This window comes from Oceaniglobus indicus, from assembly GCF_002751875.1.
Classification (GTDB): Bacteria; Pseudomonadota; Alphaproteobacteria; order Rhodobacterales; family Rhodobacteraceae; genus Oceaniglobus; species Oceaniglobus indicus.
Genome location: NZ_NMZM01000001.1, coordinates 341117 through 398146, shown reverse-complemented (window position 1 = coordinate 398146; position 57030 = coordinate 341117). Strand labels below are relative to the sequence as shown.

Sequence of the window (57030 nt, the reverse complement as noted above, 5' to 3'; positions counted from 1 at the left end):
CGTTGCCGGGCTTTCGTCGCAGGCGGATAATATCCTGTTGCCGCTGTTGGATCAGGCCGATCTGATCCTGTGCGTGGGCTATGACCCCGTCGAAATGCGCACCGGGTGGCGCGATGCGTGGAACCCTGATGAAACGCGCGTGATCGACATCCACGGTGCGCCCAATCATCACTACATGCACCACGCGTCGCTGTCCTTCGTGGCCGATACCGGCGCGACCCTTGCGGCGTTGGGGCCGTTGCCGGTGCGCCCTTTGTGGACCGACGGCCAGATCGCGGCCGCGCGGGATGCCCTGGCCGCCGCCTTTGATGACGGTGAGGCCTGGGGCCCGGCGGCGGTGATTGCGCTTTGCCGTGATGTCTTGCCGGACGATACGATCGCAACGGTCGACGGTGGGGCACACCGTATCTTGATCAGCCAGATGTGGCGTTGTCGGACGCCACGGACACTGCTGCAATCGTCGGGGCTGGGTGCCATGGGATGCGCCTTGCCGCTGGCCCTGGGGGTGAAACTGGCCGCGCCGGATCGCCCCGTCGTGGCGTTTTCGGGGGCGGCCGGTTTCTTGCGGGTGGCGGGTGAACTGGCCACGGCGGCCGCGATGGGTCTTCCCGCGGCGGTCGTGGTGTTCGTCGACGCATCGCCCGCTCCGGCGCAGGATGTGGCCGCCATCGGCCGCGCCTTCGGGGGCGACGGTGTCATAGTTCATGATCGCGACGGGTTGCGCGCGGCACTGGACTCCGCGCTGGCGTCCGATAGGGTCACGGTGATCGGCGCCGCGATCGACGCGCGCGCCCACGACGACCGGAACTGAGGGGGGGGCGGAATGGCGGGCGCACTGGATGGATTGAAGATCGTCGATCTGACACGGATCCTGGCCGGGCCCACCTGCACCCAACTGCTGGGCGATCTGGGGGCCGAGGTTGTGAAGATCGAGAATCCCTCGACCCAAGGCGACGACACGCGATCCTGGGGGCCGCCCTTCGCGCGGGATGCCGACGGCGGGAACACCGACCTTTCGGCCTATTTCATGTGCGCCAACCGCAACAAGCTGTCGGTCGCGCTGGACATTGCCACGCCGGAAGGACAGGCGGCCGTGCGCGCGATGGTCGCCGAGGCGGATGTTCTGGTCGAGAATTTCAAGCCGGGGGGCCTGACAAAATACGGTCTGGACGCGGACACGATGCTGAAGCTGAACCCGCGGCTGGTCTATTGTTCGATCTCGGGCTACGGGCACACCGGGCCGAACGCCTCGAAGCCCGGGTATGACCTGATGGCGCAGGGGTATGGGGGCATCATGTCGCTGACGGGTGCGGCGGATGGCGAGCCGATGAAGGTCGGCGTGGGCATCGCCGACGTGATGTGCGGCATGTATGCCTGTGTCGGCATCCTGGCCGCCCTGCGCCACCGCGATGCGACCGGCGAGGGGCAGCATATCGACATCGCGTTAGTCGACAGCCAGATCGCGTGGATGATCAACGAAGGCGTCAATTACCTGACCTCGGGCGATCTGCCCAAGCGGCGCGGCAACGCGCACCCGAATATCGTGCCCTATCAGGTGTTCGCTACCTCTGACGGGCATGTCATCGTCGCCGTGGGCAACGACACGCAGTTCATCCGCTTCTGCGATTTCCTGAACCTGCCCGATCTGGCGACCGACCTGCGCTTTGCCACCAACCCCGCGCGGCTGGCGAACCGCGATGCGCTGATCCCGCTGCTTGAGCCCGCGTTGGCCGCGCGCAGTATGGCCGAGGTGATCGAGGGGCTCGAGGCGCGGCGCGTGCCGGTTGGGCCGGTCCAGACCATGGACCAGGTGTTCGCCTCGGATCAGGTGGCGGCGCGCGGCATGGTGGCCGAAGTTCCGACCCCCGGGGTCGAAGGCGAGAGCGTGCGCCTGATCGGCAACCCGCTGAAACTGTCGCTCACACCTGTCACCTATCGCCGTCCGCCGCCCCGTTTCGGTGCGGATACCGACGCGGTGCTGGGGCAGCTGTTGTCCGAAAGCTGACAGCGCATCGCCTGGCGTGTCAAAAGGCGACGGCTGAGCCCACCGTGCAACCCCCGTTGCGGCCCGGCGCGGAAAAGTTCCCTCGGAACCCCTGTTAAATAACACCTCCGGGCGGGAAGGCGCCTATGGCGGGGCGCGTTGTTGGCTGATTTTCGGCAGGCCATATCAAGGAACTTGCAAACCCCGAGATCTGGTTGAATAAGCTGGAAAATCCAAGGGGTTGCCGTGTGATGAGTCTGTCCAACGTCGTCGATGTGGGTTTTCATGGGCGCCCTGCAAACAGGGCGGCGCCCGATCTGTCGCCGGGCAGGCCGTCGCGCGATCCGCGGCTGGATTTCTATCGCGGCTGCGCGATGATCATCATCCTGATTTCGCACACGCCCGGCAATTTCTGGTCCAACTACATCCCTGCGCGATTTGGCTTTTCCGACGCGACCGAGATCTTCGTGTTCTGCTCCGGCATGGCGTCGGCCATCGCATTCGGCGGCACCTTCGTGCGGCGTGGCTGGTGGCTGGGCACGGCGCGGGTCGCGTTCCGTCTGTGGCAGATCTATTGGGCGCATATCGCGATGTTCGTCGCCCTGGCCGCGATGCTGGCGACGATCGACGCCGTGGGCGGGTTCGACAAGACCTATATCGGGTCGCTGAACCTGTGGAAGTTCTTTGCCGATCCCGCGCCACAGTTGATCGGGTTGATGACGCTGACCTATGTGCCGAATTATTTTGACATCCTGCCGATGTACATGGTCGTGCTGGCGATGATGCCGGTGGTGGTGCTGCTGTCGCAGGGGGGCATCTGGCTGGTTGCTCTGGCGTCGGGCGCGGTCTGGCTGCTGGCGCAGGAGGCGCTCTGGACATGGCTGGGGATGGCCGATGTCGCACTGGCCTTCCCGGCCGAGCCATGGTCGGAGCGGCGGTGGTTCTTCAACCCGTTCGGCTGGCAGCTGGTGTTCTTCACCGGTTTTGCCTTCATGCGCGGCTGGATCCCGGCGCCGCCGGTCAACGCTGCGCTGATCGTGATGGCGGCCGTGATCGTGCTGGCCATCGTGCCGCTGTCGAGTTTCGGATCGGGCCGCCTTGGACTGGAGTTCGCCCGTGAGTTTCGCACCACCCAGGCCGGATGGATCGACAAATCGGATTTCGCGATCCTGCGCTATGTTCATTTCCTTGCGCTGGCCTATCTGGCGTGGGTGGTCGCGGGCCGTCACGGCGACCGGTTGCGCCCCGAAGGACAGGGGGCCGGCGCGCGGGTCTGGCGGCGCGTCGTCGCCGTGATCATGCGAATCGGTCAACAGAGCCTTGCCGTGTTCCTGTTCTCGATGGTCTTCGCCCGCTTCAGCGGGTTCGTGGTCGATCAGGTCGGGCGCAACGGCTGGAGCGTTTCGATCGCCAATATCATCGGCATCGCCCTGCTTGTGGCGGTTGCCTACAGCGTCGGCTGGTTCAAGGGCCAGCCATGGAAAACCTCGGGGACCGGATGACTTTGAACCGCCGCACCTTCATTGCCGCCTGTGCCGCCTTTGCGGCCGCGACCCGTCCGGGTCAGGCCTATAACGAACTTGTCTCGCACGAAGCACCGTTCTCGGTCGACTGGCTGAGGGCCGAGGCCGAACGCCTGTCGCAATCGCGATTCCAGCCCGCGCCGATGGTGCCCGAGGCTTGGCGCAATCTCAGCTATGACGAGGCGCGGTTGATCTGGTTCAGATCCGACCGGGCCATCTGGCACGACGAACCGCGCCCCCTGCAACTCGACCTGTTCGCGGCAGGCCACCTGAACGAACGCCCGGTCGAGGTGAACCTGGTGGTCGACGGCACCGCCAAGACCCTGGCCTTTGATCGCGCATTGTTCGATGCGACCGACAAGTTTCCCGACCCCCCCATCGACGCCACGATGGGATATTCCGGCATCCGTCTGCGCACGCCCTTGGACAAGCCGGAAATCTTCCGGGAATTCATGGTTTTTCAGGGGGCGAGCTATTTTCGCGCGATCGGCAACGGCCAGATTTACGGGCTGTCCGCACGCGGACTTGCGCTGCGCACGGGCGACGAGGGCGGCGAGGAGTTTCCGACCTTCTCGCGGTTCTACGTCGAGGCGGCCGATCCGGGTGACACGACCTTTGTCGTCCATGCCCTGCTGGACGGGCCGTCCGTCACCGGGGCCTATTCGTTCGAGATCACGCCCGGCCTGCCGACGCGCGTCGGGGTCACGGCCACCCTGTTTCCGCGCGTCGATCTGGATCATGTCGGGCTGGCGCCGCTGACCAGCATGTTCCTGTTCGACGAAACCAACCGGCATCGCTTCGATGATTTCCGTCCGGCGGTGCACGACAGCGACGGCCTGCTGATGCTGAACGGCAACGGCGAACGTCTGTGGCGCCCGCTGGCCAACCCCAGAACGCTGGAGTTTTCCAGTTTCGTCGACAGTGATCCCAAGGGCTTCGGCCTGATGCAGCGCACCCGCGATCCCGAAGCCTTCGCCGATCTCGAGGCGAAATACGAGGCGCGCCCGTCGCTGTGGATCACGCCGCGCGGCGACTGGGGCGAAGGGGCGGTGCGGCTGGTCGAGATTCCGGCGGACAAGGAGATCTATGACAACACCGTCGCCTATTGGCGGCCGCGCGATGTGCTGGCTGCGGGCCAGCGGTTCGATTTCGCCTATGACATGGCCTGGGGCGACGACCCTGCCGGCGTGCCCGATGTGGCGCGGGTCATCAACACGCGGATCGGCAAGGGATTCGACCAGGTGCGCGTCGTCTGCGCCATCGATTTCGAGGACCACCCCGCGCTGGCGGGGGATCCGGACACGATCACCCTCTATGTCAATGACGGGCGCGGCCTGCTGTCGCCCGGCATACTTCAGCGCAACCCGGGAACCGGGGGCCTGCGGGCATCGTTCAGCTTCGACCCCGAAGGGGCAGGCGAGATCGAAATGCGCGTGCAACTGCTGCGCGATGGCCTGCCGCTCAGCGAAGTTTGGCTTTACCGATGGACGACATGATGCTTAGTTTCCCCAACGATGCGATGCCCCGCCGCGCGCCCCTGCCGCAGCCGGTGCAGCATCTTAACCGCCATTACCGTGATACCGCGGCGCCGTTGCGCCGTGCGTCGCGCATCGCCGGCCTGTGGCGTGTGATGACGTTCGTGCCGGCGCTGGTCACGACCGCCGGTGTGATCGCCGCCTTCACCAACTGGTTCGCCACCGACAATGGGGTGTCGGTGTTCGAATTCTGTGTCATCGCGTTGATCGCGTTCACCTTTTTCTGGATTGCGCTGTCGGTCAGCACGGCCACCCTGGGGATCGGTTCGCTGATCCTGACCCGGCGCCGCCCGGCCAACCTGGGCGCCGCCGATGGCGGCCCGGTCGAGCCTTTGAACGTGGCGCTTCTTGTTCCGGTCTATAATGAATCGCCGGCCGATGTCTTTGGCAATGCCGCGGCGATGTTGAACGCACTGCGGCGCGCGGACCATCCCCATCACTTCGATCTGTTCGTGCTGTCCGACACCCGCGACGCCGCCATCGCCACCCAGGAAGAGCGCGCGTTCCACGCGCTGCGTGCCCGCGCGCATCCGGGTTGCGGCGTCTATTACCGGCGGCGCGCGGACAACATCGACCGCAAGGTCGGCAACCTCAAGGATTGGGTGCAATCCTGGGGCGGCGGCTATGACGCCATGCTGGTGCTGGATGCCGACAGCCTGATGAGCGGGCGCGCCATCACCGATCTGACCGACGCGTTGTCACGCGATCCGTCGGCGGGATTGATCCAGTCGTTCCCGATGCTGTTCGGCGCGCAATCGGTCTTTGGCCGGGTCCAGCAGTTCGCCAACCGCATCTATGGCTTCGCGCTGGCCGAAGGTCTGGCCAAGTGGACCGACCGGGAAGGCAACTATTGGGGGCACAACGCGATCATCCGCTGTGGTGCGTTTGCCGCATCGGCCGGTTTGCCGCGGGTGCGCGACTTTCGTGGCAACGAACAGCTGATCCTCAGCCATGATTTCGTCGAGGCGGGGTTGCTGCGCCGTGCCGGCTGGGGCGTGCGGTTCCTGCCGCGCATCACCGGCAGTTACGAGGAGGTTCCGGCCACCCTGATCGATTATGTCCTGCGCGACCGTCGCTGGTGCCAAGGCAACCTGCAACACCTGCGCCTGCTGGCGTCGCGCGGGTTTCATACCGTGTCGCGGTTTCACCTTATCAGCGGCGCCATGGGATACCTCGTTTCACCCGCCTGGCTGGCGCTGTTGGTGGTCTGGGCGCTGATCGGCAACGGGCAGGAGCAGAACGTGATCCTGTATTTCAGCGGGCTGAACCCCCAGGTCGACTGGCCCCTGACCGACAGTCGTTCGAACCTGTGGATCCTGCTGTTCATGTATTCCATGCTGCTGGCGCCCAAGTTGATGAGCGCGGGCGCCATCCACCGCGCCGGGATCCCGATGCGCGACGTCGGCGGCCTGGGCCAGTTCGTGGCGTCGGTTCTGGCAGAGATCGCCCTGTCCATCGCCTATGCACCGATCCTGATGGTGCAGCAATCCATCGCGGTCATCCGCACGGTTCTGGGCCAGCGCGAAACCTGGACACCCCAGAGCCGGGGCGGACGGGTGAATTATCCGCTGGCCACGCTGGTCAAGTTCCATGCTCTGGAGACGGTTCTGGGCGTGCTGCTTTTGATCGGCATGGCCATGGGGATCGTCACGCTGTGGTTGCTGCCGATCGCGATCAGCTTGGCGTTCGCGGTGCCGTTGTCGGCGCTGTCCGGCGTGGACATGGGCGCGCGGCGCTGGCTGTCGCGCCACCTCGGCACGCCCGAGGTTCTGAACTCGCCCGCGATCATCCGCAGTGCGATGATCGAGCGACGGCATTTCGCAAGGCTCCTCGCGCAGCCATCGCTGACGGAAGTGATGGCCGCGGAATAGCGATTTCGCCGCGGGGCTGAGGGTAAGCGGCTTTTGCCCGCAGCACTGGTCGCTTGCCTCGGCGGCCGGTTTTGCGGCGCAAGCCGGGGATGCCTCCGGCGGGAGTATTTCGATCGGTAAGAAGTATGGGGGTTCTGCGTGACCGTGCCGCGGATCAGGTGGTGTCGCGGCAGAAGGGTTGAGCCGTCTTGAACGATCCCTGGCGCCGCTGGCTGCTTGCGTCCTTGGCAAAAGACCCGCTGGCATGGAACTGTTTCGCGGCGGCCAGCAGGCGAGGCGCGCGATGGCGCGGCACTTTGTTTCTCGCCTTCGGACGTGCCTTCCTGAACATCTGACTTCATCCGGTCGCCTGGCCGCTACGGCGTGATCGGATCCACCCTGCGGCCGATGTCAGATGGGATCGGGCGTGACCGGAGGTGGCTGACAGCGTCCAAAAGAGGTGATCGCCGGCCGGATTATTTTTCGCGCGATCTTGCAAGAACGGCCCCGCGCGAGGATATACCGATGGTCGTCGGCTTGCGCACCGGCGATCCATCGCAGTGCGCCCGGATCCCTTTTCATGTCCATCCTTCTGATCGTCATCGGCTTCGCCGGCCTTGTGCTTGGCGGAGACCTTCTTGTGCGTGGCGCCGTTGCCTTTGCCCAGCGTGTCGGCGTTTCGCCCCTGGTGATCGGTTTGACGCTGGTGGGATTCGGCACCTCGGTGCCCGAACTTCTGACATCGGTGCAGGCGGCGTTGGCCGGGGCGCCGGGCATCGCTCTGGGCAACGTCGTGGGCAGCAACATCTGCAACATCCTGCTGATTTTGGGCGTGTCGGCCGCGATGAGCCCGATCCTGATCGAGCGCGGCGCATTCGCGCGGGATGGCAGCGCGCTGGCACTGGTGACGGTGCTGGCGGTGGGTGTGACCTTGTGGGGTGAGATCGGCCGGATGACCGGCGCGATCTTCATCGGCCTGCTGGCGGCCTATGTCGTGCTGGCCCTGCGCGCGCCGGGCCCTGATGTGCCCGACGTCGATGGCGACGCACTGTCGATGCGGCGGGCGTTGATCCATGCGGTGGGGGGGCTGGTCCTGACCCTGATCGGAGCGAAACTTCTGGTCGATGGGGCGATCGATCTTGCGGATGCGCTTGGGGTTTCGGAAGCGGTGATCGGTCTGACGGTCGTGGCGGTTGGCACGTCGTTGCCCGAGCTTGTCACCTCGGTCGCGGCCGCGCGGCGGGGGCGCAATGATCTGGCGTTCGGCAACATCATCGGCAGCAACATCTTCAACGTTGTCGGTATACTCGGGGTCACGGCGGTGGTCACGCCATTGCCGGTCGCGCCGCAGATCGCCCTGTTCGATATCTGGATCATGCTGGGCGCGACCGCGATTCTGATCGCGCTCGCGTGTTGGCGCGGTCGGATCGCGCGCGGTGCCGGGGTGGGGTTCCTGATGCTTTACGGTGGATACATCGGTGCGCTGGCGATCATGGCCTGACACCCCTTTACGACGGACGCGGGCGGCGTCAGGGTGCGCACAGACGACAGGAAGGAATGCACGATGCCCGTCAGAAACCGTTTTGCGGAACTTTTGCCCGAAATCACCGAATGGCGCCGCGATCTGCATCGCCATCCCGAACTGCAATTCGAAACCCACCGCACCAGCGGCGTGGTGGCGGAAAAGTTGCGCGCCTTCGGGTGTGACGAGGTGGTGACCGGCATCGGGCGCACCGGTGTGGTCGGCATCATCAAGGGGCGCAAGACCGGGTCGGGCCGCGTGGTCGGGTTGCGCGCCGACATGGACGCCTTGCCGATCGTCGAGGCGACCGGCCTTGACTATGCGTCCGAGACGCACGGCGCGATGCATGCCTGCGGCCACGATGGTCACACGGCGATGTTGCTGGGCGCCGCGCGCTATCTGGCGGAAACGCGCAATTTCGACGGCACGGTCGCCGTCATCTTCCAGCCCGCCGAAGAGGGCGGCGGCGGCGGCCGCGAGATGGTGAACGACGGCGTGATGGAGCGGTTTGCCATCGACGAGGTCTATGGCATGCACAACTGGCCCGGCATGCCGCTGGGCAGTTTCGCCATTCGCCCCGGTGCGTTCTTCGCCGCCGCCGACCTGATCGAGATCGAGATCACCGGCAAGGGCGGGCATGCCGCCAAACCACAGGAAACGGCGGATCCCATCGTCGCCGCTTCCCATGTGGTGGTCGCCCTGCAATCCATCGCGTCGCGCAATCTGGACCCGGTCGAACAACTGGTGGTGTCGATCACCTCGATCCATTCGGACGGGAACGCGTTCAACGTGATCCCGACCAAGGTCACCCTGCGCGGCACCGTCCGCACCCTGTCTCTGGCGGTTCAGGACATGGCCGAACGCCGCCTGACCGAGATTTCGGAATCCGTCTCCATTGCAATGGGTTGCACCGCCAAGGTCACCTATAACCGCAACTATCCGGCGATGGTGAACACGGAAACCGAAACCGAATACGCCGCCAAGGCCGCCGCAGCCGTTGCCGGCAAATGCGACGCCGCGCCCTATATCATGGGCGGCGAGGATTTCGCCTTCATGCTGAACGCGCGCCCCGGCGCCTATATCCTTGTCGGCAATGGTGATTCCGCCGGTGTCCACCATCCCGAATACAACTTCGACGACGATGCTATTCCGGCGGGATGTTCATGGTGGGTCGAACTGGCCGAACAGCGGTTGCCGCTGGGCTGAGCGGGCGCGCAATCCCGTGATGCGGCACATGTCAGCCTGTGCCGCGTCCATCCTCCCCGGCGTGCGGATCGGTCGCGCGGCGACCGCGCTAGCCGCCGGTATGGCTCATGTGACGGGTCATCTGGCCATCGGCGCGCTGGCGGGAATAGTCGAAATCGTGCCCCTTCGGCTTCATGGCGATGGCGGCGCGGATTGCATCCTGTAACGGCGCATTATCGGTGGACGCGCGCAGGGGGCCCCGCAGGTCGGCCATGTCTTCCTGCCCGAGGCACATGTACAATTCGCCGGTGCAGGTCAGACGCACCCGGTTGCAGCTTTCGCAGAAGTTATGGGTCAGCGGCGTGATGAAACCGATCTTCTGGCCGGTCTCTTCCAGCCGCACGTATCGTGCAGGACCGCCCGTGCGTTCGGCCAGGTCGGTGAGGGTATAGCGTTCGGCCAGCCGGGCGCGCAGATCCTGCAATGACCAGTATTGATCCAGCCGGTCCTCGTTGCCCAGATCGCCCATGGGCATCACCTCGATCCAGGTCAGGTCCATGTCGCGGGCGGCGCACCATTCGGTCAGGTCGAACAGCTCGGAATCGTTGAAGTTCTTCAAGGCAACGGCGTTCAGCTTGACGCGAAGGCCCGCCGCCTGTGCCGCGTCGATCCCGCGCAGCACCTGCGCCAGGCGGCCCCAGCGGGTGACCTGGGCGAACTTCGTCGCGTCCAGCGTGTCGAGCGACACGTTCACCCGGCGCACCCCGGCGGCGTAAAGATCGGCAGCGAACCGTTCCAGTTGCGAGCCGTTGGTCGTCAGCGTCAGCTCTCTCAGCGCACCGGTCTCAAGGTGGCGCGACATCGATTGAAAGAATGTCATGATATCGCGCCGCACCAAGGGCTCGCCGCCCGTGATCCGAAGCTTTTCGACCCCCATGCCGATGAAGGTCGAACACATGCGGTCCAGCTCCTCGAGGGTCAGCAATTCCTTCTTGGGCAGGAACGTCATGTTCTCGGACATGCAATAGACGCAGCGAAAATCACAGCGGTCCGTGACGGACACCCGAAGATAGGAAATGGCGCGCTGGAAAGGGTCGATCAGGGGGTTGGTCATGGAAGGAACCTAGGCCCCGCCCACTTGCATCGCAAGGGGCATTGGGCGTTGTGCGACACGCCGCCACCGCTTATCCTGAAGCCATGATCAGACATCGCACGCTTCTGGCCGCTTTGGGCCTTTTCACCGTCACGGCTTGTGGACAGATTAACACGCCGGGATTCCTGAAATCCGGCGACGGTTCGACGGCGCCTTCGGATCGCCCGTTGGATGCGACCGCCCAGCCGGGATCGGGGGCTCTCAGCGATGCGGTGCGCGACGTGGTGACGGCGCCGCCGCCTTCGGCCGCCGCCCGCACGGCCGAGGATTTCGATACCACGACCGACGATCAGCGCGCGGCGGCAACGGCCAGCGCGCCGACAGCGGCGGGCGAAACGCGGCTGGGCGAAACCGTCGCGTCGCTGGGCGATCCGACGCAACCGGGGTTCTGGATCAAGTCGCCGCTGGTCAAGACCGCCGGGCCGGGGCGGCTCGAGAATCCGTCCAACGGCAAGACGGCGCTGGTCGAGTTGATCCCGTTGCCGGGCGAGGCGGGTGGCGGAAGCCAGGTCTCGCTGGCGGCCCTGCGTGTGCTGGACGCGCCGATCACCGATCTGCCGACACTGGTGGTCTACACCGAATAGGCCGGGTCTGGTTGCGCGCCGACCCCTGGCTTCTCAGCGATCCAAATACTCATTCCACCGTCACCGATTTCGCCAGGTTGCGGGGCTGGTCGACGTCGGTGCCCTTGGCGATTGCAGTGTGATAGGCCAGAAGTTGCGCCGGCACGGCATAGACGATGGGCGCGAAAACCTCGGGGACGGTGGGCATCTCTACCGTCTCCCACGTGCCCTCTGCCGCCTGCGCAAGACTCTCGGCATCCGAAATCAGCAACACCTTGCCCGAGCGCGCCATCACCTCCTGCATGTTGCTGACCGTCTTGTCGAACAACCGGTCGCTCGGCGCCAGAACGATCACGGGCACCTGTTCATCGACCAGGGCGATGGGGCCGTGCTTCAGTTCACCCGATGCATAACCTTCGGCGTGGATATAGCTGATTTCCTTTAGTTTCAGCGCACCTTCCAGGGCCATCGGAAACATCACGCCGCGCCCCAGGAACAGGATGTCGCGCGCTTCGGCCAGGCGGCGGGCCACCCGTGCGATATCGGTGTCCAGCGTCAGCGCCTGCGCCATCAGGCCGGGCAAAGTGCGCAGGTCGGCGATGTGGCGGTCGATGGCAACGTCGTCAAGCGACTGCCGCTGCTGCGCGGCCTTCAGCGCCAGAACGGCCAGCACGAACAACTGGCAGGTGAACGCCTTGGTCGAGGCAACGCCGATTTCCGTTCCCGCCAGGATCGGCAGCGCCACGTCGCTTTCGCGCGCGATCGAGCTTTCGGGCACGTTCACCACCGACAGGATCTGCGCCTTGCCGGTGCAATAGCGCAGCGCGGCCAGCGTATCGGCGGTTTCGCCCGATTGGCTGACGAAGATGGCCAGCGTGCCGGGTCCGATGGGCGGTTCGCGATAGCGGAACTCGGATGCGACATCGACCTCGACGGGGATGCGGGCCAATTGCTCGAACCAGTATTTCGCCGTCAGGCAGGCATACGAGGCGGTGCCGCAGGCCACCATCACGATCCGCTCGACCTTGGCAAAGTCGATGTCCGAGGCGGGCAGGGCGATGCCGCCGTTCGGCAGGTAATGGGCGATGGCATCTGCCAGAACCACCGGTTGTTCGGCGATCTCCTTTGCCATCCAGTGCTTGTGGCCGCCCTTTTCGACGCGGGCGCGGTTCAGGTCCAGCGTCTTCATTTCCCGCTCGACCCGCGCGCCGGTGTGATCGCGGATTTCCAGCGATGTGCGGGTCAGCACGGCCCAGTCGCCTTCGTCGAGATAGGTGATGCGGTTGGTCATCGACGCCAGCGCGATGGCGTCCGAGCCCACGAACATCTCGCCGTCGCCGTGGCCGATGGCCAGGGGCGATCCCTTGCGCGCGGCGATCATCAGGTCCTGTTCGCCCTCGAACAGGAAAGCCAGCGCAAAGGCGCCTTCCAGCCGCGCCAGCGTCTTTTGCGTCGCCTCGACGGGCCCCAACCCCTGCTCCATGTGCAGCGCGGTCAGGCGGGCGACGGTTTCGGTGTCGGTTTCGGATTCGAACGCACCGCCCAGTTCCTCGCGCAGGGCGCGGAAATTCTCGATGATACCGTTGTGCACCACCGCCACGGCGCCGGCGCGGTGGGGGTGGGCATTGCCGGTGGTCGGCGCGCCATGGGTGGCCCAGCGGGTGTGGCCGATGCCGGACTTCCCGGCCAGGGGTTCGTGCACCAGCAGGTCGGACAGGTTCACCAGTTTGCCCACCGCGCGGCGCCGGTCCAGCTGTCCGTCGTTGACGGTGGCGATGCCGGCGCTGTCATAGCCGCGATATTCCAGCCGTTTCAGGGCCTCGACGATGATCGGTGATACCTCGTGCTTGCCGAGGACGCCAACGATTCCGCACATCAGACGTCTTCCTTCTTGTTGGCTTTCAGGGCCCGCAGGCGGTCGATCATCCGCGCGGCCAGTCCCGGTTTGTTGACCTGTCGCGCGCGCCCCAGCGCCAGCGCGCCGTCCGGGACATCGGCCGTGATGACCGAACCGCTGGCCGTCATGGCGTCGGCGCCGACACGCACCGGCGCGACCAGCATGGTTGACGAGCCGATGAAGGCGCGCGCGCCGATGTCGGTGTGATGCTTGAACACGCCGTCATAGTTGCAGGTGACCGTGCCCGCGCCGAGGTTGGCGGCGGCACCGACGGTTGCATCGCCGACGTAACTCAGGTGGTTCACCTTGGCCCCATCGCCGATCTGTGCGTTCTTGATCTCGACGAAGTTGCCGATGCGGGTGTCGTTGGACAGTTCCGCCCCCCGCCGCAGGCGCGCATAGGGGCCCACCACGGCCCGCGCTCCGACGTGACAGCCTTCGAGATGCGAAAACGCGCGGATGGTCGCGCCGGATTCCACCGTCACGCCGGCGGCGAAGATCACGTTGGGTTCGATCACGGCGTCGCGCCCGACGTGGGTGTCGTGCGAAAAGAACACCGTGTCAGGCGCCGTCATGGTCACCCCGTTGTCCAGCGCATCCGCCCGGGCGCGGGCCTGGAAAATCGCTTCGGCCCGGGCCAGTTCGGCGCGGGTGTTGATGCCCAGTGTCTCGCTCTCGTCGAACTCCACCACCGTGGCGCTGTGACCGCGATCCCGGGCGACCTGTACGATATCGGTCAGATAGTATTCGCCCGCCGCGTTGTCGTTGCCGATGCCGTCGATCAGGTCGAAGATCAGCGCGGCATCAACGGCCATTATGCCCCCATTGCAGAGGGTTATGGCACGCTCGTCATCCGATGCATCCTTGTATTCGACGATCCGTTCCAGCGCGCCGTCCCGCATCACCAGCCGCCCATATCGGCCCGGATCGGCGGGGGTGAATCCCGACACGACGACAGCATGACCTTCGGCGCGGGCGGCGGCCATGCGTTCCAGCGTTTCGGGGCGCACGAACGGGGTGTCGCCATACAGCACGAATGCGGTGCCGGTCGCGTCCGCCAGTGCGGCGCGCGCGCAGCCGACGGCGTGCGCCGTTCCCAACTGTTCGACCTGCTGTGCGATCACGATGTCGGGGTCGATGTCGGCGGCCGCCGCGCGCACGGCGTCGCCGCCGTGGCCCACCACCAGCACGCGGGTCTGTGGCTCCAGCGCGGCGCCCGAGGCCAACGCATGGGCGAACAGCGGCGCGCCGCCCAACGGGTGCAACACCTTGGGCAGGTCGGATTGCATGCGCGATCCCTGGCCTGCCGCCAGAACGATAAGATGAGAGGCCATGGACTGCTCTTTCCTTTTGCCTGCCGCCGTTTTACCCCATGACGGTGGCGTCACAAGGGGCGGCGCGATCAAACTTGTTTACGCCGGATTTCAACGGCACGCCGGGAGGTGACGATGCGCACTGTTATTTTCGATCTGGACGGAACGCTGGCCGACACCGGCGCCGACCTGATCGCGGCGGCGAACGCCTGTTTCCGCGACCTCGGCCATGGTGATATCCTGAGCGTGGAGACCGACAAGGGCGCTGCGCTGAAGGGCGGGCGGTCGATGCTGACGCTGGGCTTCGGGCGGCTGGGGCTGGATCCGGCGGGGATCGATGCGCAATATCCCTTGCTTCTGGAGCATTACGGGCGCGACATCAACCGCCATACGGTGTTCTATCCCGGCGTCGAAAAGGCCGTTCGCGCCCTCAGCGATGCGGGATACCGTGTCGGCATCTGCACCAACAAGCCCGAAGGTCTGGCCGTGACGCTGATGACGCGGATGGGCGCACGCGACTGGTTCGGATCGCTGATCGGGGCCGACACGTTGCCGGTGCGCAAGCCCGATCCGGCGCCATACCGCCTGGCGGTGGAACGGGCCGGGGGGCGGGTGGAAAACAGCCTGCTGATCGGCGATACGGTGACCGACCGCGACACCGCGCGCAATGCGGGCGTGCCGTCGGTCATGGTCACCTTCGGCCCCGGCGGCGACGATGTGCGTGCGCTGGAGCCTGACGGATACCTGGACCACTATGACAACCTGGGGCCGGTGGTGGCCGAACTGATCGGCTGAACCATGGAGGTCTTCACCGGCAGTTTCACCCAGCAGGAGCCGGTTCCCGAGGCCGGAATCGCGGCCGCCGTGGCGGTCATGCGCCATGGCCGGCTGCACCGCTATAACGTGGCGGACGGCGAAGCGGACGAAACGGCGCTGCTGGAACAGGAGTTCGCGAACCTGACCGGCGCGCGCTACTGCCTTGCCGTCGCATCGGGTGGATACGCCATGGCGACGGCCCTGCGCGCGCTTGGCGTGGGGCAGGGCGACCGGGTGCTGTCGAACGCCTTTACCCTGGCGCCGGTGCCCGGCGCGATCGTTTCGGTCGGGGCCGTGCCGGTGTTTGTTGGCGTTACCCCCGATCTGACCATCGACCTGGGCGATCTGGCCGACAGGATCGAACGCTCGGGCGCGCGTGTCCTGCTGCTCAGCCACATGCGGGGTCATATCTGCGACATGGATGCGCTGATGGCGATCTGCGACCGGGCCGGCGTGCGGGTGGTCGAGGATTGCGCGCACACCATGGGCGCCGATTGGAACGGCACGCCGTCCGGGCGCCATGGCGTGATCGGGTGCTACTCCACGCAGACCTACAAGCACATCAACAGCGGCGAGGGCGGTTTATTGGTGTCGGACGATGCCGAAGCCATGGCGCGCGCGGTCCTGCTGTCGGGGAGCTATATGCTCTATGCCCGCCACCGGGCGGCGCCGCCGCCCGAAACCTATGCCGACCTGCGCGACATGACACCCAACATCTCGGGGCGGATGGACAACCTGCGGGCCGCGATCCTGCGTGCGCAACTGCCGTTGCTGGGCGAACGGCGCGCGGCGTGGACCGCCCGGTACCGGCGGATCGAACAGGGGTTGGCGCACACCCCCGGCCTGACACTGATCAGGCGCGACGCACGAGAGGGGTTCGTCGGCTCAAGCTTCCAGATGCGGCTGGACGGGTGGGCGCCCGACCGGATTGAGCAGACCTTGCGCCGCTGTGCCGCGCGTGGCGTCGATCTGAAATGGTTCGGGGCGGCCGCCCCTGTCGGCTATACCTCGCGCTATTCCGATTGGGCCTATGCGCCCACCGCGCCTATGCCGGCCACCGATGCGGTGTTGGGCGGCCTGCTGGACATGCGCCTGCCGCTGACGTTCAGTCTGGCCGACTGCGAGTTGATCGCGCGCATCCTGCGCCACGAGATCGCGGCGGTGTGGCAGGGCGGCTGAGCAGGGGCGCATTTGCAAAATCCGGTGGACGCAATATGTAGACCCGGTAACAAATGACAGGTCGATTGATGATTACGCTGCACCATTGCCACCAGACACGTTCGATGCGGGTTCTGTGGTTGCTGAACGAATTGGGCGTGGATTTTTCATTGCGGGTGCATCCGTTCGACCGGTCGCTGCGGTCCGATGAATTCCTGACCCGAAGCCCGGCGGGCCGCGTGCCCGCATTGGAAATCGACGGCGAGATCCTGTGGGAAAGCGGCGCGATTGTCGAATGGCTGTGTGAACGCTTCCCCGAGGCGGGCCTGGGCCGGGTGCCCGGTGAAATCGACCGGCCCGATTACCTTGTCTGGCTGCATTTCGCCGAGACGATCTCGCAACATGCGGCGGCGCTGACGCAACAGCATATCATGCTGTTCGACGACGACATGCGTTCGCCCGTGATCACCAAGATCGAGGCGGCGCGCATCGCCAAGTGTTACGCCGCAATCGAGGGGCGGCTGTCGACCCCGGTCGAAAACCGCGACTACCTGTTGACCAGCGGGTTCTCGGCGGCGGATATCTGCTGTGGCCAGGCGGTTTACATGGCGCGGCATTTTACCGCGCTGGACGGATTCCCGGCCCTGGCCGAATGGTATCAGCGGATCACCGAACGCCCCGCATTCCGTGCCGCCCTGCCGCCCGAGGGGGCCGAACTGTTGTATGAGCGTGAGTTCTATCCGGTGCTGACGAAACAAACCGAGGATGCCTGAGCGGGCGCGCGGTTGACCCTGACCGGGGCCGCCCGTAAACAGTTTCAAAGCAAACGTTCCGCCACCCCGACGGTGGCCACAGGAGAGCCGAGCCATGGATGGCATGTTGCGAGAATATCTTCCAATCCTGATCTTTCTGGGGCTCGCCATCGCCATCGGCCTGATCCTGATTCTCGCCGCTGTCGTCGTGGCGGTCCGCAATCCCGACCCCGAAAAGGTGTCGGCCTATGAATGCGGGTTCAACGCCTTCGATGACGCCCGGATGAAGTTTGACGTTCGGTTCTACCTGGTGTCGATCCTGTTCATCATCTTCGACCTCGAAATCGCGTTCCTGTTCCCCTGGGCCGTGTCCCTTCAGAACGTCACCGATGTCGGATTCTGGTCGATGATGGTGTTCCTGTTCGTGCTGACGGTCGGTTTTGCATACGAGTGGAAGAAAGGGGCCCTGGAATGGCAATGACCGGAACCAACACCGCCGGGATCGACCGCGAGGTTACGGTCCAGGATCTCAATCGCGATCTGTCGGACAAGGGGTTCCTGCTGACCTCGGCCGAGGATATCGTGAACTGGGCGCGCACCGGTTCGCTGCACTGGATGACTTTCGGTCTGGCCTGCTGCGCGGTCGAGATGATGCACACCTCGATGCCCCGCTATGACGCCGAACGCTTTGGCGTCGCGCCGCGGGCGTCGCCGCGCCAGTCGGACGTGATGATCGTGGCCGGCACGCTGACCAACAAGATGGCGCCGGCCCTGCGCAAGGTCTATGACCAGATGCCCGAACCGCGGTACGTGATCTCGATGGGTTCCTGCGCCAACGGCGGTGGCTATTACCACTACAGCTATTCCGTCGTGCGCGGGTGCGACCGCATCGTTCCGGTCGACATCTACGTGCCGGGATGTCCCCCGACCGCCGAGGCGCTGCTGTATGGCATCCTTCAGTTGCAGCGCAAGATCCGCCGCACCGGGACCATCACGCGGTGATCACGGTGAGGGATGATTTTCTGGCCCTCGTCGCCGAGAACGCGGCCCTGCTGGACCAGTTCCGCGATCAGGGCGCCGATCTGTCGCGCCCGGTCGATTTCACGTTCAACTGCGACATGCCCGACGAGGACATGGTCGAGGTCTGCATCGAGGCGCTGAAAGCGCGCTTTGAACACGACCCCCTGCCGCACGGCGCCGAACAGGCCGATTTCGCGATCTGCACCGACGATGAGGAAAGCTATTGGTCGCTTTGCTTCTCGCTTGTCATGGTGCCGGACGCCGCCGCGATCTCGCAGGTCGAACGGGCGATCCGGCAGGAATCGCAGAAATTCGGCGGTGACGAAGTTTCGTGGGAATTTGCCGACCCCAGCACCAAACAGATGGATCGACTGCAATGAGCGATGCCCTGAAAGAACTCGGCGCGCATATCGAATCGCGGCGCACCGATTGCGTGATCTCCTATTCCGTCGCCCATGGCGATCTGACGATGGAGGTGGCGCAGTCCTCGCTCGTGTCGTTCGTGGATTTCCTCAAGACCGATCGGACCTGCCGGTTTTCGACGCTGATCGACATCACGGCGGTCGATTACCCGGCCCGCGATGCCCGCTTCGACATCGTGTATCACTTCCTGTCGATGTATCAGAATCAACGCATTCGCCTGAAGGTGGCCTGCCGCGAAGACGACATGATCCCCTCGATCATCAGCGTCCACCCCTCGGCCAACTGGTTCGAGCGCGAGGTGTTCGACATGTTCGGCGTGCTGTTCAGCGGCCATCCCGATCTTCGGCGGATCCTCACCGATTACGGCTTCCGCGGCCATCCGCTCCGTAAGGATTTTCCGACGACCGGCTATACCGAAGTGCGCTATGACGAGGCCGAAAAGCGCGTGGTTTACGAACCCGTGTCGCTGGTGCAGGAATATCGCCAGTTCGATTTCATGTCGCCGTGGGAAGGGGCCGAATACGTGCTGCCCGGCGACGACAAGGCGAAAGAGGGGGCGTGATGCGCCCCGCGGCCTTTGTCGCGCCGACGGCGGCCTTCCGCCGGGACGCCTGAGCGGATGGCCGCCCCCGTCCTGTGCCTTGCGGTTGGCGCCACCAAGTCGGGCACGTCATGGTTGCATGAAACCCTGGCCGACCACCCAGCCTGTCACCTCAGGTCGATCAAGGAATTGCACTATTTCGATGCGCTCGACAACGATCGCATCGACGCCGAGATCCGCCAGATCACTGCCCGCCGCGATGAACTGGCCGATCGTCTGCAGACCGCGCCGATCGCCAAGGCGGGCGGGTTGGCCCAACGGATCGCCGACCGCGACGAATGGCTGTCGGTCCTGCGGCTGGGCCGCGAGGATACCGGGGCCTACCTCGACTATCTTCACCGGGGTGGCGATGGCTGCGCGGTCGTGGGGGATGTGACGCCGGCCTATGCCCTCTTGTCGCAAGAGCGGTTGCGCACGATGGCCGGCCTGACGCCCGACGTGCGGTTCGTCTATCTGATGCGCGATCCGGTTGCACGGCTCTGGTCGCACGTGCGCATGATGGCCGCACGGCGCGGCGATGACGGCACGGTTGACCCGCGGCGCGCAAGGAATATCCTGAAGCGGACGTTGCGCGGCGAAGAGCACGAGATCGAAGTGCGCGGCGATTATCGCGCCGCACTGACCAAGTTGCGCGCTGCCGTGCCGCAGGACAAATTGCTGTGCCTGTTCTATGAAGAGATCTTCGGCGGTGACGGAATGGCACGGTTGTGCGCCTTCCTCGGCATCGATCCGATGGCCGGCGATACCGAAAGGCGCGTTCACGAGGGCACGGCGCTGGACATGGCGGCGGGCCTGCGCGAAAAGGCAACGACGTGGCTGGCGCCACAATATGAATTCGTGGCCCGCACCATGGGCCGCAACCTGCCCCAGGAGTGGCTGGCGAATATGGCGAGGGTCTGAGACATGGACGGACAATTCGACGACGCCCTGACCGGCGAACAGAAGATCCGCAATTTCAACATCAACTTCGGCCCCCAGCATCCGGCGGCCCACGGCGTGCTGCGCCTGGTGTTGGAACTGAACGGCGAAATCGTGGAACGCTGTGATCCGCACATCGGCTTGCTGCACCGTGGCACCGAAAAGCTGATGGAATCGCGGACCTATCTGCAGAACCTGCCGTATTTCGACCGGTTGGATTACGTGGCGCCGATGAACCAGGAACACGCCTGGTGCCTGGCCATCGAACGGCTGACCGGCACCGAGGTGCCACGCCGTGGCCAGTTGATTCGCGTCCTCTATTCCGAAATCGGCCGCATCCTGTCGCATCTTCTGAACGTCACGACCCAGGCAATGGACGTCGGCGCGCTGACGCCGCCGCTCTGGGGGTTCGAGGAACGCGAGAAGCTGATGATCTTCTACGAGCGGGCCTGCGGCGCGCGCCTGCACGCGGCCTATTTCCGGCCGGGCGGCGTCCACCAGGATCTGCCGCCGCAATTGATCGAGGACATCGACACCTGGGCCGACAGCTTCGGCGCCGTGCTCGACGACATCGACGGGCTGCTGACCGAAAACCGCATCTTCAAGCAGCGCAACGCCGACATCGGGGTGGTCACCGAGGAAGAGGCGCTGGATTGGGGCTTTTCCGGCGTCATGGTGCGCGGATCCGGCATGGCGTGGGACTTGCGGCGCGCGCAACCCTATGAATGCTATGACGAATTCGAATTCGGCATTCCCGTGGGCAAGAACGGCGATTGTTTCGACCGTTACCTGGTACGGATGCAGGAGATGCGCGAGTCGGCCAAGATCATCAAGCAGGCCTGCGAGAAACTGCGCAACGAGCCCGGGCCGGTCATGGCGCGCGGCAAGATCGCGCCCCCCAGCCGCGGTGACATGAAGACCTCGATGGAGGCGCTGATTCACCACTTCAAGCTCTACACCGAAGGGTTCCACGTGCCAGAAGGCGAAATCTATGCCGCGGTCGAGGCGCCCAAGGGTGAATTCGGCGTCTATCTCGTGGCCGACGGCACCAACCGGCCTTACCGTGCCAAGATCCGCGCGCCGGGATATCTGCACCTTCAGGCCATGGATCACGTCGCCTCGGGTCACCAGCTGGCTGATGTCGCCGCGATCATCGGCACCATGGACGTGGTGTTCGGCGAAATCGACCGCTGATCTCCCGGCTTCTTACCGAGACAAATACTCCCGCCGGAGGCGTCAACGCCCCCCAAGCGCACAGAAAGACGATGTCATGCTCCGCCGACTGCACCCAGACCAACCTTCTTCCTTCGCCTTCACGGATGCCAACCTGGCGTGGGCGAAGGGCCAGATCTCGAAATATCCCGAGGGCCGCCAGGCCAGCGCGGTGATCGCCCTTCTGTGGCGGGCCCACGAACAGGAAGGCTGGCTGACGCGTCCCGCCATCGAGGAAATCGGCCGGATGCTGGACCTGGCCTATATCCGGGTGCTCGAGGTGGCGACGTTCTATTTCATGTTCAAGCTGCAGCCGGTCGGCAGCGTCGCCCACATCCAGATCTGCGGCACGACGTCCTGCATGATCTGCGGCGCCGAAGATCTGGTCGCGGTCTGCAAGGCAAAGATCGCGCAATCGCCCTTTGCGTTGTCGGCTGACGGGAAGTTCTCGTGGGAAGAGGTCGAATGCCTCGGCGCCTGTGCGAACGCCCCCATGGCGCAGATCGGCAAGGATTATTACGAAGACCTGACGGCCGAGAGCCTCGGGCGGATCCTGGATGAATTGGCCGCCGGCAAGGTTCCGTTGCCCGGACCGCAGAACGGCCGTTATGCGTCCGAGCCGCTGGCGGGACTGACCAGCCTGAAAGACCACCATGACGGTCGCGCGAAATACAACGCCAGTGTCGGCATCGCGACCGATATCGGCGACACCATCAAGCGGATCGATGGCACCGAAGTGCCGCTGATCACGCCGTGGCGCGACGCCGCCGACACACCGACGCCCGCCGAAGCCGAAAGCATCCGCAAGGAAAGCGACACCCCGAAAGGCCCCGAACCTTCGGCCAACGCCAGCGTCGATGACACCGGCGTGACCAAGCAGGAAGCCCAGGCCAAGAAGCGCGGCCACCCCGAACAGGACGACGTCGCGCCGGAAGGTGAAACGGACGCGACGAAGGAGGACGCGCCGGCGCCAAGATCCGCCGCAACCCTCGCGGCCGAAGGCATTGCCGACGAAGACACCCGCCAGCCCCAGGCGCTTGATGCGGCCCGTGACGGGACCGGGGATGATCTGAAGTTGATCAAGGGCGTGGGGCCGAAGCTCGAAGAGCTGCTGCACGATCTCGGGGTCTGGCATTTCGACCAGATCGCCCAGTGGTCGGCGGCCGAGATCGCCTGGGTCGACCGCAATCTCGACGGGTTCAAGGGCCGGGTGATTCGCGATGATTGGGTGTCGCAGGCCGCGCGCCTGGCGAAGGGCGAAGAGACCGATTTTTCCAGGCGCGCCAAGTACTGAGCGCTTGTGAGGCCGCTTGGCGGCGGACACGACGGGGATGGACATGAAGCCGAAACCGGATCCCGACCTGTCACTGGCGCGCCAGCAGCGGACCGCGGGTCTGACCATTGCCGCCGCGATGCTGATCTGGCTGGGGGCGCAGGCGGCGGGACAGCAGGGGATACTGCCGGTGCGATGGCTGTTCCTGTTCGACTTTGCCACGCTTGCCGCTATGGTCTGGGCGATGGTGGTGACTTACAGGGTCTGGCGTGCCCGGCGCGACAGATGACCTTTCCGGCAGGGTGCCGGACGACATGCAAGGACCGGCCCGCGCGCCGGACGGAAGAAGGTAGGCGACATGCTGAAAGACGAAGACCGCATCTTCACCAATCTCTATGGCATGCACGAGCGCACGCTGAAGGGCGCCGAAGCTCGGGGTCATTGGGATGGAACCGCCGGCATCATCGGCAAGGGCCGCGACTGGATCGTCGACCAGATGAAGGCCAGCGGCTTGCGTGGCCGGGGCGGTGCGGGCTTTCCCACCGGTCTGAAATGGTCGTTCATGCCCAAGGAATCCGACGGCCGCCCGTCCTACCTTGTCGTCAATGCCGACGAATCCGAGCCGGGCACCTGCAAGGACCGCGAGATCATGCGCCATGATCCGCACACCCTGATCGAAGGATGCCTGATCGCGTCGTTCGCGATGCAGGCCCATGCCTGTTACATCTATATCCGCGGCGAATACATCCGCGAGCGCGAGGCGCTTCAGACCGCCATCGACGAAGCCTATGACGCCGGTTACATCGGGCGCGACGCCTGTGGTTCGGGTTGGGATTTCGACCTGTATCTCGTGCATGGTGCCGGCGCCTATATCTGCGGCGAGGAAACCGCGCTTCTCGAATCGCTCGAGGGCAAGAAGGGGATGCCGCGCATGAAGCCGCCGTTCCCGGCGGGTGCCGGCCTCTATGGCTGTCCGACAACGGTGAACAACGTCGAATCGATTGCAGTCGTGCCGACGATCCTGCGCCGCGGACCCGAGTGGTTTTCCAGCTTCGGGCGACCCAACAACGCGGGCACCAAGCTTTTCGCCATCTCGGGGCACGTGAACAATCCCTGCGTCGTCGAGGAGGCGATGTCGATTTCCTTCGAGGAGTTGATCGACAAGCACTGTGGCGGCATCCGGGGCGGGTGGGACAACCTCAAGGCGGTGATTCCCGGCGGCTCGTCGGTGCCGCTGTTGCCGGGCAAGATCATGCGCGAAGAAGCGATCATGGACTTCGACTGGCTGCGCGACCAGAAATCCGGCCTTGGCACCGCCGCCGTGATCGTGATGGACCAGAGCACCGACGTGATCAAGGCGATCTGGCGGTTGTCCGCGTTCTACAAGCACGAAAGCTGCGGCCAGTGCACGCCCTGCCGCGAAGGCACCGGATGGATGATGCGTGTCATGGACCGTCTGGTGCGCGGCGACGCTCAACCGGAAGAGATCGACATGTTGCTGGACGTGACGAAACAGGTCGAGGGGCACACGATCTGTGCCTTGGGCGATGCTGCGGCATGGCCGATCCAGGGCTTGATCCGCCATTTCCGTGACGAGATCGAGGATCGCATCAAGCACAAGCGGTCGGGCCGGGTCAGCGCGGTGGCGGCGGAATGACACGGCTTGGCAATCTGCTGTTGCTGGGGCTTGCCCTGGCGGCGACGGGGTGCGGTGTGCGCCAATCGCTCGGCTTCGGTCCGGCGCAGCCCGCCGACGTCCTGCCCTTCGAGGCCAAGCTGAGCGAGAGCGACGACGACATTCGCGCCTTTACCGTTCAGGTTCAGGCCGGGGGTGCGGGATTGGATGTCACGCGCGAAAGTGTGCGCTTTCCGGCGACAGCACATTGTCTGCAAAGCTTCGGCGATACCGAGATCGACTGGCAGCTCGATGCCTCCGGCGATTGGGCGGGGATGCCGCTGGAAGGCGGTGACATGGTTTACGCCGGCCGCTGCGCGGGGCGCTGAGCGTCGCCGCGATTGAACCGGGTGCGGTCACGGGCGTTGGAGAATGCGAGCGGGGCAGATTATGCTGATCCCCGAAAGCAGATGGAAAGGCGCGAAATGACTTCCTTGATCAGAACCGCGACCGTCGCGATCTTCCTGGCGTCGGCCGGCAGTGCTCAGGCGCTGGTTCCCCTCGAGCAGAACAGGGGTATCGTCGCCGGCTTCTATGCCATTGGTCTGGCCGACGAGATTCGCAAGAATTGTCCCAGCATCTCGCCACGCTGGGTCCGGGCGTATAACTATCTAAAGTCCTTGGAAAATTACGCGCGAAACGCCGGATATTCGGATGCCGAGATCGAATCCTTGACGAAGAACAAGGCCGCCAAGGAGCGGTTGCGTGCCGAAATTCGTGCCGACCTTGCCAAACGGGGCGCGACGCCGGGCAATCCCGAGGGATATTGTATTGCCGGGCGGGAAGAAATCGCCAAGGATTCGACGGCTGGCCGTCTCATCACGGAGTGAAGACATGAAAATCATGACGTTGGCGGTGATTCTGTCCCTGGCCGCGCCTGCTTTTGCAGCGGCCGAAACACGCCATACCTATCATCCGTCGCCCCAGGATCTGTTCCAGCGGCACGCCCGCATCCTGCAATCCGATCAGCCGGGCGATTTCCGCGTTCTGGTCTCGCCCAATCTGGTGCCCAAGCCGCCCGCGCTTGTCACGGCGGTTGCGGCTGGCAAGGCGCATTGCGCGCGCCTCGGCCGCCATGATCTGCGGCTGACCAATGTCGAACGCCACGCGGTTCAGGACATTTCGTCCTGGGCCATGGATTTCATCTGTCGCTGAGCGTTGCGGGCGAGGCGCGCTGACGCATCGCCCGCCTTCACCGTTGCAGTCGGGCGGGAAGTGACGCAAGACAGGACAAACGATGCCCGGCGCGAACCGTCGTGTTGATCGAACCAAACAGCGGACGGCCCGCGGTCGTCCGGCGCGCGAAAGGACTTAGGCCATGGCCGACTTGCGGAAGATTGTCATCGATGGCGCCGAGATCGAAGTCGATCCGGCGATGACCCTGATCCAGGCCTGCGAAGAGGCCGGGATCGAGATCCCGCGATTCTGCTATCACGAGCGTTTGTCGATCGCCGGCAACTGCCGCATGTGCCTGGTCGAAATCGTCGGCGGGCCGCCCAAGCCGGCGGCGTCCTGCGCCATGCAGGTGCGCGATCTGCGCCCCGGCAAGGACGGAGAGCCCCCCGTCGTGCGGACCAATTCGCCCATGGTGAAGAAGGCCCGCGAGGGCGTGATGGAGTTTCTGCTGATCAACCACCCGCTGGATTGCCCGATTTGCGATCAGGGCGGCGAGTGCGATCTTCAGGACCAGGCCATGGCCTATGGTGTCGATTTCTCGCGCTATCGCGAACCCAAGCGCGCCAATGCCAACATGGATCTGGGCCCGCTGGTCGGCACCCACATGACGCGCTGCATTTCCTGCACCCGCTGCGTGCGCTTCATCACCGAGGTCGCGGGTATGCCGGAGCTGGGCCAGACCGGGCGCGGCGAGGATGCGGAAATCACCGCCTATCTGGACCAGACCCTCGAATCGGAACTGCAGGGCAACATCATCGACCTGTGCCCGGTGGGCGCGCTGACCAGCAAACCCTATGCGTTCACCGCCCGCCCGTGGGAGTTGACCAAGACCGAAACGATCGACGTGATGGACGCCCTCGGCTCGAACATCCGGGTCGATTGCAAGGGGCGCGAGGTGATGCGGATCCTGCCGCGTAACCACGATGGCATCAACGAGGAATGGCTGTCGGACAAGTCGCGCTTTGTCTGGGACGGGCTGCGCCGCCAGCGGCTGGATCGCCCCTATATCCGCAAGAACGGCAAGCTGACCCCGGCCACCTGGCCCGAGGCGTTGTCGGCTGCGGCCGAGGCGATGAAGGGCAAGACGGTTGCGGGCCTGATCGGCGACCTGGCGCCGGTGGAAGCGGTGTTCGCGCTGAAGGAACTGGTCGAAGGGCAGGGGGGCCGCGTCGAATGTCGCACGGATGGCGCCAAGCTGCCGGCCGGAAACCGCGCCGGCTATGCCGGAACCGCCACGATCGAAGATATCGATTCGGCCCGCCACATCCACCTGATCGGCACCAACCCGCGCGCCGAGGCGCCGGTGCTGAACGCCCGTATCCGCAAGGCATGGCTGCGCGGTGCGACCGTCGGCCTGGTCGGCGAAGCGGTCGATCTGACCTATGATTATACCCATGCCGGCACTGGTCCGGGTGCCCTGACCGAACTGCTGGACCAGGATTTCGACAAGGTGAAGGACGAGCCGTCGATCGTGATCGTCGGTCAGGCCGCCCTGTGTCGCGAGGATGGCGCAAAGGTTCTGTCCATGGCGATGGCCCTGGCCGAGCGCAGCGATTCGCGCTTGCTGATCCTTCACACCGCCGCGTCGCGTGTCGGCGCGATGGACGTGGGCGCGGTGACCGAAGGCGGTCTGAGCGCCGCGCTGGATGGTGCCGGTGTCGTCTACAACCTGGGCGCCGACGAAGGCGACGTGCCCGACGGGCCGTTCGTCATCTATCAGGGCAGCCACGGCGATCGGGGCGCGCACCGTGCCGACATCATCCTTCCCGGCGCCGCCTGGACCGAGGAACAGGGATTGTTCGTCAATACGGAAGGGCGGCCGCAACTGGCCCTGCGCACCGGATTCGCGCCGGGCGAGGCCAAGGAGAACTGGGCGATCCTGAGGGCGCTGTCAGCCGAACTGGGCGCGACGCTGCCCTATGATTCCCTTGCGGCCTTGCGCCGCGCCCTGGTGAAGGCGGTGCCGCACCTCGGCGTGGTCGATGACATCCCCGAGAACGACTGGAATGCGCCGGCGCTGGAAACCGCGGATGGCCCCGATTTCGGCGTGGCCGTGCGGGATCATTACCTGACCAACCCGATCGCGCGGGCCAGCCAGCTGATGGCCGAGCTGAGCGCGAACGCGAAGGCCCGGCGCGAGGCTCCGCTGGCCGCGGAGTGAAGGCGATTCGAAAGATGTTTCCAGCATGTGCTGCCCTGGCGCTTGTCGGCTGCCAGGGGGCAAATCCCACGGTCGATCAACTGGGCCTCGTTCCGGAATACCGAAGCGTGCAGACACGCCTGCTTGACGGGGATCTGGTGAATTTTCTGGTCGAGGCGCGCGGTGCGCTGACGACACAGGATGTGACGCGGTATGCGGAATGTGCCGCGGCGCAGTATGCGCTGATTCGCGGCTATGGATTTGCGCGACATGTGCGCACGAATGTGAATGAAGAGGGTGGCGTTTGGCGCGGCGATGCTGTTTACACGATCTCGCCAGCGCTACCCGGCGGGTTGAAAACCATCGATGCCGAGGTCGTTGTGGCCCGGTGTCGTGAACGCGGCATCCCGACTGTTTGAGACGATGGGACCGAAGGGCGAGACATGATCGAGTTTTTCACTGAAACAAGCCTTGGCATCGTGCTTCTGGTGCTGGCGCAGTGCCTGTTGATCCTTGTTCCACTGTTGGTGGCGCTTGCGTTCCTGATGTATGCCGACCGCAAGATCTGGGCCGCCGTGCAGATGCGCCGTGGCCCCAACGTGGTCGGCGTTTTCGGCCTGCTGCAATCCTTCGCCGACTTCCTGAAATACATCGTCAAGGAAATCGTCGTGCCGGCCGGGGCCGACCGCGCCGTGTTCTTCATCGCGCCGATGCTGGCCTTCGTGCTGCCGGTCATCGCCTGGGCGGTGATTCCGTTCAACGAAGGCTGGATCCTGGCCGACATCAACGTCGCCATCCTGTATATCTTCGCCGTCTCGTCGCTCGAGGTGTACGGCGTGATCATGGGCGGCTGGGCCAGCAACTCGAAATACCCGTTCCTCGGCTCGCTGCGGTCGGCGGCCCAGATGATCTCCTATGAGGTCAGCCTTGGCCTGATCATCATCGGCGTGATCATTTCCACAGGCTCGCTCAGCCTGGTCGATATCGTCCACGCCCAGGATGGCGGTTGGGGATTGTTCAGCTGGTATTGGCTGCCGCACCTGCCGATGGTCTTCCTGTTCTTCATCTCTGCCCTGGCGGAAACCAACCGCCCGCCGTTCGACCTTCCGGAAGCGGAATCCGAACTGGTGGCCGGGTACCAGGTGGAGTATTCCAGCACGCCCTTCCTGCTGTTCATGATCGGTGAACTGCTGGCCGTCGTGATGATGTGCGCGCTGGTGTCGCTGTTGTTCCTCGGTGGCTGGTTGTCGCCGGTGCCGTTCCTGCCCGATGGGGTGCTGTGGATGGTGGCCAAGATGATCATGGTGTTCATCATGTTCTCCATGGTGAAGGCGATCGTTCCGCGCTACCGCTACGACCAGTTGATGCGCCTCGGGTGGAAGGTGTTCCTGCCGTTCTCGCTCTTCTGGGTGGTGTTGGTGTCGTTCCTTGCCCACTTCGAACTTTTTGGCGGTGCCTATGCCCGCTGGACCATAGGAGGCTGATCCGATGGCAAATATCGATTACGTCCGCGCCGGGAAATACTTCCTGTTGTTCGACATCTTCAAAGGGTTCGGGCTGGGGTTCAAATACTTCTTCTCGCCGAAGGCGACGCTGAACTATCCCCACGAAAAGGGGCCTCTGTCGCCGCGCTTTCGGGGCGAACACGCGCTGCGCCGCTATCCCAATGGTGAAGAGCGGTGCATCGCCTGCAAGCTGTGCGAGGCGATCTGCCCCGCCCAGGCCATTACCATCGACGCCGAACCGCGCAGCGACGGCTCGCGCCGCACGACGCGCTATGACATCGACATGACGAAATGCATCTATTGCGGCTTCTGTCAGGAGGCTTGCCCCGTGGATGCGATCGTCGAAGGCCCGAATTTCGAGTTCTCGACCGAAACCCGCGAAGAACTGTTCTACGACAAGGCCAAGCTTCTTGAGAACGGCGACCGCTGGGAAGTCGAAATCGCGCGCAACCTCGAAATCGACGCGCCTTACAGATAAGACGGGGGCGGGCCCATGGGGGCCGTCACAGACGTAAGACCGGAAAAGACAAGGGACGAGAACAGATGGGCGCCGCGGATTTCGCATTCTACCTTTTCGCCATCACGGTGGTCGTGGCCGGCCTGTTCGTGGTCGTGGCACGCAACCCGGTGCATTCGGTTCTGTGGCTGATCCTGGCGTTCCTGTCGTCGGCCGGCCTGTTCGTCCTGCTGGGGGCCGAATTCGTGGCGATGTTGCTGATCATCGTCTATGTCGGCGCCGTCGCGGTCCTGTTCCTGTTCGTCGTGATGATGCTGGACGTCGATTTCGCCGAGCTGAAAGGGCAGATGTCGAAGTACATGCCGCTGGCGCTGCTGATCGGGGTCGTGATCCTGATGCAGCTTGGCATGGCCTTCGGCGTGTGGGAACAGTCGCAACAGGCCGAGTCGCTGCGCGCCGCCGTCGCCGCCGATTACGCCACGCCCTACAACACGTCGATCCTGGGTCTGCTGATCTATGACCGCTTCCTGTTGTTGTTCCAGCTGGCCGGTCTGATCCTGCTGGTGGCGATGATCGGTGCCATCGTGCTGACGCTGCGCCATCGCACCGACATCAAGCGCCAGAACGTGGTCGCGCAGATGATGCGCGATCCGGCGGTGGCGATGGAAATCAAGGATGTAAAACCGGGGCAGGGCCTGTAAGGGTTGCCCGACACGGGAGAGTGAAGCGATGTCGAGAAACACAATTGTCGTTCTGGTGGTGGTCCTGATCATCGTGATCGGCGGATACAACTTCATCGGCTGAACCGGCCGGCCCGGACAACGATACGAAAGAGAGCCAAGGGGCAGAACATGATCGGAATCGAACACTATCTGACGGTTGCGGCGGCGCTGTTCGTGATCGGCATTTTCGGGATTTTCCTGAACCGCAAGAACGTCATCATCATCCTGATGAGTGTCGAACTCATGCTGTTGGCCGTGAACATCAACTTCGTGGCATTCTCCAGCTTTCTGGGCGATCTGGTCGGACAGGTCTTCACGCTTTTCGTGCTGACCGTGGCCGCGGCCGAGGCCGCGATCGGCCTCGCGATCCTTGTCTGTTTCTTCCGCAACCGCGGAACGATCGACGTGGAAGACGTGAACGTCATGAAGGGCTGAGCGGCGCGCCGCGACATCGCAAACGTCCGCCGGACCGGCGGATGACGAAGCAACACAGGATCTGGTTCACGTTCCCAATCGAACGCCGGACCATGACGCACGGGACGGACTGAAGGAACTCTGATGGAAACGATCATCCTCTTCGCGCCACTGGTGGGCGCCCTGATCTGCGGGTTCGGCTGGAAGTTCATGGGCGAAAAGCCCGCCCAGTGGACGGCGACCGGGCTTCTGTTCCTGTCGGCATTCCTGTCCTGGATCGTGTTCCTGACCTTTGATGGCCAGACCGAGCAGATCCACATCCTGCGCTGGATCGAATCCGGATCGTTGTCGACCGATTGGGCCATTCGCATGGACCGGCTGACGGCGATCATGCTGATCGTCATCACGACGGTGTCCAGCCTGGTGCACCTGTATTCCTTCGGCTACATGGCGCACGATGCGAATTTCGCCGACGATGAACCCTATCGTCCGCGTTTCTTCGCCTACCTGTCGTTCTTCACCTTCGCGATGCTGATGCTGGTGACGGCCGACAACCTGGTCCAGATGTTCTTTGGCTGGGAAGGCGTCGGTCTTGCGTCCTATCTGCTGATCGGCTTCTACTTCCGCAAGCCGTCGGCCAATGCTGCCGCGATCAAGGCGTTTGTCGTGAACCGTGTCGGCGATTTCGGCTTCGTGCTGGGGATCGTCGCGATTTTCCTGATGGTCGATTCCATCAACCTCAGCGACATCTTCGCCGCAGCGCCCGATCTTGCCCAAAGCGAGATGCGGTTCCTGTGGACCGAGTGGAACGCGGTCGAGGTGATCTGCTTCCTGCTGTTCATCGGTGCCATGGGCAAGTCGGCGCAGCTGTTCCTGCACACCTGGCTGCCCGACGCCATGGAAGGCCCGACCCCGGTGTCGGCGCTGATCCACGCCGCGACGATGGTTACTGCCGGTGTCTTCCTGGTCTGCCGGATGTCGCCGTTGATGGAGTTTGCACCCAACACCACCACCTTCATCGTTGTGATCGGCGCCACCACGGCCTTCTTTGCCGCCACGGTCGGACTTGTGCAGAACGACATCAAGCGCGTGATCGCCTATTCGACCTGTTCACAGCTCGGCTACATGTTCGTGGCTGCTGGTGTCGGCGTCTATTCGGTGGCGATGTTCCACCTGCTGACCCACGCCTTCTTCAAGGCGATGCTGTTCCTTGGCGCCGGTTCGGTCATTCACGGCATGCACCACGAACAGGACATGCGGAACTATGGCGCCCTGAAAGACAAGATGCCCTATACTTTCTGGGCGATGATGATCGGCACCCTGGCGATCACCGGCGTCGGCATTCCCCTGACCCACATCGGGTTTGCCGGGTTCCTGTCGAAGGATGCCGTCATCGAGAGCGCCTGGGGCGCGATGAGCGGGGCGGGCGACTATGCCTTCTGGCTGCTGGTCATCGCGGCAATGTTCACCAGCTTTTATTCCTGGCGGCTGATGTTCCTGACCTTCTTCGGCACGCGGCGCGGCGACAAGCACACCCACGATCACGCCCATGAGTCGCCCATCACCATGCTGATCCCGCTGGGGGTTCTGGCCCTGGGCGCTGTGTTCTCGGGCATGGTGTGGTACAATTCGTTCTTCGGTGACCACAATTCGGTCAACCGCTTCTTCGGCATCCCCACCCATGCCGAGGCTTCGGCCGATGTGGACGCCGAAGCTCCGGCGGACGGTGATGCCGTTGCGGCCGCCGCGGCCGAAGGTGCCGCGCGGCCGGGCGAAGGCGCGATCTATATCGCGCCGGACAACCACGTCATGGACGAAGCGCACCATGCGCCGGTCTGGGTGCGGATCAGCCCGTTCATCGCCATGCTGATCGGTCTGGGCACGGCTTTCGTCTTCTACATCCTGCGGCCCGAATGGCCCCGCAACCTGGCCGAAAACCAGCCCGCGCTGTATCGGTTCCTGTTGAACAAATGGTATTTCGACGAAATCTACGATGTGGTTTTCGTGCGTCCGACCAAGGCCTTGGGCCGGTTGCTGTGGACACGGGGTGACGGGAATGTCATCGACGGCACGATCAACGGAATCGCCATGGGCATCATTCCGTTCCTGACGCGGCTGGCCGGTCGCGCACAGTCGGGATACCTGTTTCACTATGCCTTCGCGATGGTCCTCGGGATTGCCGTGCTGATCACGTGGATGACGATCGGCGGAGGAGCCGAATAATGGACAACCTTCTTTCCATCATCACGTTCATCCCCGCGCTGGGGGCGTTGATCCTTGCCCTGTTCCTGCGCGGCGATGATGCCGCGGCGCAGAAGAACGCCAAGTATCTCGCACTGATCGCGACCACCGCCTCGTTCGTGCTGTCGCTGTTCGTGCTGTTCGGGTTCGAGCCGTCCAACACCGGCTTTCAGTTCGTCGAAGAACGCGAATGGCTGATGGGCCTGAAATACAAGATGGGCGTCGACGGCATCTCGGTGCTGTTCGTGCTGTTGACCACGTTCCTGATGCCGATCACGATCCTGGCCTGTTGGGACGTGAAGGTGCGCGTCAAGGAATACATGATCGCGTTCCTGCTGCTGGAAACCCTGATGCTGGGCGTGTTCTGTGCGCTGGACCTGGTGCTGTTCTACCTCTTCTTCGAGGCCGGGCTGATCCCGATGTTCCTGATCATCGGCATCTGGGGCGGGGCCAACCGGATTTACGCGTCGTTCAAGTTCTTCCTCTACACCTTCCTGGGATCGGTCCTGATGCTGGTGGCGATGGTCGCCATGATCACCGACGCCGGCACCACGGACATCGCGCAGTTGCTGCAGCACAACTTCTCGGCCGGCGGCTTTGACGTGCTGGGCGTTCATATCGTCGGCGGCATGCAGACCCTTCTGTGGCTGGCGTTCTTCGCGTCCTTCGCGGTGAAGATGCCGATGTGGCCGGTGCACACCTGGTTGCCCGATGCCCACGTTCAGGCGCCGACCGCGGGGTCGGTCGTTCTGGCCGCGATCCTGTTGAAGATGGGCGGCTACGGGTTCCTGCGGTTTTCGCTGCCGATGTTCCCGGTGGCCTCGGACCTGTTCGCGCCCTTCATCCTGTGGCTGTCGGCCATCGCCATCGTCTATACCTCGCTGGTGGCTCTGGCCCAGTCCGACATGAAGAAGCTGATCGCCTATTCATCGGTCGCCCACATGGGGTACGTCACGGCGGGTATCTTCGCCGCCAACCAGCAGGGGATCGACGGCGCGATTTTCCAGATGATCAGCCACGGCTTCATCTCGGGCGCGTTGTTCCTGTGCGTCGGCGTGATCTATGACCGGATGCACACGCGCGAGATCGACGCCTATGGCGGGCTGGTGAACCGGATGCCGGCCTATGCGCTGATCTTCCTTTTCTTCACCATGGCCAACGTGGGTCTGCCCGGCACCTCGGGGTTCATCGGTGAATTCCTGACGTTGATGGGGGTCTTCCAGGCCAACACCTGGGTCGCATTCGTCGCCGCCACCGGCGTGATCCTGTCGGCGGCCTATGGCCTGTGGCTGTATCGCCGGGTCGTCATGGGTGACCTGATCAAGGAATCGCTGAAGTCGATCACCGACCTGAACCGGCGCGAACGGGCGATCTTTGCGCCACTCGTCGTCATGACCCTGCTGCTGGGGGTCTATCCCAGCCTCGTCACCGACATCATCGGCCCCTCGGTCGAGGCCATGGTGTCGTCCTATCAGACCGCCGTCGTGAACAGCGCGGATGCGACCAGCGTCGCCGCTGCATCCGCCACCGGCCACTGAGACATTGAGAGAGCACCGATGACAGCTGCCGATTTCCAAACCGTCCTGCCCGAGTTTCTGCTGGCGACCTATGCGCTGGCGATCCTCATGATCGCAGTTTACGGAAGCAAGGACCGGATGGGCCCGTTTCTGACCTGGGCGACGGCCGTGGTCCTGGCCGTGTGCGGCGCGTGGATCGCGCTGCGCGGCGGCACCAACGTCGGCTTCAGCGGCATGTTCCTGGATGACGGATACTCGCGCTTTGCCAAGGCGATGATCCTGTTCTCGTCTGCCGCCGTCCTGCTGATGAGCGAGGGTTACATGACCCGGCGCAACCTGTTGTGCTTCGAATATCCGGTGCTGGTTGTGCTGGCCGTGGTCGGCATGATGGTGATGGTCAGTGCCGGCGACCTGATGGTGCTCTACATGGGGTTGGAGCTTCAGTCGCTCTCGCTCTACGTCGTGGCATCGCTGCGTCGGGATTCGATCAAGTCGACCGAGGCGGGCCTGAAGTATTTTGTCCTTGGCGCGCTGTCGTCGGGTCTGCTTCTGTATGGCTGTTCGCTGGTGTATGGATTTGCGGGAACCACCGGCTTCGCCGGTGTCATCCTCGCGGTCGGCGAAGACCAAGCGCCGCTTGGCCTGTTGTTCGGCCTTGTCTTCATCATCTCGGGCCTTGCGTTCAAGATTTCGGCGGCGCCGTTCCACATGTGGACGCCCGATGTCTATGAAGGCGCGCCCACCCCCGTGACCGCGTTCTTCGCGACGGCGCCCAAGGTCGCGGCCATCGGCCTGTTCGCCCGGGTGCTGCACGATGCGTTCGGCGGTGTCGTCGGCGACTGGCAGCAGATCGTGTCGCTGTTGTCGGTGGCGTCGATGTTCCTGGGTGCGGTGGCCGCCATCGGCCAGAACAACATCAAGCGCCTGATGGCTTATTCCTCGATCTCGCACATGGGCTATGCCCTGATCGGTTTGGCCTCGGGAACGGCACTCGGCGTTCAGGCGATGCTGATCTACATGGCGATCTACGTGACGATGAACATCGGCACCTTCGCCTTTATCCTGTCGATGGAAAAGGACGGACAGCCGGTGACCGAGATTTCGGCGCTGAACATGTATGCCAAACGCGAGCCGGTGCGCGCGCTGGCGCTTCTGGTGCTGATGTTCTCGCTGGCTGGCGTGCCGCCGATGCTGGGCTTCTTTGCCAAGCTGGGGGTGTGGCAGGCCGGTGTGGGGGCCGATCTGGTTTGGCTGGTGATCCTGTCGGCGGTGGCCTCGGCGATCGGTGCCTATTATTACCTGCGCATCGTGTTCCTGATGTATTTCGGCAAGGACGACGAAGGTCTCGATGCCGGCGGTTCGCGCGTCTTGTGGGGCATGTTGATGGTGTCGGCGGCGGCCATGGTTGTCGGTGTGGTCAGCCTGTTCGGGATCGAAGGGGCAGCGGCCGCGGCGGCGGCGACCCTTGTCAACTGAGACGGGCGCCTCTGCGGTTTGGCCCGAAGGCTATGAGCTGCTGATCCTCGACGAGATCGACAGCACCAACGCCCATGCGGCGCGCATCGCGCACGAACTGGACCGTCCGACCTGGATCATGGCGCACCGCCAAACGGCGGGCCGCGGCCGGCGCCGGCGTGACTGGAACGGTGGTGCTGGCAACCTTGCGGCGACGTTGGTGATGCGACCGGGGGGCGTGGCCGGTTGGGCCGCACTGCGCACCTTTCTTGCCGCGAACGCCTTGTTTGAGGCCTTGGCGATGTCGGTTGACCGCACCAGGCTGGCCAAGAAATGGCCCAACGACGTGTTGCTGGACAACGGCAAGGTGGCTGGCATCCTTCTGGAAAGCGCCAGCAGCGGCGGTCAGATCGATTGGCTGGCCATCGGCTTTGGCGTCAATCTTTCGCAGGCGCCGGATTTCCCGGATGCCGATTTCCCCCCAGTCAGTCTCGCGGGACAAGGCGGGCAATCCATCGACCCCGCGTCGTTTCTGACCCGGCTGGCCGGCTTCTATGCCACCGAGGAGATGCTTCTCGAACAGATGGGTTTCGATCACCTCCGCGAGAAATGGCTGCGTCACGCCGCGCGCCTGGGCGAAGTCATCACGGCTCGCATCGGCGCGCACGAGGTTTCCGGGCGTTTCGTGACCGTCGACGACGCCGGACACCTGGTGCTGGACACCGATGAAGGCCGCACCACGATTTCCGCCGCCGACGTCTTTTTCTGAGGGGCAGACGGCATGCTTCTGGCCATCGATTGCGGCAACACCAACACCGTCTTTTCCATCTGGGACGGCGCTGAATCCGTCGCCACCTGGCGCACCTCGACCGAATGGCAGCGGACCGCCGATCAATATTACGTCTGGCTGATGTCGCTCATGGCGTTTCGCCGCATCGAGGTCGAGATCACGGCCGTCATCATCTCGTCCACCGTGCCGCGCGTGGTGTTCAACCTGCGTGTCCTGGCCGACCGCTATTTCGCCTGCCGCCCGCTGGTCGTGGGCAAGCCCGATTGCCTGTTGCCGATCGATGTGCGTGTCGATCAGGGCACCGCCGTGGGACCGGACCGACTTGTAAACACGGTCGCGGGACACGATCTGTTCGGGGGTGACCTGATCGTCGTCGATTTCGGAACGGCCACGACCTTTGACGTGGTGGACAGCGACGGCGCCTATATCGGGGGCGTGATCGCGCCGGGCGTGAACCTGTCACTGGAAGCGTTGCACCATGCGGCGGCAGCGTTGCCCAACATCGACATTTCCAAGCCCCAGAAGGTCGTCGGCACCAATACGGTGGCCTGCATGCAAAGCGGCGTTTTCTGGGGTTACATCGGTCTGGTCCGCGAGATCTGCAACCGCATCAAGGCAGAGCGGGACCGGCCGATGAAAATCGTATCAACAGGCGGGCTGGCGCCTCTGTTCCAGCAATCCGAGGCGTTGTTCGACGCCTATGAAGACCAACTCACGATACACGGCCTGACCGTGATTCATCGCTATAACAAGGAAAACCAAAGCGTATGAGCACCAAGCATCTGATTTACATGCCCCTCGGCGGCGCCGGGGAAATCGGCATGAACTGTTACGTCTACGGCTACGGGCCGAAGGGCAGGGAACGCTATATCCTGGTCGATGTCGGCGTGACCTTCCCCGACATGGACGGCTCGCCCGGCGTCGATCTGATCTTTCCCGACGTTCAGTGGATTTCCGACCGGGCCGACCGCCTGGACGCGATCTTCATCACGCACGCCCACGAAGATCACGTCGGCGCCATCGGCCACCTGTGGCACCGTTTGCGTGCGCCGGTCTATTGCCGGGCCTTCACCGCGCTGCACGCAAAACGCAAGATGGAAGAACAGGGGCAGAACCCCGAGAACATCAACGTCGTCGGCGCCTGGCCCGAAACCACCAAGGCGGGCGATTTCAAGGTCGGTTTCGTTCCGATCTCGCATTCGATTCCCGAAAGCTCGGCCCTAGTCATCGACACGCCCGAAGGCCGGATCGTCCATACCGGCGATTTCAAGCTGGATCATTCGCCGGTGGTGGGCGAAGCGTTCGATCCGAAACTCTATGCCGACATCGCCAAGGACGGCGTGCTGGCCCTGGTCTGCGATTCGACCAACGTGTTCTCGGGCCACGCGGGCCGTTCAGAGGCGACGGTGGGCCCCGAGATCACCAAGCTGATTTCGTCGCAAAAAGGCATGGTCGTCGCCACCACCTTTGCGTCCAACGTGGCGCGGGTGAAAACGCTGGCCGAGGCGGGGATCGCTGCGGGCCGTTCGGTCTGTCTTCTGGGCCGGGCGATGCAGCGCATGGTGGCCGCGTCGATGGAATCGGGTGTGTTGAGCGAATTTCCCCACACCGTCAGCGTCGAGGAAGCACGCGACATCCCGCGCCAATCGCTGATGCTGATCGTCACCGGATCGCAGGGCGAACGCCGGGCGGCATCTGCGCAACTGGCGCGGGGCAAATACCTGGGCCTGTCCATGGATGACGGCGACACGTTCCTGTTCTCGTCCAAGGTCATCCCCGGCAACGAACGCGGCGTGATCCGCATCATCAACGCCTATTCGGAAATGGGCGTGGACGTGGTGGATGACAACGACGGGATGTACCACGTCTCGGGTCATGCCAACCGCCCCGATCTGCTGGAGATGCAGAACATCGTGAACCCGCAGATCGTCGTGCCGATGCACGGCGAACACCGCCATCTGCGCGAACATACGAAACTGGCCGCGCAGGCCGGGCGTGGGTCGGTTCTGGCGCCCAACGGCACCTGTATTTCGCTGTCGGGCAATGAACCGAAGGTAGTGGAATACGTCGAAACCGGACGCACCTATCTTGACGGCTCGGTCCTGATCGGCGCGCTGGACGGGGTGGTGCGTGACCGGATCCGCATGGCGTTGAACGGCCATGTGATCGTGACGCTGATCATGGATGAGAACGACGATCCGCTGGGTGATCCGTGGGTCGAGATCATGGGCCTGCCCGAGATCGGCCGGTCGGGCAGCCCGGTTGTCGACGTGATCGAGGCAGATCTGGCCCAGGCGGTGAACCGCGCGGCGAACAAGGTATTGCTGGACGATGCCAAGCTTGACGACATGCTGAGCAAGACCGCCCGCCAATCCGCCAACAACGAGATAGGCAGGAAGCCCGAGGTCACAGTGGTCGTCAGCCGTCTGAGCTGATGCTGAACCACTATGGCGACATTCTGGACCGGATCGTCGAACCGCCCCTGTGGTTCGACGAACACGGCGTGCCGCGCTGGTGCGCCTTCGCGCCGGACGGACGGCGAACATCTATGCCCAGGAATGCGCGCTGGCGGAAATCGCCTGTCAGGGATGCGGCCGGCTGTTCCGGGTTGCCGTGTCGGAGTTGAACCTGCGCGACGCGCTTTTTCCCGATGGCAAGCCGCGCACCTATCTCTCGGTTCTGATCCATCGGCGAACCCTGAATTACGGCGATCCGCCCAATGTGCAATGCTGCGCCGCAGGGGCCAGCATAAGCAGCGTGCCGATCCGCGTCATTGAATATTGGTTCAGACCGGTCGTCCGGGACGAAGGCATTACGTTCGACACACGGCTCGGTCGCAAGACGGTCACCGGGCCGGGCGCCATGGACTGGACCCGCGATCCAAAGTTCGAGGTTTCGCTTGTTGCCGAAAAACGGAACAATACGCGCGCGCAACGCTTTCATTCCATGACACAGTTCGATGTCATGCCGAACACAAAGAAGGAGACCGAGATGATCAAGAAACATGGTTCCGCGAAATGGTCTGGCGGTCTGAAGGACGGCAAGGGCCAGGTATCCACCGAATCCGGTGTGTTGTCTGACCAACCCTATGGTTTCAACACGCGCTTCGAGGGCAAGGCAGGCACCAATCCCGAAGAGCTGATCGGTGCGGCCCATGCGGCCTGCTTTTCCATGGCGCTCAGCATGATCCTGGGTCAGCACGATCTGAAGGCTGACGACATCTCGACCAAGGCGACCGTTTCCCTGGTTGAAGAAGATGGCGGCTTCGCGATCGACAAGATCCATCTGGACGTGACGGCCAAGATTCCCGGCGCGACGGAAGAGCAGTTCGAGGAGGCAACCAATGCCGCAAAGGCCGGTTGCCCGGTGTCCAAGCTGGTGACGGCAGACGTCACCATGGATGCGAAACTGGGCTGATGAAGATCGGATTGGCGGTGGGAACAGAGCTTGCGCCGCCAGTCCATTCCAGTTCAACGTTAACGAAAATCGCCGGACGCAGTTATGCGTCCGGCGATTTTTTCTTGGATCAACAGTGCCGCTGAGGGCGCGCGCCGATCAACCGGCGCGCCGCTCTTCAAAGCTTTTGGCGATGAAGTCGGGCAGGTGATCGCCCATGCCCACAACACGTTCATCCCGACCACGGCTCTGGCCTTCACCGCCCTGCTGGTCGCGATGCCCGCCCCGCCGTCCGCCACGGCTGCGCGACTTGTCGTCTTTCGGTTTTGCCGTATCGCTCGTGTCGGGTGCGGCCACCGCGGCCGGAGTTGCCGCTTCGATCTTCGGCTTTTCCTCGACCGCCTCGGCAGCTTTCGGGGTAACCGGTTCGCTGGGCGTGGTTTCGGGCGCCTTACGGGTGCGGCTGCGGGTGCGACGCTCGGGCTTGGGCGACTGCTTGGTCTCCGGCTCGGCCTCGGCCGTCGGGCTTTCCGGCTGGCCCAGCGGGTTGTCGAGACGCGGAACCTCGCGCGCGATCAGGGTTTCGATGTCGGCAAGGTTCTTTTCATCCGAGGGAACGCAGATCATCATGGCCTTGCCATCGCGACCCGCCCGGCCGGTGCGGCCGATCCTGTGAACGTAATCCTCGGCGTGCGAGGGCACGTCGAAGTTGAAGACGTGGCTGACGGCGGGAACATCCAGACCACGGGCCGCCACGTCGGAGGCGACAAGGAACCGCAGATCGCCGGCGCGAAAGCCGTCCAGCGTGCGGGTGCGTTGCGACTGGTCCAGATCGCCATGGATCGGCGCCGCGTCATAGCCGTGCTTGACCAGCGACTTGGCCACGGTGTCCACGTCCATCTTGCGGTTGCAGAAGATGATCGCGTTGGTGCATTTCGCGCCCTCGGCGTCGATCAACGCGCGCAGAACGTTGCGTTTCTCGGCGGCCTGGCGATCTTTGCGGGACGCGCGGAACATCACGACGCCCTGTTCGATGTTCTCGGACGCGGTGGCCTGCCGTGCCACTTCGATCTTTTCGGGCGACGACAGGAACGTGTTGGTGATACGTTCGATTTCCGGCGCCATGGTCGCCGAGAAGAACAGCGTCTGACGGGTGAAGGGCGTCAGTGCGAAGATCCGTTCGATATCGGGGATGAACCCCATGTCCAGCATCCGGTCGGCTTCGTCCACGACCATGATCTTGACGTCGTTCAGGATCAGCTTGCCGCGTTCCTGGTGATCCAGCAGACGGCCGGGCGTCGCGATCAGCACATCGACGCCCTTGTCGATCAGAACATCCTGTTCCTTGAACGAGACGCCACCGATCAGCAGAGCCTTCGTCAGCTTCACATATTTTGAGTAGGTGTCGAAGTTTTCGGCCACCTGCGCGGCCAGTTCGCGCGTCGGGCACAACACCAGCGATCGGGGCATGCGCGCCTTGGCGCGGCCGCGGGCAAGGGCGTGGATCATCGGCAACACGAATCCCGCCGTCTTGCCGGTGCCGGTCTGGGCGATGCCCAATACGTCGCGCCCCGCAAGGGCGGCGGGAATCGCGCCCGCCTGAATTGGTGTGGGAGTTTCGTATCCCGCTTCAAGAACAGCCTTGAGGATCTTGGGATCGAGGTTCAGATCGGAAAATTTTGTCATTCGGTTCCGTAGGTTAACGGACCGATTTGTGGGCCCGTGCGTCTGGTTTGCGCGGCCCGGATGGCCCATTGAATCCACGATCGTAGAACGCTGCGCCCGTGGCTACTGCATCGGCGGCGGCGGGTCAACTTTGGTTGCGCGAAATGGGGGAAAACAGCGCAATTTGCGGGTTATTTTCCAATACCTTCGCCAATCATGGCCGGATCAGACCATCATTTCCTTGGTCGCGGTCAGGGTCACGTCGGGAAAGTCGCGTTCGATGCGGTCGATGTCCCATTGCAGCCGCGTCAGATAGACGATGTCGCCGTTGTTGTCTTCGGCGATGTGGCTCTTGTTGACGTTGACGAATTTTTCGACCGCGGCGCGGCTGCCCGACACCCACCGGGCGGAGGTGAACTGTGACGGCTCGAAGCGCACCGGCAGGCCGTATTCCAACTCGATCCGGCTGGCGAGCACCTCGAACTGCAAGGCGCCGACGACGCCGACGATGAAGCCTGAACCGAGCATCGGCTTGAACACCTTCGCGGCGCCTTCTTCGGCGAACTGGTGCAGCGCCTTGTCGAGATGCTTGGATTTCAACGGATCGCCGGCGCGGCAATTCTGCAGCAACTCGGGCGCGAACGACGGGATCCCGGCAACGCGGATCTCCTCGCCCTCGGTCAGCGTGTCGCCGATGCGAAGCTGGCCGTGGTTGGGAATGCCGATGATGTCGCCGGCCCAGGCCTCTTCCGCCAATTCCCGGTCCGAGGCCAGGAACAACACCGGGTTGCTGATGGCCATCTGCTTCTTGGTGCGCACATGGGTCAGCTTCATGCCGCGCGTGAAATGGCCCGACGCCATCCGCACGAATGCCACGCGGTCGCGGTGCTTGGGATCCATGTTCGCCTGCACCTTGAAGACAAAGCCGCAAACCTTTGTTTCGTCGGGCGAAACCTGGCGCGGCACAGCGTTCTGGGGTTGCGGACGGGGGCCGAATTCGCCGATGCCGTCCATCAGCTCCCGGACGCCGAAGGAATTGATGGCCGAGCCGAACCAGATGGGCGTCATCGTGCCATCCAGAAACGCCTGCCGGTCGAATTCGGGCAACAGGGCGCGCGCCATCTCGACCTCTTCGCGCAACGTCTCCAACAGGTGTGGCGGCACGTGCTGCGCCAGTTTGGGGTCGTCCAATCCTTCGATGCGGATCGATTCGGCAACCTTGTTTCGGTCGGCCCGGTCCATCAGGTCCAGGCGGTTGTGCAGCATGTCATAACAGCCCAGAAAATCGCGACCCACACCGATGGGCCAGCTTGCCGGTGTCACGTCGATGGCAAGGTTTTCCTGGATTTCGTCGATGATCTCGAACGTATCACGGCTCTCGCGGTCCATCTTGTTACAGAAGGTCAGGATCGGCAGGTCGCGCAGGCGGCACACCTCGAACAGCTTGCGGGTCTGGCTTTCGACCCCCTTGGCACCGTCGATCACCATCACCGCCGCGTCCACCGCCGTCAGCGTGCGATAGGTGTCTTCGGAAAAGTCGCTGTGGCCCGGTGTATCCACCAGGTTGAAGCGAAATTCGCCGAAATCGAACGACATCGCCGAGGCGGAAACCGAGATGCCGCGGTCCTTCTCCATCTGCATGAAGTCGGACCTTGTCCGCCGCGCCTCGCCCTTGGCGCGCACCTGTCCGGCCATCTGGATCGCGCCGCCGAACAACAGGAACTTTTCGGTCAGCGTCGTCTTGCCCGCATCGGGATGCGAGATGATGGCAAAGGTCCTGCGGCGCGCGATTTCGGGCGGCAGGTCGGATGAGTTTGAGGTGCGGTCCAGCATTGCGCGGCTATAGAACAGTGGCGAGAGTGTTGCAATGGAGCGATTTTTTCACACCGATCCGAAATCTGATGGCGCGGTGCCACGCTTGCGCATCATAAGGCGGAATGCCGCGATTCTGGCCCGGCATTTCACCTCTTGGAGACGATCATGCGTTACAGTATCCCCGCCGCCCTCTGCGGATTTTTGGCCCTGACCGCCTGCGGCGGAAGCAGTGTCGATAACGACAGCTATGCCAGCCGGTTCGCGGAGGGCGAAGCCCTCGTGCGCCTTCTGAACGAGCAAACCGGCCAAAATTATTCGGATCCGGCCAACCTGCCCACCAGTGGTGGCGCGGAATACGACGGTGTCGTTGCTGCGGAACTGCCCGGCGTGGGCAGTGAAACGACGACCGTCGTCGGCGATCTGGAACTGCGGGCGAACTTCGCCAACAGCACGGTCGGCGGAACCATGGACGATTTCGTCGAGGAAGACGGCACGCGATATACTGGTGCACTGATCGTCGCCGACGGTCCGATCCGGCGGAATATCAATCCCGACGTCGACTATACCTTCTCAAGCGCTGTCAACGGACGGCTGGCCGGCAACAACCAGACCTATGATGTCAACGGTCAGCTGGAAGGTGATTTCTATGGCGCCAACCAGGGTTTCGTCGGGGGTGAAGTGATCGGCAACGTCACGTCGAACGGCCAACGCGCGCCATTCCTCGGCGAATTCGTCGGAAGACGATAACACCCATGCGATCATGCCATGGCCGGGCGTCACGCTTGACCATGGCAGCGGCCACACGAGATAGAGGACCAGTGAGGGGTGGAATGGACCTGAAAACGATCGCGGAAACTCTTGTCGCCGCGTGCCGCGCCCATCGCGAGTCAGACCTTCTCGATACGATCTATGCCGCCGACGCCGTGTCGGTGGAAGCGGTGGCGCCACCGGGTGGCGATGCCGTGACCGTGGGTCTTGACGGGATCCGGGCCAAACACGCGTGGTGGAACGAAAACGTGGACGTGCACAGCAGCAGTGTCGAAGGACCGTTTACCCATGGCGACGACCGGTTTGCGGTGATCTTTGAAGTGGACTCGACGATGAAAGACAGCGGCACGCGCAGCACGTTCAGGGAAGTTGCCGTCTATACCGTCAAAGACGGCAAGATTGTGCGCGAGCAGTTCTTCTATTCCGTCTGACGTGCCCGCCGCCCGTCTATCGGCGTGTTGCGTTTTGCAGCAGGTTCAGCATCTGCCCGGCGGTTCCGGCACGGGGCAGGGTATAGCCCAACGCATCGGTCCGGTTGTCGTGCACGGCAAGCTGCGCTTGAAGCTCGGAGGGCAGGGCGGGCCGCGTGCGGGTGTCCACCATCAGGCTTTCGGCGGCAATGCCTTCGGCATAGATGATTTCGTGCCGATCAAAGAGCAGTTGGAAATAATCCACGAACCCGCCGTCGGTGCGCGTCACAGTGTCGTCGTTCAGAAGGTATTTGGCCTTGATCAGAACCTCGGCACGCCCCGCCTTCAGGGTGTCCCGCCGCTGATAGACGAACAGACGGTGGTTCGGGCTGACGATCAGGTCTTCCTCGTTGCGCAGGGTGCCGGCCTTGATCCGGATCGGCGCAAAGGCCCCGTGGGCGCGCACCGTTTGTTGACCGATCCAGCGGATCTTCTGCGGCCCGTGATCGCGCGTCAGCACGGATTGGCCCGCCGCAAGCGTTTCGATCGGCGCCATCCGGCCAGACGCCAGCGTGATCCGCGTGCCGCGGGTGAACGACACACAGGCCGCTTCCGCGAAACGGGCCCGTGCCGCCGCGCGATCCAGCGCGACCAAGGCATATCCCAGACGCGGTTTCAGCTTGGCCAGCGGGAACAGGCGGACGTCGGCGATGGCGGTTTGCGTGTCGTCGAGTTCGACCAGCACCAATGCCTCGACCGTCGTGCCGTCCGGGCTCATCAACGTGGCGCAGCAATCCAGGTGGACCATGGCGCCAGGGCTGCCACATTCGGTGCCCGGCGCGATCGTCAGGGCCCCGGATGCGCCGCTGGCGGTGACGGCCAGGCGCGTGCGCCGCGCGCCGGGCGTCAGCATGTAGATATCGCCCAGCATTAGGTCGCCGGCATGGCCCATCGGATCGCCGAGGTTCGCACCATCGACGACGCGAAACAGGTCGGCATGGAACACCGGCAAACTCTGCGCCGGCTCTTCCGAAAACGTCCCGATATGATCCATTGACAGCGACATGCCTTGCGTCCTTTCCGGCGAACAGATTTTCACCGGCCCCCAAACTCTTGCACCCCCGTGTTGAAATTACATTAAGGGCGACCCCGCCTGCGGTCAATTTATGGGGCCTGACCCGGCCCCCGCGCTGCGGATTGTCCCGATGCAAGCAACAGCGCCTGATCCACGGCCGCGTTGTTCACCGATTTGCGGCCTGGCGAATCGTCGGCGGCGTGATCCGGTGCGTTGTGGGCGAGGGTGCGACAACGGTTCGGCACGTCCGGACACCACGGATCGCGCCACAGGGTTGATGCAGGGCGCGGACGCTGTTACCTGCCGCTTGTCCGACGCAAACGCTCGGATTTTGCGAAAGGTCGCGACGGTGAAAGACATCACCCCCCGTCTTAAAGTCGAGAACATCACCCGAAGCTATGATGGCAGACGGGTCGTGGACGACGTGTCGCTGTCGGTGATGCCGGGGCAGGTGACCTGCCTGCTGGGCCCCTCGGGATGTGGCAAGTCGACGACGCTGCGGATCATCGCGGGTGTCGATCAACAGGATTCGGGGCGGATCTGGGTCGACGGTCGCCTGGTCTGCGACACCCAGACCCGGGTGCCGCCCGAGGACCGGTCCATCGGCTTGATGTTCCAGGACTTCGCACTGTTTCCGCACCTGACCGTGGCCGCCAACGTGGCCTTCGGCCTGAGCGGCCCCAAGGCCGTGCGGCGCGCCCGTGTCGAGGAGTTGCTGGAACGGGTGTCGCTGAGCCGGTTCATGGATGCCTGGCCGCACGAGTTGTCAGGGGGCGAGCAGCAGCGCGTCGCCCTCGCGCGCGCCATCGCGCCGCGCCCCAAGGTGATGTTGATGGACGAACCCTTTTCCGGCCTCGACAACCGTCTGCGCGACGGCATCCGCGACGAAACCCTGTCGATCCTGAAAGAGGAAGGCACCGCGGTCTTGCTGGTCACCCACGAGCCCGAAGAGGCGATGCGCATGGCGGATGAAATCGCCCTGATGCGCGCCGGCCGGGTGGTGCAGGTGGGCGCACCCTATAACATCTACAACGCCCCGGCCGACCGCGCCGCCGCCGCGTTCTTCAGCGACATCAACGTGATCGAAGGAACGGTCGAGGGTGCGCTGACCAACACCGCCTTCGGCCAGTTCCTCGCCCCCGGCGTGCCCGATGGCACGCCCGTCGACATCGTCATTCGCCCACAGCACGTGCGGATCGATTTCGACCGCGCCGGCAAGGGGCCGCTTCCGACCGCCGCCGACGGCACCGCCGCCCGCGCTGTCGTCGAACGCGCGCGTTTCATCGGCAAGGAAAGCCTGGTCGAATTCAGGCTGGACTTCGACGGCTCGCTGATCAGCGCGACGGTCCCGTCGGTCTTCCTGCCAAAGCGCGGCACGCCGCTTTGGCTGATGATCCGGCGCGAGCGTTGCTTTGTCTTCCCGCGCAAGATCGGCAGCGCCCGGGCCATGGCCTGAGGGCAGGACGCCACCCGCGGGGGCGTATTTCGATCAATTAGAAATCAAATGCGGGATGAAAGCAGAATGCTGAATGGCAAGCGCCGCCCGGCTTTTTCTTGCTAAAATACTCCCGCCGGAGGCGCCTTTGCTCTCTACCCGCGGCGTCAGTCGAGTGCGACCCCGCGACGGCCGGCAAGATCGGTGAAATACTGCCACGCCACCCGTCCCGAGCGCCCGCCGCGTGTGGCTTGCCATTCGATCGCTTCGGCACGCAGGGTTTCGGCATCGATGTCGATCCCGTGGGCGTCGCAGTAGCCGGCGATCATGCCCAGATATTCTTCCTGGGTGCAGGGATGGAAGCCCAGCCACAGGCCGAACCGATCCGACAGCGATACCTTCTCCTCGACCGCCTCCGACGGGTTTATCGCACTTTGGCGCTCGTTTTCGATCATGTCGCGCGGCATGAGGTGGCGGCGGTTCGATGTCGCGTAGAACACCACGTTGTCGGGCCGCCCCTCGATCCCGCCATCCAGCACCGCCTTGAGCGACTTGTAGTGCTGGTCATCATGGGAAAACGACAGATCGTCGCAAAACAGCACAAAGCGGAACGGCGCAGGGCGCAGCAGGCTCAGCAATCGTCCGATCGAGGGCAGGTCTTCGCGCTGAACCTCGACCACCTTCAGCGGGTGGCCCCGGTGCACCGCTTCGGCATGGATCGCCTTGACCAGGCTCGATTTCCCCATTCCGCGCGCGCCCCACAGCAGCGCGTTGTTCGCCGGCAGGCCCCGCGCGAAGCGAAGCGTGTTTTCCAGCAACGTGTCGCGGGACCGATCGATGCCGACCAGCAGCGCCAGATCGACGCGGTTGACCTTCTCGACCGGGCTCAGACGATCCGGCGCCACATGCCAGACAAAGGCATCCGCAGCGTCGAAATCCGGCGCTTCAAGGGGCGGGGGCGACATGCGTTCAAGGGCGTCGGCGATGCGGATCAGGGCGTCCTGGTTCATTTGGTGGTATCGTCCTCGTCTTCTTCGGCTTCGGCTTCGATATCGTCCCAAAGCTCTTCGTCTTCGTCCAGGATGCCGGCCTTGCGCAACTCGTCCGTGCGTTTGCGTTCGACACGTTTGACGAGTTGGATCGAGATTTCGTAAAGCCCGTAGACCACGCTGAACAGGATCAACTGGGTCACCACGTCGGGCGGTGTCACCAGCGCGGCCAGCAACAGGATCGCGACCACAGCGTATTTGCGCACGTCAGCCAGCCCGCGCGACGACACCAACCCGGCCTTGCCCATCAGCGTCAGCAACACGGGCAGCTGGAAGCAAAGCCCGAAGGCGATGATGAACTTGAGCGTGATATCAAGGCTTTCGTTCACCTTGCCGAAAAAGGTGATCCGGACGCCTTCACTGGTTTCGGGCAGGGCCTCGCGGGCCACGACGGCGGCGTTGTCGGGCAGGGTGCCGACCGCGGTTCGCATCAGCCCGGCAAAGATCGACGAAATGTCGGCAAAGCCCAGAAAGAACTTCATCGCCAACGGGGTCACCACGAACTGGGCGAACGAGGCGCCCAGCAGGAACATCACCGGCGATGCGATCAGGAACGGCAGGAACGCCGATTTCTCGGTGCGATACAATCCGGGCGCCACGAACCGCCACATCTGGTGGGCGATCACCGGAAAGGCCAGGCCGAAGCCGAACACCATGGAGATGCGGAACAGCGTGAACAGGTATTCTTGAGGCGAGGTATATTGCAGCGTCGGTGCAGGGTCGCCGAGGTCGCGCAACGTCGCTTCGATGGGGCGGACCAGGAATTGCAGGATCGGCTCGGCCACAACGAAGGCGACAACGATGCCGACGATGAAGGCCGCGACCGACCGGATCAGCCGGGTGCGCAGTTCGGCCAGATGCTCGATCAGCGGCGCGCCGGAATCCTCAAGCTCGTCCTGATCGCTCATGCGTCACCCTTTGAAGCGTCGGTCGCGGGGGCGTTGGGGTCGGGCACCGGCCCCTGTTCCGCGGCCGGTTTTGCGACGCCCGCGGTCTCGGACGCACCGGCCCGCCGCGCATCGCCCTGCGCCGCGCGATCGGCGGCCAGCGTTTCGGTCGCCGGACCATAGGATTTCGCCTTCGGCGCATCGCCGGTCCGGTCACCGGTCTTCGGCGCCACACCGGGTTGCCACTTCTCGAACTTGTCGGCGGCGGCGTTCAGCTTGTCCAACCCCATGGACTTGGGCGAGGTCGCCTTGCGCAGATCCTTCGCCACGTCCTTGACCCCGGCCTCGTCCGCCGCATCGTCCATGGCGCGCTGGAATTCACGCGCCATGCCCCGCATCTTGCCGGTGAAACGTCCAAGGGTCCGGAACATTCCGGGCAGATCCTTGGGACCGACGACGATCAGCGCGACAACGCCGATCACCAGCAGTTCGGTCATGCCGATATCGAACATTGGGGCGGCTCCTGCCGATCAGACTTGGGTCTTGTCCTTGGATTCGGAAGACGACGTCTGCACTGCGGGCGCGGCCAGATCGTCGTTGGTCTTGCTGTCGCGGCGTTCGACGGTGTCGCTGCTGTCTTCGATTTCCTTGGTGCTGTCGCTCACGCCGCGCTTGAAGGCGGTGATGCCCTTTCCGACTTCGCCCATCAGGGATGAAATCTTGCCGCGTCCGAACAGGACCAGCACGACGACGGCGATCAGCAGAAGGCCGGGCAGGCCGATATTGTTCAACATAGGGTCGCTCCGTTGATGGCTAAGGCGCAATCGCGCCGAAGGACGCCACCTTGGTAAGGCACAGCGCAGCGACAGGAAAGCGGGAAAGCACGTGATCGTGGCGTCGCAACGGCGTTGTGAAGCGGTTGTCGGACATAAAGCGGTCAACTGACAGGTATTTGGCAGTTGTGCGGGCGGTCGATGCCGCCCGTCGCGCGAATCACGTGGCCGGATCGACACCCTTGACCCGGGCGCGCCTGACGCCGACCTATGGGTCATGCGCCGCACCGACCGCCTTTTCGAACTGATCCAGATCCTGCGCGACGGGCGTTTGCACCGCGCCCAGAAGATGGCCGACCGGCTGGGCGTTTCGCTGCGCACGATCTATCGTGACATGGAAACGCTGATGGCGTCGGGGGTTCCTGTGCAGGGCGAACGCGGTATCGGATACCGGGTGACCGCCCCGGTGACCCTGCCACCGCTGAACCTGACAATGACCGAACTCGAAGCGTTGCACCTGGGCCTTGCCGCTGTCGGTGCGGCAGCAGATGACGAGTTGCGCGATGCCGCGGCCACCCTGTCGGCCAAGATCGACGCGGTGCTGCCCGAAGACCGCAGTGCGCCCGCCAAGGGCTGGGGGTTCGCGATCTACCCCTTCACCGACGCGGCCAACGGTTTTGCATACATGCCGAACCTGCGCGCGGCCATCCGTGCGCGTCAGAAGGTCGGTGTCGATTACACCGATGCCGACGGCACCCTGACACATCGCACGTTGCGCCCGCTTGAACTGGAATACTGGGGGCGCTTCTGGACCGTGACGGCCTGGTGCGAGGAAACCGGCGACTTCGGCGTGTTCCGCGTCGATCGCATCACCGCGCTGCGGGCCCGCCCCGAGCTTTTCGTCGAAGAGCAGGGCAAGACCCTGATCGATTTTCGTGCGCGGCGCGCCGGAACCTGACCGCCCCCCCCGGCTTCTCATTGACCGAAATACTCCCGCCGGAGGCTCCGGCGCTGGGGCATGGCGGATCAGTTCACATAGGGCTCGGGGTCGACGCTTTCGAATCCCTCGCGCACCTCGAAGTGCAGGACCGCGGGGTTGGCGGCGCGCACGGCGGCGATCTGCTGGCCGCGCTTCACCGTGTCCCCCTTGTTGACGGTGATCCGGTCGACCCCGGCATAGACGGTCAAGATGTTGCCGGGGTGGCGCAGCACCAGGATCGGGATCTGGTCGGTGTCGCGGGTGATCGCCGCGACCACGCCGGCCTCGGCGGCGACGACGGCGGTTCCGGCGCTGGCCGAGATGTCGATGCCGTCGTTCTTGCCCTTGCGATAGGCACGGATGATCGGGCCGCTGACGGGCAGCGCCAGCCGGGTCGCCTTGGTGGCTTTCGTCTTGTCGTCGGCCATGGCGGGGGACGGCGGGGTTTCCTTGGGCCGCGCGGTCGTCGCGTCTTCGTCGGGCAGGGGCGTTGCGGCCGAGGGCGGCACCGGCGCGACCGAGCCGCTGCCGGGCGCGGTGGTGGTGTTCTGCGCCTTCGGCGAATCCACCGCCACCGGAATCAGCAGGTATTGCCCTTCGCGCAGCGCCAGGTCGCCGGTCAGGCCGTTCCAGTCGGCCAGCGCCTTGACCGGGATGCCATAGGTGCGGGCGATGGAATAGGCGGTTTCGCCGCGCTTGACCTTGTGGCGCACGGGTTCGGTGCCCGATTGCGCCAGTGATGGTTTCTCGGTGCGCCGCACGGGCCGTGCCGTGGGCGTCGCGGGGTCGTCCAGCGGGGCGACGGCGATGTCTTCGCTTTCGGGCAGGGCGGTCGCGGCCGGCGTCTGGGTCGGGCGGATCGGGCCCGACGCGGCGGCCCCCGTGGCGGGCGACGGTTCGGCCACCCGGCGGGGCAGGGCGATCACCTGGCCCCGGCGCAGGGGCAGATCCGGCGGCATGGCGTTGAAGTTCGACAACTCATCCACCGACAACCCGACCCGTCCCGCCACCGTGCGCAGCGTGTCGCCGTTGCGCGCCACGGCCACCTGATAGGTGGGATACGAGATGATGCCGCGATTGTCGGGCTGCGGGCGGACCTCGGTGCGCACGTTCATCACGGCGCTGCTGGTGTCGAACGCATTGCCCAGGTTGTCACGAAGATCGAAGTCGAAGCCGCCGTTCTGGGTGCAGGCCACGCTTGCCAGAAGCGGCAGGACCAGCGTCATCTTGGCTGTTCGGCGGGCCGTCCGGCCTTGGGGGATTGCGCGCATGGGGCGTCCTCGATTGTTTTTCGGTGTCCTCGCGGGCGCACCTGTGCCTGTCTCACCCGCCCCTCTTGCCGGGGGCGCGCAGCTTCAGTCCTGGCCCAACCCTTCGAGCAGCGGCACGAAGCGCACCGGGCGCAGTTCCTCGTAATCGAACCCGTCCTCGCGGCGCGTGACCTTGATCAGCGTCTGCACGGCGTTCGACTGCCCCACGGGCAATACCATGATACCGCCGACACGCAATTCCGCCAAGAGCGGACCGGGCGGATCCTCGGCCGCCGCCGTCACCAGGATGCGGTCGAACGGCGCCTGTTCGGGCAAACCGTGCGATCCGTCGGCGGCAAAGGCGGTGACATTGGCCAGCGCCAGCTGGTCGAACACCTCGCGCGCCGCGCGCACCAGCCGCTTGTGCCGGTCCACGGTATAGACCCGGCGCGCCAGTTGCGACAGGATCGCCGCCTGATACCCCGAGCCGGTGCCGATCTCGAGAACCTTGTCACGCGGCTGCACATCCAGCGCCTGGGTCATCAGCCCGACCACCGACGGCTGGCTGATGGTCTGGCCGCAGGCGATGGGCAGGGGCATGTCGTCATAGGCGCGTTCGGCGAACAGGCCTTTGACAAAAGCGCCGCGGTCGATCTTTTCCATGGCGTTCAGCACGCGCATGTCGGTGACGCCCTTCGAGCGGAGGGCATAGAGGAATTGCATCTTGCGCTCCGCCTCCGGACTCATCCCAAGGCGTCTTTCAACGCATCCAACTTGTCGTGGGCCGTGAAATCGGCCCGCATCGGCGTGATCGCGATATAGCCATCCAGGTTGTCGGCCACGTCGGTGCCGGGCAGGGTGGTGACGGTCTGATCGCCGCCTCGGATCCACAGGAACCGCCGGCCTGTCGGCGAAATCTGTGCCTCGACCCCGAAGGACGTGCCGCGCCGGAACCCCTGGGCGCTGGCCCGTGTGCCCTTGACCAGATGGCCCGCGACGGGTGGAAAGTTGACGTTGTAGAACAGGCGGTAGTCTTCGCCATCCCAGGGAGCGCGCTCCAGCAACCGGCGCACGGTCGCGGCACCGTGGGCAGCGGCGGCATCGAACGGCGAGGCCAGCCTGCGGGTGCCGTCGCCCATGTATTGCGACATGGCAATGGCTGGAAGCCCCTGAAGCGCGGCTTCCAGCGCGCCGCCGATGGTGCCGGAATACAGGGTGTTCTCGGCCGCGTTGTTGCCCCGGTTGACGCCCGACAGCACCAGATCGGGACGTTCGGGCATCACGTCGTGCAGCGCCGCCAGGACGCAGTCGGCGGGCGCACCTTCGACCGCGATGCGCCGCGGTTCCAGTTCGGCCATCATCATCGGGTGGGTGTAGCTGACACAGTGGGCGACGCCCGATTGCTCGAACGCCGGCGCGACGATCCAGACTTCGCCGTCCGGACCCGCGATTTCCGTTGCGATCCGTTCCAGGACGTTCAGTCCGGGTGCGTTGATGCCGTCGTCGTTGGTAATAAGTATGCGCACGCTGCGTCCCCCGTTTTCCCGTGTGTAGGGGCTGGTTTCGGGCCAGACAAGGCGTGCGGTGCGCTTTGATCCGGTCTTTTGGCGTCAGAGCGACAGTTCGGCCATTAAACGGGTCGCGGCATCGGCGCAGGGGGTCAGGGCCGCGCGGTCTTCGCCGGGAAAGAACCGCGCCCGGGTTGCGGTGGGCATCGGCGGCGGCGTGACGATATCGATGCGCGGGCCGGTGCGGCGGGTTTCCGCGGCCCAGCTGCGCGCCAGCGCGATCTGCGCGGCCTTGCTGGCGCCGTAGGCGCCGAAGAACGGCTGGCCGGCACGCGGATCGTCGAAGAACACCGCCCGCCCCGCTGGCGCGGCATTCAGCAGGGGTTCGAGCATGGGAATCAGCGTCGCGGTGGCGGTGGCATTCAGCGCGACGGATTTCGCCCAGTCCTTGGCGTCGATATGCCCGGTCGGGGCCAGGGGCGCGGCATGGATCGCCGTGTGCGCCCAGAGATCGACATGGCCCCAGCGGTCATAGGTCGAGCGGCACAGATGCGCCATGGCGGCCGGATCGCCCGCGTCCATCGGCGCAAGGGTCGCCTGGCCACCCGCCGCCTTGACCCGGTCGTCGAGATCTTCCAGCGCGCCGACCGTGCGTGCGACGGCGATGATGTGGTGCGTCGGGGCGAGCGCGACCGCCAGGGCGGCACCAAGGCCGCGCGACGCGCCGGTGATGAGGGCAATCTTGGTCATGGGTCGTTCCGGTTCGAGGAATGGGGCAGGCGGCGGTGCGCCGTGTCGGACGTGGTGACGGTGGACGGGGCAGGAGCGCGCCGCGCGGGAGTATTTGGGTCAGTAAGAAGCCGGGTTGGCGATCATTCGGCGGCCTTGAGCAGGAACCCCTTGTCGATCATGTCGGAGGGTTCGACCGGGTATTCGCCGGAAAAACAGGCATCGCAGTATTGCGGCGAGGCGGCATCGCGCCCCTGCGCCTCGCCCACGGCGCGGTAGAGACCGTCGAGCGAGATGAAGCGCAGGCTGTCGACGTTCAGGTAATCGCGCATCTCCTCTTCGGACATGCGCGAGGCGAGCAGCTTGTCGCGTTCGGGGGTGTCGACGCCATAGAAACAGGGCCACGAGGTGGGCGGCGATGCGATGCGGAAGTGGACTTCGGCGGCACCGGCATCGAGGATCATCTCGCGGATCTTGATCGAGGTCGTGCCGCGCACAACGGAGTCGTCCACCAGGATGACCCGTTTGCCCCGGATCAGCGCGCGGTTGACGTTCAGCTTGAGCCGGACGCCCATGTTGCGGATCTGTTCCGTCGGCTCGATGAAGGTGCGGCCCATGTACTGGTTGCGGATGATCCCCATGCCATAGGGGATGCCGGATTCGGCGGCGTATCCGATGGCCGCCGGCGTCCCGCTGTCGGGAACGGGACACACCAGATCGGCGTCCTGCGGGGCCTCGCGCGCCAGTTCGACGCCGATCTGGCGGCGCGTCTCATAGACCGAGCGGCCGCCGAGAATGGAATCGGGGCGCGAGAAATAGACGTGTTCGAAGATGCAGAACCGGGATTTCCGGGGCGCGAAAGGCCGATGGCTGGCCACCTCGCCGCCTTCGATGACCACCATCTCGCCCGGCTCGATCTCGCGCACGAGGGTGGCGCCGATGATGTCCAGCGCGCAGGTTTCCGATGACAGCACCCAGCCGTCGCCGAGCTGTCCCAGGACCAGCGGCCGCACCCCCAGGGGGTCGCGCACGCCGATCAGCTTGGTCCGGGTCATCGCGACGATCGAGAAGGCCCCTTCCACCCGGCGCAGCGCGTCCTGGATGCGCTCGGGGATCCGGCGTTGCAGCGAGCGCGCCATCAGGTGGATGATGCATTCGCTGTCGGAGGCCGATTGAAAGATCGATCCGGCACCGATCAATTCGCGGCGCAGGGCGTCGGCATTGGTGATGTTGCCGTTGTGCGCGATCGCGGCGCCCCCCATCGAGAATTCACCGAAGAACGGCTGGACATCGCGGATGTGGGCGTGTCCCTTGTGGCCGGCCGTGGAATAGCGCACGTGACCGATGGCCAGCGGTCCGGGCAGCGTGTCCATCAAGGATTGCTTGGTGAAATTGTCGCGGACGTATCCGAACCGGTGGGCCGAGTTGAAACCGTGTTCGGCATCATGGGCGACGATTCCGCCTGCCTCCTGGCCGCGGTGTTGCAGCGCGTGCAGGCCGAGGGCGACGAAATTGGCAGCGTCGGTCACACCGATAACGCCAAAGACGCCGCATTCTTCCTTCAGCTTGTCCGATTCGAAATCGAAGGGATGTGCGGGGGGCAGCTTGTGCATGGGCTCGGTGCTCCGAATCCTGTGGGCGGTGCGCCCCACATAGGCCGTCCGGCGGCCGGTGTCACCAAGGGATCGAAAACTGTCTGACGGCGATCAGCGGCGCCGAAAGAGTCGGCACAGCCGCAATGGCGCCCGTGACCCCGGCACTGTGGCGTTGGCGGGGGTGTCGCCGGCGACGGGGGGCGGTTTTTCGGTGCCGATTATGTGATCGGCCTTTCCCCTGCCGGACCCCATGGTTTTCCGAAGCCGCCGGTCATTCCCATTCGATGGTGCCCGGAGGTTTCGATGTTATGTCATAGGTGACGCGATTGATGCCCTTCACCTCGTTGATGATCCGCGTCGCGGTTTCACCGAGGAAATCATGGGTAAAGGGGTAATAATCCGCCGTCATGCCATCCACGGATGTGACGGCCCGCAGGGCGCAGGCGAAATCATAGGTGCGCCCGTCACCCATCACACCGACCGTGCGCACCGGCAGGATCGCGACGAAGGCCTGCCAGATTTCGTCATAGAGGCCATGCTTGCGGATCTGGTCGATATAGACGGCATCGGCTTTGCGCAGGATGTCGAGCTTTTCGCGCGTGATCTCGCCCGGGCAGCGGATGGCGAGGCCGGGACCGGGGAAGGGATGGCGGCCGATGAAGCTGTCGGGCAGGCCCAATTCGCGCCCCAGGGCGCGGACCTCGTCCTTGAACAGCTCGCGCAGCGGCTCGACCAGTTTCATGCCCATCTTTTCCGGCAGACCGCCGACGTTATGATGGCTCTTGATCGTCACCGACGGGCCGCCCGAGAAGGACACGGATTCGATCACGTCGGGATAGAGCGTGCCCTGCGCCAGGAACTCGGCGCCGCCCAGGGCATCGGCGTGCTTCTGGAACACGTCGATGA

The 57030-nt window shown here is 64.3% G+C and carries 56 protein-coding genes (2 of these 56 only partly in view); 40 read left to right on the top strand and 16 right to left on the bottom strand.

All coding sequences use genetic code 11. From position 1 onward, the window contains the following. The 7 genes from CFP68_RS01840 to CFP68_RS01810 all read left to right on the top strand — a co-directional run. A protein-coding gene (locus tag CFP68_RS01840; RefSeq protein ID WP_099823837.1) for a thiamine pyrophosphate-binding protein crosses the window boundary here: on the top strand, positions 1–811 show its 3' portion. 740 nt of this gene lie to the left of the window's left edge; the window shows 811 of its 1551 coding nt (coding positions 741–1551); the start codon falls outside the window, past its left edge; its stop codon occupies positions 809–811. A 12-nt stretch (positions 812–823) separates the two neighbouring features. Beyond that, a complete protein-coding gene (locus CFP68_RS01835) occupies positions 824–2005 on the top strand; it encodes a CaiB/BaiF CoA transferase family protein (RefSeq protein WP_099823835.1) in 1182 nt (393 codons plus the stop codon). A gap of 230 nt (positions 2006–2235) precedes the next feature. Next, positions 2236–3486, top strand: coding sequence for an OpgC family protein (locus CFP68_RS01830; RefSeq protein WP_099823833.1), 1251 nt, complete (start codon positions 2236–2238; stop codon positions 3484–3486). Beyond that, on the top strand, positions 3462–5003 hold the full coding sequence (locus tag CFP68_RS01825) for an OpgD/OpgG family glucan biosynthesis protein (protein ID WP_241523912.1): 1542 nt from the start codon (positions 3462–3464) through the stop codon (positions 5001–5003). Before CFP68_RS01830 ends, CFP68_RS01825 begins: the two co-directional genes overlap by 25 nt. Further along, on the top strand, positions 5000–6913 hold the full coding sequence (gene mdoH / locus CFP68_RS01820; RefSeq protein ID WP_241523911.1) for a glucans biosynthesis glucosyltransferase MdoH: 1914 nt from the start codon (positions 5000–5002) through the stop codon (positions 6911–6913). The genes CFP68_RS01825 and mdoH overlap by 4 nt, the downstream gene beginning before the upstream one ends. A gap of 559 nt (positions 6914–7472) precedes the next feature. Next, positions 7473–8393, top strand: coding sequence for a calcium/sodium antiporter (locus CFP68_RS01815; RefSeq protein WP_099823831.1), 921 nt, complete (start codon positions 7473–7475; stop codon positions 8391–8393). 63 nt (positions 8394–8456) lie between these two features. Further along, the gene (locus tag CFP68_RS01810) at positions 8457–9620 is read left to right on the top strand and encodes a M20 aminoacylase family protein (RefSeq protein ID WP_099823828.1); all 1164 of its coding nucleotides are present in this window, start codon (positions 8457–8459) and stop codon (positions 9618–9620) included. 88 nt (positions 9621–9708) lie between these two features. On the opposite strand, the gene moaA is transcribed toward CFP68_RS01810, so the two are convergent. Further along, positions 9709–10713, bottom strand: a complete 1005-nt coding sequence (gene moaA, locus CFP68_RS01805; RefSeq protein WP_099823826.1) for a GTP 3',8-cyclase MoaA — start codon at positions 10711–10713, stop codon at positions 9709–9711. 83 nt (positions 10714–10796) lie between these two features. Here moaA and CFP68_RS01800 point away from each other — a divergent pair, with 83 nt between their 5' ends. Continuing rightward, positions 10797–11336 carry a hypothetical protein gene (locus tag CFP68_RS01800; protein ID WP_169961442.1) on the top strand — a complete coding sequence of 180 codons (540 nt, stop codon included), beginning with the start codon at positions 10797–10799 and terminating at the stop codon, positions 11334–11336. A gap of 49 nt (positions 11337–11385) precedes the next feature. Here CFP68_RS01800 and glmS read toward each other — a convergent pair whose 3' ends face one another. Then, positions 11386–13191, bottom strand: coding sequence for a glutamine--fructose-6-phosphate transaminase (isomerizing) (gene glmS / locus CFP68_RS01795; RefSeq protein ID WP_099823824.1), 1806 nt, complete (start codon positions 13189–13191; stop codon positions 11386–11388). Continuing rightward, positions 13191–14546, bottom strand: a complete 1356-nt coding sequence (gene glmU / locus CFP68_RS01790; protein ID WP_099823822.1) for a bifunctional UDP-N-acetylglucosamine diphosphorylase/glucosamine-1-phosphate N-acetyltransferase GlmU — start codon at positions 14544–14546, stop codon at positions 13191–13193. Before glmU ends, glmS begins: the two co-directional genes overlap by 1 nt. Before the next feature lie 114 nt (positions 14547–14660). On the opposite strand from glmU, the gene CFP68_RS18240 reads away from it, so the two are divergent. The 28 genes from CFP68_RS18240 (at position 14661) to CFP68_RS01655 (ending at position 40207) form a co-directional block, all read left to right on the top strand. Further along, a complete protein-coding gene (locus CFP68_RS18240) occupies positions 14661–15320 on the top strand; it encodes an HAD-IA family hydrolase (protein WP_193825197.1) in 660 nt (219 codons plus the stop codon). Between the two features lie 3 nt (positions 15321–15323). Next, on the top strand, positions 15324–16520 hold the full coding sequence (locus CFP68_RS18235) for a DegT/DnrJ/EryC1/StrS family aminotransferase (protein ID WP_193825196.1): 1197 nt from the start codon (positions 15324–15326) through the stop codon (positions 16518–16520). Between the two features lie 68 nt (positions 16521–16588). After that, positions 16589–17272, top strand: a complete 684-nt coding sequence (locus CFP68_RS01780) for a glutathione S-transferase family protein (protein ID WP_099823820.1) — start codon at positions 16589–16591, stop codon at positions 17270–17272. Positions 17273–17366: 94 nt separating this feature from the next. After that, positions 17367–17732 (top strand): NADH-quinone oxidoreductase subunit A, encoded by a 366-nt coding sequence (locus CFP68_RS01775; protein WP_099823818.1) that lies wholly within the window; start codon positions 17367–17369, stop codon positions 17730–17732. Beyond that, complete coding sequence (locus tag CFP68_RS01770) at positions 17729–18253, top strand: NuoB/complex I 20 kDa subunit family protein (RefSeq protein WP_169961444.1); 525 nt, start codon at positions 17729–17731, stop codon at positions 18251–18253. The genes CFP68_RS01775 and CFP68_RS01770 overlap by 4 nt, the downstream gene beginning before the upstream one ends. A gap of 5 nt (positions 18254–18258) precedes the next feature. Beyond that, on the top strand, positions 18259–18651 hold the full coding sequence (locus CFP68_RS01765; RefSeq protein WP_158234113.1) for a ribonuclease E inhibitor RraB: 393 nt from the start codon (positions 18259–18261) through the stop codon (positions 18649–18651). Continuing rightward, complete coding sequence (locus CFP68_RS01760) at positions 18648–19256, top strand: NADH-quinone oxidoreductase subunit C (RefSeq protein WP_099823811.1); 609 nt, start codon at positions 18648–18650, stop codon at positions 19254–19256. The genes CFP68_RS01765 and CFP68_RS01760 overlap by 4 nt, the downstream gene beginning before the upstream one ends. Before the next feature lie 57 nt (positions 19257–19313). Beyond that, complete coding sequence (locus tag CFP68_RS01755; protein WP_099823809.1) at positions 19314–20195, top strand: sulfotransferase; 882 nt, start codon at positions 19314–19316, stop codon at positions 20193–20195. Between the two features lie 3 nt (positions 20196–20198). Continuing rightward, the gene (locus tag CFP68_RS01750) at positions 20199–21407 is read left to right on the top strand and encodes an NADH-quinone oxidoreductase subunit D (RefSeq protein WP_099823807.1); all 1209 of its coding nucleotides are present in this window, start codon (positions 20199–20201) and stop codon (positions 21405–21407) included. Positions 21408–21483: 76 nt separating this feature from the next. Next, positions 21484–22719: an NADH-quinone oxidoreductase subunit E gene (locus CFP68_RS01745; RefSeq protein ID WP_099823805.1), complete on the top strand. Its 1236-nt coding sequence runs from the start codon at positions 21484–21486 to the stop codon at positions 22717–22719. 43 nt (positions 22720–22762) lie between these two features. Further along, positions 22763–22987, top strand: a complete 225-nt coding sequence (locus CFP68_RS01740; protein WP_158234112.1) for a DUF5337 domain-containing protein — start codon at positions 22763–22765, stop codon at positions 22985–22987. Positions 22988–23056: 69 nt separating this feature from the next. Further along, positions 23057–24355, top strand: a complete 1299-nt coding sequence (gene nuoF, locus CFP68_RS01735; protein ID WP_099823801.1) for an NADH-quinone oxidoreductase subunit NuoF — start codon at positions 23057–23059, stop codon at positions 24353–24355. Further along, on the top strand, positions 24352–24702 hold the full coding sequence (locus tag CFP68_RS01730; RefSeq protein ID WP_099823799.1) for a hypothetical protein: 351 nt from the start codon (positions 24352–24354) through the stop codon (positions 24700–24702). The genes nuoF and CFP68_RS01730 overlap by 4 nt, the downstream gene beginning before the upstream one ends. Positions 24703–24798: 96 nt before the next feature. Next, positions 24799–25203 carry a DUF5333 domain-containing protein gene (locus tag CFP68_RS01725; RefSeq protein ID WP_145953375.1) on the top strand — a complete coding sequence of 135 codons (405 nt, stop codon included), beginning with the start codon at positions 24799–24801 and terminating at the stop codon, positions 25201–25203. 4 nt (positions 25204–25207) lie between these two features. Then, on the top strand, positions 25208–25528 hold the full coding sequence (locus CFP68_RS01720; RefSeq protein ID WP_099823795.1) for a hypothetical protein: 321 nt from the start codon (positions 25208–25210) through the stop codon (positions 25526–25528). 163 nt (positions 25529–25691) lie between these two features. Then, a complete protein-coding gene (gene nuoG / locus CFP68_RS01715; protein ID WP_099823793.1) occupies positions 25692–27710 on the top strand; it encodes an NADH-quinone oxidoreductase subunit NuoG in 2019 nt (672 codons plus the stop codon). 14 nt (positions 27711–27724) lie between these two features. After that, positions 27725–28108 carry a hypothetical protein gene (locus CFP68_RS01710; protein WP_241523910.1) on the top strand — a complete coding sequence of 128 codons (384 nt, stop codon included), beginning with the start codon at positions 27725–27727 and terminating at the stop codon, positions 28106–28108. A gap of 24 nt (positions 28109–28132) precedes the next feature. Then, positions 28133–29173, top strand: a complete 1041-nt coding sequence (gene nuoH / locus CFP68_RS01705; RefSeq protein WP_099823791.1) for an NADH-quinone oxidoreductase subunit NuoH — start codon at positions 28133–28135, stop codon at positions 29171–29173. Between the two features lie 4 nt (positions 29174–29177). Next, positions 29178–29672: an NADH-quinone oxidoreductase subunit NuoI gene (gene nuoI, locus CFP68_RS01700; protein ID WP_099823789.1), complete on the top strand. Its 495-nt coding sequence runs from the start codon at positions 29178–29180 to the stop codon at positions 29670–29672. 65 nt (positions 29673–29737) lie between these two features. Beyond that, entirely contained in the window at positions 29738–30352 is a 615-nt protein-coding gene (locus tag CFP68_RS01695) for an NADH-quinone oxidoreductase subunit J (RefSeq protein ID WP_099823787.1), read from the top strand. A 150-nt stretch (positions 30353–30502) separates the two neighbouring features. Further along, positions 30503–30808, top strand: a complete 306-nt coding sequence (nuoK, locus tag CFP68_RS01690; RefSeq protein ID WP_099823785.1) for an NADH-quinone oxidoreductase subunit NuoK — start codon at positions 30503–30505, stop codon at positions 30806–30808. A 123-nt stretch (positions 30809–30931) separates the two neighbouring features. Further along, the gene (gene nuoL / locus CFP68_RS01685) at positions 30932–33010 is read left to right on the top strand and encodes an NADH-quinone oxidoreductase subunit L (RefSeq protein WP_099823783.1); all 2079 of its coding nucleotides are present in this window, start codon (positions 30932–30934) and stop codon (positions 33008–33010) included. Next, entirely contained in the window at positions 33010–34566 is a 1557-nt protein-coding gene (locus CFP68_RS01680; protein WP_099823781.1) for an NADH-quinone oxidoreductase subunit M, read from the top strand. Before nuoL ends, CFP68_RS01680 begins: the two co-directional genes overlap by 1 nt. An 18-nt stretch (positions 34567–34584) precedes the next feature. Next, positions 34585–36021 (top strand): NADH-quinone oxidoreductase subunit NuoN, encoded by a 1437-nt coding sequence (gene nuoN, locus CFP68_RS01675; RefSeq protein WP_099823779.1) that lies wholly within the window; start codon positions 34585–34587, stop codon positions 36019–36021. Beyond that, entirely contained in the window at positions 36011–36769 is a 759-nt protein-coding gene (locus CFP68_RS01670; protein ID WP_099823777.1) for a biotin--[acetyl-CoA-carboxylase] ligase, read from the top strand. The genes nuoN and CFP68_RS01670 overlap by 11 nt, the downstream gene beginning before the upstream one ends. 12 nt (positions 36770–36781) lie before the next feature. Then, positions 36782–37561 (top strand): type III pantothenate kinase, encoded by a 780-nt coding sequence (locus CFP68_RS01665; protein WP_099823775.1) that lies wholly within the window; start codon positions 36782–36784, stop codon positions 37559–37561. Further along, positions 37558–39225, top strand: a complete 1668-nt coding sequence (locus CFP68_RS01660) for a ribonuclease J (RefSeq protein ID WP_099823772.1) — start codon at positions 37558–37560, stop codon at positions 39223–39225. The genes CFP68_RS01665 and CFP68_RS01660 overlap by 4 nt, the downstream gene beginning before the upstream one ends. Positions 39226–39781: 556 nt before the next feature. Beyond that, positions 39782–40207 (top strand): OsmC family protein, encoded by a 426-nt coding sequence (locus CFP68_RS01655; RefSeq protein WP_099824187.1) that lies wholly within the window; start codon positions 39782–39784, stop codon positions 40205–40207. Between the two features lie 138 nt (positions 40208–40345). On the opposite strand, the gene CFP68_RS01650 is transcribed toward CFP68_RS01655, so the two are convergent. After that, positions 40346–41872 carry a DEAD/DEAH box helicase gene (locus tag CFP68_RS01650; RefSeq protein WP_099823770.1) on the bottom strand — a complete coding sequence of 509 codons (1527 nt, stop codon included), beginning with the start codon at positions 41870–41872 and terminating at the stop codon, positions 40346–40348. 204 nt (positions 41873–42076) lie between these two features. Then, positions 42077–43684 carry a peptide chain release factor 3 gene (locus CFP68_RS01645; protein ID WP_099823768.1) on the bottom strand — a complete coding sequence of 536 codons (1608 nt, stop codon included), beginning with the start codon at positions 43682–43684 and terminating at the stop codon, positions 42077–42079. A gap of 147 nt (positions 43685–43831) precedes the next feature. Here CFP68_RS01645 and CFP68_RS01640 point away from each other — a divergent pair, with 147 nt between their 5' ends. Together CFP68_RS01640 and CFP68_RS01635 are read left to right on the top strand one after the other, a co-directional pair. Next, positions 43832–44413, top strand: coding sequence for a hypothetical protein (locus tag CFP68_RS01640; protein ID WP_099823766.1), 582 nt, complete (start codon positions 43832–43834; stop codon positions 44411–44413). An 83-nt stretch (positions 44414–44496) separates the two neighbouring features. After that, positions 44497–44865: a nuclear transport factor 2 family protein gene (locus CFP68_RS01635; protein ID WP_099823763.1), complete on the top strand. Its 369-nt coding sequence runs from the start codon at positions 44497–44499 to the stop codon at positions 44863–44865. A gap of 16 nt (positions 44866–44881) precedes the next feature. Here the strand turns inward: CFP68_RS01635 and CFP68_RS01630 are convergent, their stop codons facing one another. Beyond that, a complete protein-coding gene (locus CFP68_RS01630; protein WP_241523909.1) occupies positions 44882–45910 on the bottom strand; it encodes a Hint domain-containing protein in 1029 nt (342 codons plus the stop codon). 316 nt (positions 45911–46226) lie between these two features. On the opposite strand from CFP68_RS01630, the gene CFP68_RS01625 reads away from it, so the two are divergent. Further along, positions 46227–47375, top strand: coding sequence for an ABC transporter ATP-binding protein (locus CFP68_RS01625; protein WP_420915808.1), 1149 nt, complete (start codon positions 46227–46229; stop codon positions 47373–47375). Positions 47376–47521: 146 nt separating this feature from the next. Here CFP68_RS01625 and CFP68_RS01620 read toward each other — a convergent pair whose 3' ends face one another. Genes CFP68_RS01620 through CFP68_RS18345 form a run of 4 tightly spaced genes read right to left on the bottom strand, consistent with a single transcriptional unit; the run spans position 47522 to position 50084 of the window. Further along, positions 47522–48364 (bottom strand): ATP-binding protein, encoded by an 843-nt coding sequence (locus tag CFP68_RS01620; RefSeq protein ID WP_099823759.1) that lies wholly within the window; start codon positions 48362–48364, stop codon positions 47522–47524. Then, complete coding sequence (gene tatC, locus CFP68_RS01615) at positions 48361–49311, bottom strand: twin-arginine translocase subunit TatC (protein ID WP_099823757.1); 951 nt, start codon at positions 49309–49311, stop codon at positions 48361–48363. The genes CFP68_RS01620 and tatC overlap by 4 nt, the downstream gene beginning before the upstream one ends. Further along, a complete protein-coding gene (gene tatB, locus CFP68_RS01610) occupies positions 49308–49802 on the bottom strand; it encodes a Sec-independent protein translocase protein TatB (protein ID WP_099823756.1) in 495 nt (164 codons plus the stop codon). Before tatB ends, tatC begins: the two co-directional genes overlap by 4 nt. An 18-nt stretch (positions 49803–49820) precedes the next feature. Further along, positions 49821–50084, bottom strand: coding sequence for a twin-arginine translocase TatA/TatE family subunit (locus CFP68_RS18345; RefSeq protein WP_241523907.1), 264 nt, complete (start codon positions 50082–50084; stop codon positions 49821–49823). Positions 50085–50340: 256 nt separating this feature from the next. Between CFP68_RS18345 and CFP68_RS01600 the strand changes: the two genes are divergently transcribed. Beyond that, positions 50341–51021: a helix-turn-helix transcriptional regulator gene (locus CFP68_RS01600; RefSeq protein WP_099823754.1), complete on the top strand. Its 681-nt coding sequence runs from the start codon at positions 50341–50343 to the stop codon at positions 51019–51021. 68 nt (positions 51022–51089) lie between these two features. Here the strand turns inward: CFP68_RS01600 and CFP68_RS01595 are convergent, their stop codons facing one another. From CFP68_RS01595 to guaA, 6 genes are all read right to left on the bottom strand, one after another. Further along, positions 51090–52313 (bottom strand): M23 family metallopeptidase, encoded by a 1224-nt coding sequence (locus CFP68_RS01595; protein WP_099823751.1) that lies wholly within the window; start codon positions 52311–52313, stop codon positions 51090–51092. Between the two features lie 84 nt (positions 52314–52397). After that, positions 52398–53039, bottom strand: a complete 642-nt coding sequence (locus CFP68_RS01590) for a protein-L-isoaspartate(D-aspartate) O-methyltransferase (protein ID WP_099823749.1) — start codon at positions 53037–53039, stop codon at positions 52398–52400. Beyond that, positions 53036–53818, bottom strand: coding sequence for a 5'/3'-nucleotidase SurE (gene surE / locus CFP68_RS01585; protein ID WP_099823747.1), 783 nt, complete (start codon positions 53816–53818; stop codon positions 53036–53038). Before surE ends, CFP68_RS01590 begins: the two co-directional genes overlap by 4 nt. Before the next feature lie 84 nt (positions 53819–53902). After that, on the bottom strand, positions 53903–54550 hold the full coding sequence (locus CFP68_RS01580) for an SDR family NAD(P)-dependent oxidoreductase (RefSeq protein WP_099823745.1): 648 nt from the start codon (positions 54548–54550) through the stop codon (positions 53903–53905). A 122-nt stretch (positions 54551–54672) separates the two neighbouring features. Beyond that, positions 54673–56142, bottom strand: a complete 1470-nt coding sequence (gene purF, locus CFP68_RS01575; RefSeq protein ID WP_099823743.1) for an amidophosphoribosyltransferase — start codon at positions 56140–56142, stop codon at positions 54673–54675. 253 nt (positions 56143–56395) lie between these two features. Beyond that, positions 56396–57030: the 3' portion of a glutamine-hydrolyzing GMP synthase gene (gene guaA / locus CFP68_RS01570; RefSeq protein ID WP_099823741.1), read on the bottom strand. Its footprint extends 940 nt past the window's final position; only the last 635 of its 1575 coding nucleotides appear in the window; its start codon lies off the right edge, out of view — the gene reads right to left on this strand; it ends in the stop codon at positions 56396–56398.

Bases quoted from the DNA above. Each gene is read 5' to 3' on its own strand.
- CFP68_RS01835 (WP_099823835.1), top strand. From the start codon at position 824: ATGGCGGGCGCACTGGATGGATTGAAGATCGTCGATCTGACACGGATC.
- CFP68_RS01830 (WP_099823833.1), top strand. From the start codon at position 2,236: ATGAGTCTGTCCAACGTCGTCGATGTGGGTTTTCATGGGCGCCCTGCA.
- CFP68_RS01825 (WP_241523912.1), top strand. From the start codon at position 3,462: ATGGAAAACCTCGGGGACCGGATGACTTTGAACCGCCGCACCTTCATT.
- mdoH (WP_241523911.1), top strand. From the start codon at position 5,000: ATGATGCTTAGTTTCCCCAACGATGCGATGCCCCGCCGCGCGCCCCTG.
- CFP68_RS01815 (WP_099823831.1), top strand. From the start codon at position 7,473: ATGTCCATCCTTCTGATCGTCATCGGCTTCGCCGGCCTTGTGCTTGGC.
- CFP68_RS01810 (WP_099823828.1), top strand. From the start codon at position 8,457: ATGCCCGTCAGAAACCGTTTTGCGGAACTTTTGCCCGAAATCACCGAA.
- moaA (WP_099823826.1), bottom strand. From the start codon at position 10,713: ATGACCAACCCCCTGATCGACCCTTTCCAGCGCGCCATTTCCTATCTT.
- CFP68_RS01800 (WP_169961442.1), top strand. From the start codon at position 10,797: ATGATCAGACATCGCACGCTTCTGGCCGCTTTGGGCCTTTTCACCGTC.
- glmS (WP_099823824.1), bottom strand. From the start codon at position 13,191: ATGTGCGGAATCGTTGGCGTCCTCGGCAAGCACGAGGTATCACCGATC.
- glmU (WP_099823822.1), bottom strand. From the start codon at position 14,546: ATGGCCTCTCATCTTATCGTTCTGGCGGCAGGCCAGGGATCGCGCATG.
- CFP68_RS18240 (WP_193825197.1), top strand. From the start codon at position 14,661: ATGCGCACTGTTATTTTCGATCTGGACGGAACGCTGGCCGACACCGGC.
- CFP68_RS18235 (WP_193825196.1), top strand. From the start codon at position 15,324: ATGGAGGTCTTCACCGGCAGTTTCACCCAGCAGGAGCCGGTTCCCGAG.
- CFP68_RS01780 (WP_099823820.1), top strand. From the start codon at position 16,589: ATGATTACGCTGCACCATTGCCACCAGACACGTTCGATGCGGGTTCTG.
- CFP68_RS01775 (WP_099823818.1), top strand. From the start codon at position 17,367: ATGGATGGCATGTTGCGAGAATATCTTCCAATCCTGATCTTTCTGGGG.
- CFP68_RS01770 (WP_169961444.1), top strand. From the start codon at position 17,729: ATGACCGGAACCAACACCGCCGGGATCGACCGCGAGGTTACGGTCCAG.
- CFP68_RS01760 (WP_099823811.1), top strand. From the start codon at position 18,648: ATGAGCGATGCCCTGAAAGAACTCGGCGCGCATATCGAATCGCGGCGC.
- CFP68_RS01755 (WP_099823809.1), top strand. From the start codon at position 19,314: ATGGCCGCCCCCGTCCTGTGCCTTGCGGTTGGCGCCACCAAGTCGGGC.
- CFP68_RS01750 (WP_099823807.1), top strand. From the start codon at position 20,199: ATGGACGGACAATTCGACGACGCCCTGACCGGCGAACAGAAGATCCGC.
- CFP68_RS01745 (WP_099823805.1), top strand. From the start codon at position 21,484: ATGCTCCGCCGACTGCACCCAGACCAACCTTCTTCCTTCGCCTTCACG.
- CFP68_RS01740 (WP_158234112.1), top strand. From the start codon at position 22,763: ATGAAGCCGAAACCGGATCCCGACCTGTCACTGGCGCGCCAGCAGCGG.
- nuoF (WP_099823801.1), top strand. From the start codon at position 23,057: ATGCTGAAAGACGAAGACCGCATCTTCACCAATCTCTATGGCATGCAC.
- CFP68_RS01730 (WP_099823799.1), top strand. From the start codon at position 24,352: ATGACACGGCTTGGCAATCTGCTGTTGCTGGGGCTTGCCCTGGCGGCG.
- CFP68_RS01725 (WP_145953375.1), top strand. From the start codon at position 24,799: ATGACTTCCTTGATCAGAACCGCGACCGTCGCGATCTTCCTGGCGTCG.
- CFP68_RS01720 (WP_099823795.1), top strand. From the start codon at position 25,208: ATGAAAATCATGACGTTGGCGGTGATTCTGTCCCTGGCCGCGCCTGCT.
- nuoG (WP_099823793.1), top strand. From the start codon at position 25,692: ATGGCCGACTTGCGGAAGATTGTCATCGATGGCGCCGAGATCGAAGTC.
- CFP68_RS01710 (WP_241523910.1), top strand. From the start codon at position 27,725: ATGTTTCCAGCATGTGCTGCCCTGGCGCTTGTCGGCTGCCAGGGGGCA.
- nuoH (WP_099823791.1), top strand. From the start codon at position 28,133: ATGATCGAGTTTTTCACTGAAACAAGCCTTGGCATCGTGCTTCTGGTG.
- nuoI (WP_099823789.1), top strand. From the start codon at position 29,178: ATGGCAAATATCGATTACGTCCGCGCCGGGAAATACTTCCTGTTGTTC.
- CFP68_RS01695 (WP_099823787.1), top strand. From the start codon at position 29,738: ATGGGCGCCGCGGATTTCGCATTCTACCTTTTCGCCATCACGGTGGTC.
- nuoK (WP_099823785.1), top strand. From the start codon at position 30,503: ATGATCGGAATCGAACACTATCTGACGGTTGCGGCGGCGCTGTTCGTG.
- nuoL (WP_099823783.1), top strand. From the start codon at position 30,932: ATGGAAACGATCATCCTCTTCGCGCCACTGGTGGGCGCCCTGATCTGC.
- CFP68_RS01680 (WP_099823781.1), top strand. From the start codon at position 33,010: ATGGACAACCTTCTTTCCATCATCACGTTCATCCCCGCGCTGGGGGCG.
- nuoN (WP_099823779.1), top strand. From the start codon at position 34,585: ATGACAGCTGCCGATTTCCAAACCGTCCTGCCCGAGTTTCTGCTGGCG.
- CFP68_RS01665 (WP_099823775.1), top strand. From the start codon at position 36,782: ATGCTTCTGGCCATCGATTGCGGCAACACCAACACCGTCTTTTCCATC.
- CFP68_RS01660 (WP_099823772.1), top strand. From the start codon at position 37,558: ATGAGCACCAAGCATCTGATTTACATGCCCCTCGGCGGCGCCGGGGAA.
- CFP68_RS01655 (WP_099824187.1), top strand. From the start codon at position 39,782: ATGATCAAGAAACATGGTTCCGCGAAATGGTCTGGCGGTCTGAAGGAC.
- CFP68_RS01650 (WP_099823770.1), bottom strand. From the start codon at position 41,872: ATGACAAAATTTTCCGATCTGAACCTCGATCCCAAGATCCTCAAGGCT.
- CFP68_RS01645 (WP_099823768.1), bottom strand. From the start codon at position 43,684: ATGCTGGACCGCACCTCAAACTCATCCGACCTGCCGCCCGAAATCGCG.
- CFP68_RS01640 (WP_099823766.1), top strand. From the start codon at position 43,832: ATGCGTTACAGTATCCCCGCCGCCCTCTGCGGATTTTTGGCCCTGACC.
- CFP68_RS01635 (WP_099823763.1), top strand. From the start codon at position 44,497: ATGGACCTGAAAACGATCGCGGAAACTCTTGTCGCCGCGTGCCGCGCC.
- CFP68_RS01630 (WP_241523909.1), bottom strand. From the start codon at position 45,910: ATGTCGCTGTCAATGGATCATATCGGGACGTTTTCGGAAGAGCCGGCG.
- CFP68_RS01620 (WP_099823759.1), bottom strand. From the start codon at position 48,364: ATGAACCAGGACGCCCTGATCCGCATCGCCGACGCCCTTGAACGCATG.
- tatC (WP_099823757.1), bottom strand. From the start codon at position 49,311: ATGAGCGATCAGGACGAGCTTGAGGATTCCGGCGCGCCGCTGATCGAG.
- tatB (WP_099823756.1), bottom strand. From the start codon at position 49,802: ATGTTCGATATCGGCATGACCGAACTGCTGGTGATCGGCGTTGTCGCG.
- CFP68_RS18345 (WP_241523907.1), bottom strand. From the start codon at position 50,084: ATGTTGAACAATATCGGCCTGCCCGGCCTTCTGCTGATCGCCGTCGTC.
- CFP68_RS01600 (WP_099823754.1), top strand. From the start codon at position 50,341: ATGCGCCGCACCGACCGCCTTTTCGAACTGATCCAGATCCTGCGCGAC.
- CFP68_RS01595 (WP_099823751.1), bottom strand. From the start codon at position 52,313: ATGCGCGCAATCCCCCAAGGCCGGACGGCCCGCCGAACAGCCAAGATG.
- CFP68_RS01590 (WP_099823749.1), bottom strand. From the start codon at position 53,039: ATGAGTCCGGAGGCGGAGCGCAAGATGCAATTCCTCTATGCCCTCCGC.
- CFP68_RS01580 (WP_099823745.1), bottom strand. From the start codon at position 54,550: ATGACCAAGATTGCCCTCATCACCGGCGCGTCGCGCGGCCTTGGTGCC.
- purF (WP_099823743.1), bottom strand. From the start codon at position 56,142: ATGCACAAGCTGCCCCCCGCACATCCCTTCGATTTCGAATCGGACAAG.